This window comes from Mucilaginibacter glaciei (assembly GCF_014773245.1).
GTDB classification, from domain to species: domain Bacteria; phylum Bacteroidota; class Bacteroidia; order Sphingobacteriales; family Sphingobacteriaceae; genus Mucilaginibacter; species Mucilaginibacter glaciei.
Map to the genome: position 1 here is coordinate 111,943 of NZ_JACWMX010000009.1, position 40,719 is coordinate 152,661.

A 40,719-nucleotide genomic window follows, 5' to 3' on the forward strand; every position below is an offset into this window, starting at 1 on the left:
TTGATGCTACCGTGGGGTTTGCCAGTGCGAATCAAAACTCCGCCAGTATATTTTCAAGGGGTGTCGATGTGGTACTGAATTCTGTTAACCTGGACGGACCTTTTAAATGGCGGACTTCCTTACTTTTCAGCTCTGTTAAATTCAAAACCACCAAAAATCTAAACCCACCGACTACCGAAGGGTTGGTAAGTGATGGAAATACCATCTTCCCGGTAGTAAATGAAAACCCATACCTGATCGTAAGTTATAAATGGGCTGGCCTTGATCCTCAAACAGGAGATCCTCAGGGTTACGTTAATGGTGTAGTTAGTAAAGACTATGCTGCTATTTCACAAAACCCAATTGATCAGCAGGTTAAAAGCGGATCTGCACTGCCGACCGCTTTCGGTACGTTGAGAAACACCCTGGACTGGCAGAAGTTTTCACTGGCCTTCAATCTGTCCTATCGCTTCAATTACTATCTCAGAAAACCGACTACTAATTACTCAAGCCTGATCAGTTACGGTGCTGGATTTTCAGACTACGACAGACGCTGGCAAAAACCCGGTGATGAGAGGAGTACGAATGTGCCTTCTTTTATATTTCCAGGCAATGAGCTTAGGGATCAGTTTTACCACTTCGCATCTGTAAATGTAGAGAAAGCAGATAATATCAAACTCGAAGAAATTTATCTGAGTTATGATTTTACGCCGAACAAACGCTTACTCGGCATAAAATCGCTGCAATTCTATTTATTTGCCAACCAACTGAATGTAATCGTTTGGAAAGCAAACAAAGCAGGCATCGACCCTGATATCCTTTACAATTTCAGACCGCCCGTTTCTTATTCAGCCGGAATAAAAGCAACCCTTTAAAACTTAAACGATGAAAATACATCTTTTCAATAAACCATATAAAGGCAATCGGCTTCAACTGATTATCATATGCCTGATATCACTGGTCTGTTTCAATTCCTGTAAAAAATACCTGGATGCAAAACCGGATCAGTCAATTGCCACACCCTCGACTATCGAAGACCTCGAAGGGATATTAAACGCGTACAGCACGATCAATGGCCGCTACCCATCCGCATCAGAGGTAGCTTCCGACGATTATTATCTGGTGACAGCAGACTTTAACAGCCTCATTGATCCGCAGCGTTTTTACTATAGCTGGCAGAAATTACCCAATTTTGTGGGTGACTATAAATCTCCATACCAGGCAATCGAATATTGTAATATTATCCTGGATGAGTTGCCAAAAGTTTCCGGCGGGAACGTGATCCGAAAAAATTCCGTTCAAGGGAACGCGTTGTTTGTTAGAGCTTCTTACCATTATGCTTTATCGCAGCTTTATGCGAAAGTTTATAACCAATCAACAGCCGGGTCGGATCTGGGCATCGCACTGAGACTTACTTCTGATATTGCCATAAAGCCCGTGCGCTCAACTGTAGCAGATACTTACGGCTCTGTTTTAAATGACTTGAAACAGTCAATTCCGCTGTTACCGGCAATATCTGATGTTAAATACAGGTCAAGCAAGGCCGCCGCATATGGGATGCTTGCGCGGGTGTACCTGGCAATGAGTGACTTTACAAATGCAGGATTGTACGCGGACTCAGCACTTAGCAATTACAATAAGCTGATAGATTATAACACACTAACGGTCTCGGCGGCGATACCTTTCAAACAGTTTAACGACGAGGTAATTTATGATTCAAAAGCCGCTGGGCCGCAAGCACTTTCCCAGTCGAAGGCCCGCGTAGATACTTTGTTGTACGCCTCTTATAGTACCAATGACCTGCGAAGAAATGTCTTGTTTAAAGTAAATCCGAACGGAACTGTAGCATTTAAGGGCAATTACACCGGAGTGGCGGGCGCAAGTCTCTTTACAGGAATAGCAACCAACGAGCTATATCTGATCAAGGCCGAAACAGCTGTCAGAAACGGCGACAGCCGGACGGCACTAACTGCTTTAAATTCATTGCTCGTTACAAGGTGGAAATCCGGAACTTTTGTGCCTTATGCCATAAGCGATCAGAAACAATTGCTCGGGATCATTTTAAAAGAAAGAAGGAAAGATTTACCTTTCAGGTCCCTTCGATGGACAGATCTGAGAAGACTGAACATGGAACCGGATTATGCAAAAATATTAGTGAGAAATTTGACAGGAGGAACCTATACCCTGGAGCCTAACGGGCTCAGGTATGTTTTTCAGATAGATCAGGATGCTGTAAACATTAGCGGGTTACAGCAAAATCCATAAAATAATGAAGGGGGCCAATCGCCCCCTTCATTATTTTATGGTTCCATACCTATCGCCCCATCAGCAGGTGAATGGTTCTGTTGCGATAACCAAAGGTTAGCCTTTTCAGCATTAAACTCTGAAGTGGCCGGGTTTGAACCAATGTTCTTGGCCGTGCTCAATGTCACGCCGCAAACATTAACCACATCGCTACAGGGGGTGCCAGATTGAGCAACATAGTTGCTGATATTTTGGATATCAGTTTGTGTACGGGTCGCTCCCTGGTAGCGGAAAAAAGTACTGGTAGTTTTCTTTGCGGTAAAAGCGCTCGAACCAATGGCCATAATAATGGCGATAACGGGGATGATTATTTTTTTCATCTTGTATATTGCTTTGTTAGATCAAAAAGCAATCGAAAAACTTTAATTTATCTTTTAACAAACTTTTGCTTACTCTTTTTCCAGGTTTTCAGCACCCCCTCTCCGCCTTTATAATCTCCCTCACAAAAGCGCTTTTCATCATTATTTTTTATATGTTGCCATACTCCTTTCTTTTAATAGTGGTTATGATTGAGACACCGGTTAGGGTTAAGCAAAAAACATTGAACCAAAAATGGAAAGTCCAACCCATCTGTTCGATCAATCCCCCGCAAGAGCAGGGAACGTGCCCGAAAAACTTTAAGATGATCAGTAGTATATAAATGGTGAATGCGGTAAAAAGAATTGCGGATATATAAAGCCCCGTTAATTTTCCTTTTTCTGTTAGCAGTAACATACCTGTTAAAATTTCTACCGGTGGCAAACCATATATTAATATGGTTTGAAGACCTTCCCCGAAAGGCTGCTTCTTCATAGCATCTTTGAAATGAGAAAAATCAATCAGCTTACTTACTGCGGCATATAACCAAAGGATCGCGATGATAACGATAATAATTTCTATGGTTTTTCTTAAAGCGATTTCTTTATTCTGAAGCATAGAATAAAGGTATATCCGGCATAATGACAGAGAATGTCACTATGGTTTTTTTATGAAATATTTTTTTTGAAGACGGTCGTAACAGATAGGATGGCCTTGTTCGCGAAGATGTGCGATCATCCGTTTTACAGTACGGACACTACAATTGAAACGTTCGGCTGTAACTTCAAGCGACCGGAGCCTTTTTTTTTCGATCTGCTCTAAAATATATTGCAGCCGCTGCTCATATGTCCGATAATCCATTATTCATTCTACTGAGTTTGACAGAATGAAATTGCTTGTTTTATTACCGGGAAACTATTAGTTAAACTGATAAATTATTCGTTCGGCAGCTTTTCAATGTCACTGTTATACACATTAATATGCTCAGGAAGGTTCGCTTTTTTGTTTCTAATCTTTGATGTCCATAATTGCCTGATCTTCCTGATCGTAATCATAAAATTATGATAATTGATGTAGGTCCCGAATCTTGGTTTTGGCAACAAGATAAACGGTGATATTTCAAGGATTTCCGCGATCTCGTAAATTCTCCTGATCGTCAGTTCCGTTTCGTCACGTTCCAGGTTGGAGTAAGCGGCCTGTGATATATCCAGCATAAAGGACATATACTGCTGACTGTAATTCTTTGTTAACCGCTGTATCCTGATCTTTTCTCCAATTGAATTCATATGCAGATTCGTTGAACTTTCCTATAAGCTAAGGTAATAAAATACAAGTTAAGACTTTGGCTTCCCAACACCTTTAGAAACACTTTCGTGTAATTCATAATACTGTGAAGAAACTATAATTATCTTAACATGAAAGATTTATCAGATGAAGCTGCATCAGATCTGAAAGCCGGGGCCAGCCAGTGCGCCTATAACATCGCGGTATCTGCATCCGTTGGCGGATTGTTTGGCGGTGTAGGTGCGGCAGTTGGTGCCGTAGCAGCAGCAACCGGGCCATCCTGCCTTGGCTGGTGGTAACAAAGATGCCGGGCCAGCCCGGCATCTTTCTATTTTATAAGCAATGCAGAGATAATTCCACCAAGCGCGCCATAAAAATGCACTTCGTTATTCACCAGCGGATTTTTTGACCTTAGCTGGTAGCCTATTAAAAACAGGATGTAGATTAATGCGGTGTACAGATTAACAATCCCGCCCGCTACAGGCACGTAAAAAGCAATGTGATAGGGCTGCAGTATCATAAAAGCCATCATACATCCTAAAATACTGCCCGAAGCACCTGCACTTGAGAAATTAAAATCATTCCGGTACTTTAAGAAGGTCAACACATTCCCGAAAAGGCAGCTGGTTAGGTAAATGACCAGGAACCAGACACTTCCAAAAATTTTCACAGTCCTGAGATATTCTTCCAGTTGCGACCCCACGGCAAACAAGGCAAAAGCATTAATTAACAGGTGCATCAGATCATTATGAACGGCATCTGAAGTGAAAAGCCTGTAATATTCTTTCTCTTTTTTGATAGAAACCGGGTGCATAATCCCGGATAAAAACAGCCGTTGCTTTTTGAGTGCAAGCAAACTACCGATAATAATTATCCCCAATAGTGACAGGCAAACAGGTGTTTCCTGCGGATTAAATCTGTTGGAAGCTGTCATAGCAATATATTTTGCAATTACTTTAACTAATAATTTACAACCCATCCTAATAGGTAGTAGCCCCGAGCCGACAGAAATTTACCAAAAAATCTATCGACATGAAAATTTGGAAAAACTACCTGCTTAATCTTGCTGTTCTCGGCCTGTTGTCCTGCGTTCTTGTTTTCCTGACCGACAAGTATATTTTAACAAGTGTTTTTTTTACCCGTAACGGCCAATATTTGTCCGGGATACCGGAGCAGGAATTAAGAGTGTATGACATGATTCAGAAATGGATCTACCTCTCAGCAGTTACATACCTGCTGTCCAGAATCTTGATTGTTACACTTATCCTTTATACGGCACTTTACCTTTCCGAGGTTTCGGTTTCGTTTAAAAATGTGCTTGGTACAGTTATTCTCGCGGAATATATTTTTCTGATACCTGCCGTTTTCAAATTCTTCCATTTTTACCTCGCCGGATCAGACTTTACACTGCAAGCCTGGCATCTTTATTACCCGTTGTCGGCAATGCAGCTGGTGGGTTCTGTACCGGCGGATTGGCATTATAGTTTACAAACCCTAAACCTGTTTGAAGTGCTCTATTGGTTTCTGCTCGCAGCCGGAATTCGCCGGATCGCCGGCCTGAGCTATGATGAAAGCCTGAAAGTAGTCGTTAAATCCTACCTGCCCGCTTTGCTGATCTGGGTCTCCTTATTTACGTTTTTGACAATAATTTATTTTCCCGCTACCTCCTGAATAACTAATCATTTAAAGGCAAAAAAATGAAGAACCTGGGTTTTTATCAAAGCACTTTTGTCCGGCAGACAAATGCGAATAATTGCGGTATGGCCTGTATCTGCATGTTACTGCGATATTCCGGACGAAATAAACAGGCAGATGAACTGGCCCAACGGATGGACAGCTATAAATCCGAGCTGTCGCTGCTTGACCTGAAAAACACTGTTGAAGGTTTCGGTTGGGATGCCCGATGTGTTGAAATGGATTTGGATACGCTGAGAGACCTAAAAGGTCCGTTCATTATGCATACCGTCAATGAAGACGGGAGATTTCACTTTCTGACATTATTTGCCGTGAAAAAAATGGCAGAAGAGTTTTTCTATGTAGTAGGCGACCCTTCCTACGGAATTAAAATAATGAGCGAATCTGATTTGCGCCTTGCCTGGGTTTCCTCATCAGGATTATATATTGAAAACATGACTTTAAAAAAACGGGGCAGCGACCTCCGCTACTGGAAAAATGCGCTTGATTGGCGCTTAATTCCGAAACCGCTTTGGTATAGTGTTCCGTTCATCAACCTGATGAGTTTCCTTTTCGGAATTATGCTTTCTGCGTTCTTGCAGCAACTGTTAACCGTCCAGGCAACAATCAGGAGCCTGAAGTTACGAATCGCTGTTTTAGTATTGCTTTTGATCATCATGATATGCAAAAATCTTTTTACCTATCTGAAGCAGAGGCTTATGATCTACATCAATAAGATAGTGAATATATGGCTGGCAACCAGGATTGCAGACAACATCGCGACCGCTGTACCGGATAATTTACAGCATGAAACAGCTTTAAGAAAAAAACTTATTGATATCGCGAAATTTCAATTATCTATAAATGCCCTGATCTCGGTCATTTTTTCAGATGGCCTGGTTTTAATTACACTCCTTGGTTCACTTTTAGCTCTTGATTTATATGCTGCCCTGATCAATCTTTGCTATATTGCTGTAACCGTATCATGCGTTGTCATCAAGGTGCCGGATCATTTTTTTTCAGAGATGTACCTGAATGACCTTTATCATCAGTCAGAAAAGATCCTTCTGAAAAGGAATGCCTTATCCGCTACGCACGAAACGCCCATCGTTGAAGACAATTTCAAATCCTGTTATCAGCATTATATTCAAAAGGCCGGAAAAATGGCCGCAACATTCAGCACCTCGCTTTTCAGGAACGAAGCTTCCGGGGCCATTACTGTTATTCTGATGCTCGGCTTTGAGATGGCGATGGGCGTTGAATCTGCTGCCTTTCTCATCGCTGTTACGGTATTGAGCTATCTGATCACCATTTTCCTTCAGCGGGTCAACAGTGCTTTTCCCGTCGTCTATGAAGGTGTTCAGGCAGCAAGAGCCTTAAATCTTTAAGTAGTAAAAGTCACTGATCACCCGGCTTACGTAGCCGGGGTGGATTCTTATTGTCAAATTTTTAATTATAATAACATCTAACTACTACCCATGAAAACTGAATTTAAGAAAATCAAAACGGAATTGGAAGAAACGCTGCTTTCTGACCCTGATGTGGCCAGTTCGGCTGAAGCAATCAAGCAAGCTGCCACGCTGATCGAAGATGCACTTTCATCGATCAGGATTGACGTCGTTAAAAACGGCTTTGAAGATGAACCCGATGAAATAGCCTTTTTCAAATCATACAAGCCGGAATTGTTGTCTTTGAAAATAGAACTGATATACCGGTATAATTTGAAGCTCAATGAACCTGTCGGTACACGCGAAACGGTTATAAAATACTATGAAGCGGAAATTAAAAGCATTCAGAGTTTCTTCAGGATGAATTCCTTTCATTACCAGTACTTTAAAAACAATCTTACCCACATGGATGCGGTCTATTTCGTAAGAAACGCCGGGCCGCTCGCATTGCCGACAGATGATATCAACGACGTAGATCCGAAGTTCAGCACCCCGATGAGCCTGTTATTTGCAAAATTTAAAGGCTATGAATCCGTTCAGCAGTTTAGCCTTCAACAAATTTCATCTACAGACGATTCCAATAGCGGCACTGAGCAAAAAGGAGTTAAAGAAAATATGAAATGGACAGGTGATTCTATAAACATTGTTGAACTGGCCTATGGGGTTTGGCTGACGGGGCAGCTCAATAACGGCAATGCGAGCCTCAACCAGATCGTTAAATGGCTGGAAGTGAACCTGCACGTAAATATTGGTGTTGTGCAGCGCAGGTTTATTGAAATTGAAAGACGGAAACGACTTAGCCCTACCAAATACATTGATCAGATGCGGGATACTATTCGCCAGAAAATCGATAGGGGCAACTCCTGATGCTAAACCGTTTTGTTTCATTCGCGATTTACCGTATAAAACACCGTAAACGGTATTTATTAGAAAACTTACCGTTTACGGGTTTTTCGTAGTCTCATTTTACCGTCCAAATCTAAGTAAACGGTAATTATTTGATTTTTTACCGTTTAAAAACTATCTTTGAATATGCCGCCAACTTATAAAATAAACCCGGATAGGACAAAACCCTGGAATGATATTCCTGAATTACCCATAGCTGAGGAACTTTATAAAAATACGGCGGTGCTGGAACAACTGGTTACCGCGCGGGCAGCACTGGCGAGGTTGCAGGGAAGAAGTATAGCTATACCTAACCAGGGTTTGCTCATCAATACCATCAGCTTACAGGAAGCTAAAGCCTCCAGTGCTATTGAAAACATCTTTACCACGGATGATGAACTTTATAAAGCGTTCAGTGACCAGAAATATCAGTTAGCGCAGGGTGCCTCAAAAGAAGTACTAAGATACAGGGAGGCCTTATGGGCCGGCTATGATTATTTACAATCAGCGCCGGGATTTGACCAGAAGTACTTCACCGATATGTACCAGGAAATTAACCAGGCAAGCGACGGTATCAGGCCGGCTTTTTTGCAAACGGTTATATTGCAAGGCGGTAGCGGCGTGAATGCGGGGCAAGTTGTTTATACACCGCCAAGAGGAAATCAAGTACCGGAAAAGAAATTACAGAACCTGATTGACTTTATCAATAACGAAGTTGATTTTCAAATCGACCCGCTGATTAAAATGGCTATCGGCCATTTCCAGTTTGAAGCCATCCACCCTTTCCGGGATGGGAACGGCAGGACAGGAAGGATATTTAATATACATTACTTAACCAAATCCGGCCTTTTGGATTTTCCGATCTTGTTTTTAAGCCGTTATATCATCGATCATAAGGATGACTACTATAGCCTGCTTTCCGGGGTATCACAACGTGGCGACTGGCAAAGCTGGATCTTGTATATGCTCAAAGCCGTTGAAAGTACTTCTAATATCACCTATTCGAAAATAAATCAAATCTTAGCCGTAAAAGAAGCCATACTCGACGAGGTGGTTAAGCATAAAAATATTCGAAGGCCAGAACAGCTGATTCAGCTGATTTTTACCCAGCCTTTTACCAAAGTCAAGCACCTCGAAGATGCCGGGCTTTACGCTGAGAAAACGGCAAGGAATTATTTGAACAAATTAAGCGATATGGGTATCCTGGAACGCCGGACAATTGAAGGCGGACATTATTACCTGAACCTCGAACTCTATCGGATCTTATCCGAGTAAACCAGCAAAGGCTTCATCCTTTCGGATCAAATTTAACGGCTATTTAAAGTAGCTGTACACGGCTGTATTGTGTTCGATTTATTTTCTAAGCACCATCATTTTTAAAATATTTCTGCGAATTTATTTTTCGGTAGTACCGAAAAGCTTGTCAATTCTCCTTCCCCGATAGCTTCACCTTTGATCTCAATGAAGCTGCAATAAGCTTTGATTCTTTTAAACAAGCATTGTTCAGGACGCTTTTTATCGCCTTCACAATCAGCTTATCAATTAGTAATCAGCTTATCAAACACCCCCACAAATGCGGTAACAATATTCTCCGCCAGCTCTGGGAAAGCCTCATTAAACAAACTAAAAACCGGGTACGTGAAACTTCAGGTTTCTGTCGCCTAAAAAAGGATTGCCTTCGGGCCGTTCGTTGCTCTTTGACATACGGGGACAAAGCATTATTCCGCAACAACGGAAAATATTGCGAAGCTGAGATCATATCAATATAGTGAAAACGCATAGGCAGGCGAGAGCCCGGCATGTAGATGCCGACGTGAGTAGTCCCGAAATCATATAACCGGCAGAAGTGAATTATACGGGTTCGTTACCCGCTGCCGGTTCATTTGCCCGAGCCTGCATTTTACTCAGCCCGGCGAAATCCAACAGTATTTTATTAAAATTAATCATCACCGTTATGTCTACACTTTTAAACGCCAGGGAACTGAAAGAGCAGGCTTCCATCGTAGACCTGCTCGCACGGCTCGGATATCAGCCGCTTAAAAAATCGGGCAAAGAACACTTTTATATAAGTATGCTCCGGGATTCAGATACTAAACCCTCTATGAGTGTCAATGACCAGTTGGGTGTCTGGTTTGATCACGGCACCGGCAAAGGTGGCAACATCATCGACTTTGGTTTGGCCTATTGGCCCGGCTTGACTTTTAATGAAGTGGTCGGAAAGATACAAGATGCCGCTGACATCTACGCGGGGCATAGGTCTCCGCGGCCACGACGACCTGTTAAGGTCAGGAATTACGTAATAGAAGAAATCAAAGATCTCGGTACACATCCCGCTATTACCAATTATCTGAAGAACCGGGGTGTATTCGACGTCGCCAAAATACACCTGAGCGAGATCTATTATGTTGTTGAAGATGCTAAGGGCCTCCGCAAACCGTTCTTTGCAGCCGGGTGGAAAAATGAAACCAGTAGCTGGGAGGTCCGGAATAAATATTTCAAGGGCTGCCTTGGTAATAAAGCGATCACCTTTATACCGGGTGACTTGAAACGTGCCGCTGTTTTTGAAGGCTTCCTGGATTGCCTCAGTTGGCTGAAGGAGAACGAAAACACAGGCGAAAGTTTAATTGTTCTCAATACGCTTACCTTATTGAATGAAGGTATTATCAGGGCTAAACAATTTTCCTCCATCGATATTTATTTCGATCATGACCCGGCTGGTCACCAGGCAACTAAAGACTTCCTTACAGCACTTCCCTATGCCACGGACAGGTCGGCTATTTACAAAGGGTACAATGATTATAATGATAAACTGGTAGCTCATATTAACAGGCCACCCCAAAATGATCCCTTTGAAAGAAAGCCAAAGGGTTTCTCCTATTAATTGGTTTTTCAATATTAAAATACTTTCCTCAAAGCGGTTTACTATGCAAAAACCGCTTTGATTTTGTAAGGGCAAGATGTCTTTTTGTCTTACAAAAAGATCTTGCCCTTCGGGGATTGTCAAAAATTCGCAACTCATTTTTTCTGATGGATAACCTTAAAAATAAAGGCGGGAGGCCACGTTTAGCATCGGGTAACCGCAGTATAAAAATAGTCAGCCGTTTTACGGACGATGAATACAAACAGATCCTTGCGCTGGAACAGGAGCTTGGGATTAACAGATCGCAAATTATCAGAACGCGTGTATTGCATAACGCGGATATGATCGTGGTCAACTCAAAAGAACTCATTAAACATTTGGACAGCATCGGTGCTGAGATGGGACGGGCCGGTAACAATATCAACCAGCTCGCCCGGCATGCCAATTTGATTAAATTAACCGGCAACCTGCCGCCCGCTATTGCGGAGAAATTCAACAATCTACTGGAAAGCTATGTTGGGATGCAGGGTGTTTTAGAAATGTCACTTCGCAAGATCATACGAATGATGGCTAAATGATATAAGGCTATAAAGGTCTGCGGATACCCGGTTATATAGTTATATGACTGCATCGATATAAAGTTGTATAGCTATACTGTGATCAGGATATATCGCTGTGCAGATACACGGATAGCTGGTTATAACGCTATCAGGATACACTGTTATAACGGTATGATGATCTGCTGGTATATCGCTATGCTGTTAGTTTGCTCCATAATTATAGTGCTACGCAGTGTAAAAAATACAGTGATACAAAGATATTATGCTCGTCAAAATATTTAAAGCCCAGAAAGCATTCAGCGGGGTTAAGTATAACACCGGCAAGATTGACCGTAATAAAGGGGAACTCATGAAGGTTGCCAATTTCGGGCCACTGCAAACGTTCGGTCATCTCAAGCCCCAGGACTATATCAATTATCTCGGCACGCTCGCCGCGCTCAATAAAAATGTAAAACTGCCGCAGTTTCATGCGGTCATATCTGCAAAAGGAAAATCGTATGATAAGATCACCTTAACCGCCATCGCTGAAGCCTGGCTGAAAGAAATGGGCTATGGGAATCAACCTTACCTCGTCGTATTCCATAAGGATACCGCCAATAACCACGTACACATGGTATCTGCAAGAGTAGACCGGGCAGGCAATAAAATCAACAGCGCTTATGAGTACCTGAGGGCACAGAAAAGTATCAATAAAGTGCTCGGCTACGATTTTGCGATGGAATACCGCTTCAGCACCAGGGCGCAGTTCATGATGGTGCTGGAAAGCAAAGGCTATTTCGGTACTGATCCTGATGAAGCAAAAATACAGGAAAAGATCAGCCGTTATGTTCCGGACAAAAAGCGAATTGCGGCGTTAGCGCAGTTATTCAGGCAACATAAAACCCAAAGCGGTTTTCTGGAACTCCTGAAAGAAAAATACGGCATCGAACTGATTGTTCATCAGGCAGCGGGTAAGCTGCCCTATGGCTATTCGATCATTGACCACCACGAAAAACAGGTATTCAAAGGCAGCGAGGTGATGGCATTAAAGGAATTAGCTGGATCTTTTGAAACAAACCCGGTGGAATTTACTGCTGAAACTACAGCCGATGAATATACCCCGTCCGTTCAGATCAGGTCCATCTCGATAGCGGATGATGTCGATGACCAGCAGATCCATGGCATGAGGCGCAGGCGGCAAAGGAAGGCACGGACAAATACGCGTTAAGCAAACAAATCAATTTTATGATCATCATTATAGGAAACCAGAAAGGCGGTGCAGGGAAAAGCACGCTCACATTGTTGCTGGCTAATTACCTCACCCAGGCAAAAAACTGCCCGGTGACCGTAATTGATATGGATTATCAGCAATCCATCGTACAGAAATTTGATAAGGCTAAAATACTGGAGAATCAAGAGCCCTATGAAGTGATCCCGGCCAACCTGGAAAGTTACCCAGCCCTGCGGAACCTGTTGGGCAGGAATGACAGGGATATCGTACTCATAGACCTGCCCGGAAAACTGGATGACGATGGCCTGATACCCGTATTCAATTCCGCCGATCTTGTTATATGCCCGTTTGCCTATGATGAGTTCAGCTTTGAATCTACCGTATTATTTACGGTCGTCCTGCGCAAGATCAACCCGAAAATGGCGATGGTGTTTGTGCCGAACCGGGTTAAGGCAAATGCCCGCTATGAAATTATGCTGGAGGTTAATGAACAGCTTTCCAAGTTCGGAAAGATCACCGCAGTGCTACCCGACAGGGTAGATTTTCAACGGGTGAATACGTTCCTTACACCGCTTAATTTATCCCCTGTAATTATACCCGTTTTTGAACAAATCTATGCTGATCATCTATATGGAAAACATGAAATCACTAGCCGATCAGATTCGGGAGCAACTGGTGAAACCAACCGGTAAAAAAGAAAAATCCGATAAGGAAAGACCTGGAAAAAAGGCAAAACACAAAGAGATCGAATCGGCGATTTTAGCGGCCATTCTTAACTACGACAATACGGGTAATAAAAGCATGGTTCATGTCCGCTTCGATGAAAAAACGGTGCGCACCATGAACCAGTTTAAAATGGCAACGAATGTTGACGTAACCCGCCTCGTATCTTTTGCAGTTCAGCATCTTTTTGATACCTGTCCTGAACTTAAATCGACTATTAAACAATTTATACAAAACACAGAATTATGAGCTGGATCAAATTCGCCTTATGGCTGAGCGGCATCTACAGTATGTATTATGCTGCAATTATTCTCTGGGATTTCTTTCGGGGCGGCAGGTCTCCCGCTGACGAAAGGTCGCATGAACTCTCCTTCACTGAACATATCGAAGCGGTGCAGGCCGGGCCGGAAGCTACGGCTGAAATTTACGGATCATCCGTAATTTCCTCCGGCGGGGTGAGCCTTAAACAGTTATTTAACCTGGCGCGGGAAGAAGCTATCGAGTTTACCCGCCCCGTTAGTTTCTGAATGATGAAAAAGCTATTAACTGTTTGCTGCTGCCTGCTGACATTGGGCGCACCCGCGCAGCCTGGCATTTCTGAAATGCAGCAGGCGCAGCAGCAGCTTTCTTCCGACTTTTTTTCCGCCTTTGATTTTTCTCTGGTCATTGCGGGTATTCTTGGGATTATCGGTGCCGGAAGAATTTATCACAACCTACAAATGGGGAAAAAGGAATTCACAACAGAAGTGGCCGCATGGTTTTACGCTGCCATATTTATGGTACTTGCAGGTGCATTCCTCAAGGCGTTGTTCGGGATCTGAACGCCTTTTATTTCAACAAACTGCCTACCGGTGGTTTATAAAAGATCTCTTCTTATCATTATCCTGTTTAATTTTACTCAACCCTTATCGCATTTCATGTGGACAGGTTATCTATTGAGCGTATTTTTTAAGGCGTTGTTCGTGATCTGAACGCCTGTTTTTTATACACGGCCGCTTCTCCAGGCGGCTTTAAAAGATCTCCGTCAGTATTCTCATTTCCTCAATTAATGTTTAACAAAACAAAAAAACTATGGGCTTCAGCGATCCTGCTGGCCCTTTCTGTTCCGGTACTTGCACAAAGCGGCGTTAACGGCCTGAACACGGCAACTTCCACATTAAAAACCTATGTCGCACCGGTAACCAACATCACCCTGGTGATTGGTGGTATCGTCGGTATCGTAGGCGCGATCCGGGTGTATTCCAAATGGAACAGCGGAGATCAGGACATCAACAAGGAATTGATGGGCTGGGGCGGTTCCTGCGTATTCCTCGTGGTATCTGCACTGGTCATCAAAGCCTTTTTTGGCTTGTAATATGGCCAGGAAATTCGCTGTTTATAAGGGGCTGCAGAAGCCCCTTATTTTCAAAGGCTTTAAGGGAAAGTTTATTTACTGGGGCCTTGCGTTCCTGCTTTCCGGCCTTGTTTTCGGCGCGTTAACCATGTCGCTGGTCAATATGTGGCTGGGTGCGTTTGTACTCATTGGCTGTATCGTAGGTGGCTTGCTCTTTACCGCAGCCAAACAAAAAGGCGGCCTGCATACCAAAAGCCGCGATTCTCAAATCTTTATCCTCAATCATTATGGCCGCAAAAACACTATTTAATATGCCGTATGCGGGCGTGGACAAAAGCGGTGCTTACGACCTCCTCATCGGTATGAACGGCGAATGTTCCGTCATCATCAGGGTGATCAACCCGGTCATACGCTATGCCGCCTATCCCGCCGGGTATGATGAATTTCACAGTTTGCTCATCAACGTCGTTAAAGTATTAGGAGATGGACACATCCTGCAGAAGCAGGACATTATCAGTCGTTCCAAATGGCAAGGGAAACCTTCCGGTGAATACCTCCAGCAAAAATACAATGCGCATTTTGAGGGCAGGGAATGCCTGAAAACAGATACCTATCTCACCATTACCCGGCAGGTAAAAAAGGGGGCGTTCTACGTCTACGATGCTAAAGCATTGCGTGATTTCCGGCAGCTCATCAGTAAAGTACTTGACATTCTTCCCGCTCCAAAAGTACTGAATGAAAGTAACATCAACCACCTGGTGCTGCAAATGCTCAGCATGGATTTTAAAAGCAGGTATATCAGCCTGAACAACCTGTCGCCTTCGGACACGGAAATTAAAACGGGCAGTAAATCTGTTCGCAGCATCAGCCTGGTCAATATAGACAGCATCGATCTGCCACCCGAAGTGGGCACACATATCGAAATGAATGAAAAGGAGACCACTCGCGGATTCCCGGTAGATTTTCTTTCCTTTCTGTTCAGGGTTCCCGGATGCGATGTGATCATCTTTAACCAGGTCATTGAAATTCCTAACCAGGCCATGACCTTGCGCAAACTGGAGCAGAAGAAAAAAAGGCATTCCGGTATTCCCGACCCGGCAAACCAGATCTGTGTGGAAGACATTGATCAACTGTTGGTTGATGTGGCCAGGGAAAATCAATTACTGGTCAATTGTCACTTTAATATCCTTGTGGCAGCACCGGAAAACAGCCTGGAAAAAGCGGCGAACTTTATTGAAAGCTCTCTTTTTCAATTGGGGATCATCCCAAGTAAAAATGCCTACAACCAACTGGAACTTTTCAGGAGCGTCCTGCCGGGCAACGCGGTCGAACTTAAATCTTACGACTGGTTCCTAACCACCTGTGATGCTGCAGCCTGTTTCTTTTTTAAAGAATCCCTGCCCGTTGACGAGCCTTCTGATTTCCTGATCCGGTTTACCGACCGGCAGGGTATTCCCATCGGGATGGACCCCGCCGATCTGCCGATGCGTACCGGACGTATCAATAACCGCAACAAGTTCGTACTCGGGCCAAGCGGTTCCGGTAAAAGCTTTTTTATGAATGCGCTGATCGAGCAGTATATGCTTTATAATATGGATATGGTCATTGTCGATACAGGCCATTCCTATTCAGGGCTATGTGCTTATTATAAAGGAAAATATATCACGTATTCCGACAAGTCACCCATCACCATGAATCCTTTCCGGATCAGCGAAGAGGAATATAACATCGAAAAAAAGGACTTCCTGTGTACCCTCATCGGTGTTGCCTGGAAAGGGGCAGAAGGTACTTTCAGCCCGGTTGAACGGGACGTGGTGGCCAACGTCATCTCTGCTTATTACAGCAGGTTCTTCGCGGACAAAAGCGAGCTGAAATTTGACACTTTTTATGAATTCGCGCTGACTAAAATACCCGAGATCAAAAGAGAGGAAAAGATCATGTTTGATTTCGATGAGTTCCGCTATGTGCTGAAGAAGTTTTATAAAGGTGGCGAATTCGCACCTATCCTGAATAAGGAGGCCGATAAATCTCTGTTTACCGAACGGTTCATTGTATTTGAAATCGATTCGATAAAGGAGCACAAAATTCTCTTTCCGATTGTGACGCTTATCATTATGGATGTTTTCATTCAGAAGATGCGGTACCGTTCCGACCGTCGCAAAACTTTGGTTGTAGAGGAGGCCTGGAAAGCAATTGCCAGCCCGCTCATGGCAGGCTACCTGCTCTATCTGTATAAGACGGTCCGCAAATTCTGGGGCGAGGCCATCGTGGTTACACAAGAACTTGGCGATATCATCGGTAACGCCGTAGTAAAAGACAGTATCATCAATAATTCGGATACCATCTGTCTCCTTGATCAGACCAAGTTCAAAGACAACTACAATGAAATTGCCGCCTTGCTTTCAATCAGCGAAACAGAACGGCGTAAAATTTTTACCATTAACCAACTGGATAACACCGAAGGCAGGGGCCGCTTCAAAGAGGTTTATATCCGGCGTGGCGCTATTGGAGAGGTTTATGGTGTCGAGGTGGCGTTACAGCAATATCTTACCTACACCACTGAAAAGCCCGAAAAGTCCGCGATAGAATCCTATACCGGAAAATATGGCTCTTATCCCGAGGGCCTGGATGCTTTTGTTGCCGATTTTATCAGCAGCAAACTTTCCCTTTCTCAATTTATCAGTAAAGTCAATCAACATTAATACTTATGAAATCACTATTTATACTATTGTTCTGCCTTGTAGCCAGGGTGGGATTTTCACAGGAACTAGTTTTTGACGGCGGTACGTCCGCAGCTATCGCGGTAAACGCCGGAGTGATCAATGGCCAGCTTAATACCACCAATAACAAACTCGACCTTATTCAGAAAGGGCAGCTTGCCGTCAGCGGGCAACTGGTCATTGTCAACAACCTACAAAATAAAATCTACCAGGGGCTGAGCCAGGTCGCTTCCGTCATCAATAACCTGACGATGGTCAAAGAGATCGCCGATTGCGGTTCAGATATTATCAAAGACGTAGGATCTGCCGTAACTATTGCCAAATCTAATCCATTGCTGCTGCTTTTCGCGGAACAGGGCGCGCGCGATTTTCAGACCAGGGCCGTAGCACTCGCTGCCGATGTAGGTGCCTTCGTTACCAAAGGCGGCAACGGCAACCTGATGGACAGCGGGGAAAGAGGGAAATTACTCAATCATATCGCAGATGAAATGCGCATCCTTCGGGGCATTGCTTACGGTATGGGCAGGGCGATGTATTGGGCAAAAATGAATGGCATATTCCATTCGCTGAATCCATGGGCGGAATGGCAGAACCAGGATGTCCGTATTGCCAACGATGTATTAACAAATGCCAGATACCTTAAACCATGAAAAAGATCTGTTTTTCCGTATGCTGCTGCCTTTTTGCAGTAGTTGTTTCCGCGCAGCAGAAAACAATTGATATCGTTGGCATCCACCAGCTGGTGGATGAATCTATTTCCGAAAACAAACTCCAGGTTAAAGCCAGGAACCAGCAGGCGCTCGCCACCGCAAACGAACAGGCTAACCTCACCCTGCTTGCTAAACTTAAAGTAACCTACCGGCAAATACAGCAACGGTACAATACTTTAGGGACAGCGATTAACCTGGCAGATATCGGCTTTACCGCGTCGCCAATGGTATCCCGCATCATCAGCAACCAGGCACAGGTCATCCGGCTGGTACAGCAGAACCCTGCATTATTAGCCATCGGCTACCAGGCAGAACTTCATTTTGCAGAAAAAGCGAAAAGCCTGCTCAGCTATGTTGCCGGGCTTACGCTGACCATCGGCGATATCAACCAGATGAAGGCATCTGACCGGAAAATGCTCTTTGACTACGTCATTACTGAACTGAGCAACCTGCAGGACCAGTCGGGTAATATGCTGAATATGATACAATACTCCAGTCTTTCTGCTTTACTCAAAGCCGCTAACCCCTTTCAGAATTTTATAGATGCCGATCAATCCCTTGCCAGGGATATTATTCAAAACGCTAAATATCTAAAATGAAAAAACTGATTATCCTGCTGCTATTTGCTGCGAAGTTCACCGCCGCCCAGCAATATGTGATTGACCCGCAGCATCTGGCTTCCGCTATAGTCAACGGTGCTGCTCGCAGCGGCGCGGAAACCGCGCATGAACAGTATCTCACGAAGATCAATAATAATCTCAACGACCTGAATATTAACGCGGGCTCGGTAGTACTGGCGCAAACAATGATCTACCAGGGGCTATCAAATGTAAACTCCGCATTGAAAGATGGACTGGAAGTGAAATACATAGCCGTAGTGGTGGCCGATATGACCGGCTATATCAGCCAGGCATTGGCAATGGCCAAAAACGAACCATATCTTTTACTATTTGCGAACAATATCGCTGCCGAAATGCGGGTTAGGGCACTCGCGCTGGTTACTAATGTATCCGGTTTTGTGCTTAAAGAGGGCAATAATGTACTGGCTGATTATAATGCCCGCGACCAACTGCTGCACAAAGTCATGCAGGAACTGCAGATCCTTGACGGCTTGGCTTACGGCGCGTGGAAAGCGATGTACTGGGCAAAAGAACGCGGGGTCATCGCTTCCCTCAATCCTTTTTCTGGTTTTATCAACCGGGACAAAATAGTTGTTTCTCAAATTATTCAAAACGCTAAATATCTCCGACAATGAAAATAAAACATCTGACCTTACTGGTTTGCTGCCTTACAGCAACCACCTCTTTTGCGCAAAGCGTAATCAACGATGAGGCGCTTCGTTACCAACAGCAGCGCATGGTTTTCCAGCAATGGGATCAAAATAAGTTTAAGCCGACATCCGGCTTTCTTGGCCTAAACCCCTATTACTGGCTGACATGGGGATGGTTTTATCCCAATTACCATAAAACCGACCTCCGGCCCCTGAGTGCCAACGGCCCGCAAACCCAGCGGTTGGCATTGGTGGGTGCCATGAACACGACCGACAATAATTATAAACTCCAGTCGGATACCGTCAGAAATACTGCACTCTCCCAGATTGCCGCACAATCCGGGTTAATTTCCGGCACAGATCCATTATGGCTCTTGTACTATAGTAACCAACTAAAGCCGGTACTCAATAACTCTATGCTTTCTATCCTCGCAGGGCTATCACCACAGGTGAGTGAAAAGCTGGTTAATGAAGGATTGTACGCATGGTATAAAAATGAGCTTGACCGGCTTAAAGAACGGGTGCAGGGGGCGCGTTCGGCTGATATGGACAGGGGATCGCGGATACTGGCTTACCACCGCTTGTTGATGGAGTACCGGAAGCTGGCAGGCATATGGGCCATCCGAACTTCCTCGGCGCAAACTACCCTGGATATGACTACCCGGCAACAGGCTTTGAAAAATGGGCAGGGCATCGTTACCGAGTGGACACCACATTCCGATATTGAAATCGCAAACAAAGTTTTACAGCACGTACAATGAAAAAAACGATCACTTTAATAGTACTGTTGTCGCTTGGCGTGACATCAGTATTTGCGCAAACTGCCACTAATCCGGATAACGGCAAAACACTTCAGTTTTTGCAGGGTGATGGGGTTTATGAAACAGGTGTAATGACTTTCTTAAAAGGCTTGAAATTATCTATCTGGTCGCATTTCGATCTTTTCATTACCGATGCCAAAGCGCTGTCAGCCATATTCATGATCATCTTTTTCGCGATCAAATCTTACGAGATGATAGTAGGCGATAAAAAGATGGAGATCATGCCCCTGCTCCGGCCTTTCGGTCTGGCAATGGTTATTTTATGGTGGGGGATTTTTGTTAAGGTTATTGCCTTTCCGACAGATCTCGTTACTGTCCGGACGGAAGAGATGTTTAACAGCGAACAGAATATCGTCAATGATCTGCGACTGAAAAGGTCTGAACTGGTACTCGCGGTCGCTAATTCCCTGTACACATTCCAGGCGCAAACGGAAGTAGCCGAAAAGGAAAGTGACACATGGTACGGACAAGCCTGGGATTCCGTGAGCAGCACAGTTAAACAGGGAATAAGTTCTGTGGTATCACCTTTACTGGAACTCAAAAATCGTTTGACCGTCGGGCTACAATTACTGCTTACCCAGCTGTTGGAGTTGATGGGGATATGGATTCTTCGCCTCGCTGTTTATATCATATTCATGCTGCAGATCATTTATTCCAGCATCCTGATCATTCTCGGTCCCTTTGCCGTAGCAGTAAGTATCCTTCCCGCTTTCCGGGATAGTTTCAGCACCTGGATCGCACGCTTCGTTTCAGTGAACCTGTATTCAGGGATCGCCTATCTGATCATGTACCTCACCGGCCTTATGCAGGAATATGCGCTCACATCTGAAATCAGTAAGTACCAGGAATTGGTCGGTAAGGACGGTTTAAGCGCGGATATTGGTAAGATGGCTGTGTTCGCGGGCAACGGGATTCTTTCCTTCGGAACGGTGATCATTGTTTTTATTATCGGTGCCATCTGTATGTTTACCGTTCCCAGTATCTCCACCTGGATCATCTCTACATCGGGGATCAGCTCTGCGGCATCTACCTTTGGAAGAAGTGCCGGCACCGTAATGAGTGTTGCCAGAAAAGCATCCGGAAGTTTCTTTTAATGCATTGTTTATTCATTCATTTCCATTAAGCCGCTATCGACCACAGCGGCTTTTTTTATTCCATTAACATGATTATAAAAAATATAGAAGCCAAAATCAGGCTCGCCGCCATCGTAGCTATTGGCAGCCTCATAACATCCCTGGTCATTGTCGGCATCAATTGCTTCTCTGCCTATCGCATGGTATCCAACGCGCAGAAGAGTATTTACCTGTTAGATAATAATGTACCTATCCTGGCCAGGCAGACGGATATGCAACTCAACCGCCCCGCAGAATACCGTGCCCATGTTGACCTTTTCCATTCTCTTTTCTTCTCCCTTACACCGGATGATAATTACATGGAATACCAGATGAAAAAGGCCATGTACCTGATTGATGAAACGGGGATGCAGCAATATAATGACCTTAAGGAAAAGGGATTCTTCAATTCTATTCTTTCTTCAAGTTCGGTGCTGACCCTTGAAACAGATTCGATAGCGCTGGATATTCCCAAAAAATACTTCAGGTATTATGGTAAGCTAAAGATCGACCGTCGGAGTTCGACAGTCGTGCGCTCGCTGATCACAGAAGGTTATCTCAAAGATATTCCCCGAAGCGATAACAACCCACATGGCGTACTAATCACCGGGTGGAAAACACTGGAAAACAAAGACCTCGAAGATGTGGAGAAAAATACATTCTAACCGCGATCCCAGGGATACGCTGTTCAGTGAACTCAAAAAAGAATTTCAGCCTTATGTTGTTAAGGGAGTAGGCCGTTTCCGGTCAGCTGCTACTAAATACCCGCGTTTGCTTTTTGCAGGTATGATCGTCGCGCTGCTCATTTCCCTGGCGCTGTCCTTTACGATTTTCCGTGAGCACGAACAAGTGGTCACACCTGTGGTAAAATCGCTTAGCAATCCGGGAGCCGACGGCTTTGAACAGATCATGCAGGCAACCGGAAAAATTCGGGAAACTATCAAACTGAAGCACCTTGTCGATAGCCTGACGGCGGAGAAGCAATTATCAAAAGCCGACACCTTGCTGCTTGACAGTGCGCTCGACCGCCTGCAACAGATCCATCACACTCTTAAATAAATCATCATGAAAATCAATTTTAAACAGCCCAAATATGTGCTGCCGGCACTCGCTTTGCCCTTTTTATGCCTTTTCTTTTATGCCTGGCATAGCGGCTTCTCCAAACCTAAGCCCGAAATAAAGCAGGAAGCCGGCTTAAATGGTAACGTAGGCAATGTGTCCGCAGATGTCCGTAAGAAAAACCTGGCCGGTAAACTGGATGCATATCGTAACACCTACAAAGAGGCCAACGGTTATTCTGCCGTTAACGTCATTCCTAAGGAGGCATCCAGCAATGCTTCTTTCCAGGATCGTTACAGCAGTAAAGAAAAACAAACCCTTGACTCTATCGACCGGGCGATGAAGGCAAAATACAACCTGTCACAAGCCGGAAACCATGACCGGGCCATAGCCGGTGCCTTACCGGCCATGGTAAGGCACCAGAAACCAAGAGCCGCACCTGTTGAGCAGAAAGAAAAAGATCCGATGGATGTTTTTAAACAGCAGATGGCATACATGGACAGTATCAACAAACAAAACGACCCTGCCTATAAAGCGGAGCAACTTAAAAAACTGGCGGCTGATAAAGCAGCTTTGCAGAAAGCGAAAGAATTAAAGCTTACAGTCCTTAAAGCTGATGCCGCTTCTGCGGACTTCAACACCGTCAAACCACCGGGTGAAGACAAATTCATCTCTGCAGTAATAGATGAAAATGTGACAGGATACGCCGGTTCCCGGTTGAGGTTGAAGCTACTGGAAGATATTTGGGCTGGCGGTAACCTGGTCAAAAAAGGCACCTATATTTTTGCCCAAATCAGCGGCTTTTCAGAACAGCGCGTAACGCTTTCCATCAATACCATTTTATCCGAAGGTAAAATACTTCCTGTCAAACTGGATATCTATGATCTTGACGGGATGCCGGGCCTGTATGTCCCTTCATCCGCGTTCCGCGAATTTACCAGGGATCTCGGCAGTAATGCGGTTCAGGGCGTAACTATTGATGGTAACTCCACAGGCAGCCAGTTTATCATGAGTTCAGTAGATAAAATATTTCAATCTACTTCCTCCGCCATTGCGGGGCTTATCCGCAAAAACAAGGCAAAAATGAAATACAATTCTTTCATCTACCTGATCGATAGCGACGCCTTGCTAAACACGCAAAAATCCTATTAAGGCTGTAGTTCATTCATTTTCTTAAAACCAATAATTATTTTTCATGAAAAAGCTATTAATATACCTGGGGATATTGATCTCCCCCGCAGTCTATGCGCAAAAAGATCTGCCTGTCGTGTACCTGTCGGCAAACCTGACTATACATTTCGTATCACCGGAGCCCATTCAGTATGTGGATATTTCCAGTAAGCAACTGACCGGCGACCTGCCCCTGAAAAATGTATTCCGCATTCGTTTAAAAGATTCATCATCAAATTTCGAGGCAGCTGTTTTGACCATTGCCGGTGAAAAGTTCATTGCGCAATACCGCCTGGTACCCGGTAAAGGGAATACCTCTACAGAAATAGCCATTACACCCGCCGACACCCGCCCGCTGGATATTGCCGGCATCGGATTTTCAGAGAATCAGCTGAAGACGATGGCTTTAAATCTGATTGCCCGAAAGCCGGACAAACACATGGAAAAGGGAAAGGCGTTCGGGATAGAAGGAAAGTTAAACCATATCTATACGATGGGTAACTACATCTTTCTCGATATCAGCTATCGGAACAAGACCAACCTGAAATATGACATTTCGGATATCCGTTTTAAAATTGATGATAAAAAAGTCACCAAAGCGGCCAACGCACAAACGGTCGAACTTAACCTGGAGTACAACCTGTTTAATATCCCTTCATTTGTCAAAACCTACCGGAATATCTTCGTATTCAAAAAAATGAGCTTTCCCGGCAATAAAGTATTACTGGCGGAATTAAGCGAAAAGCAAATATCAGGGCGCGTACTGACCCTGAAGATCTCTTACCAGGACATCCTGGATGCGGATACCCTACCTAACTGATTTCTTATGACGTACCTGATAGCCTATGACTACGTGAGGCTGATTCTGGAGGAAGAGTTCCTCGCGGCCTACCTGCGCTTTATCAATCACGGCATCCTGCACTACGAACTGACCAATATCATCGAAGTATGCGCGCCCCTGCTGAAAGGGCTGGATGAGGACGACAGGTTCCTCAAATATGAGGTAATAGGAACGATAGCGAATTATTTAGAGGAGGTATGAAATGGCATTTAACAGCAGTAAAAAACTGGCCGGTAATATGTCCGCCATCAGCATCGCTCTGAATTATATCGGGCAGCAATTGTCCGAAGATGAAATAACCGTATTAAAGAATTATGCAGGGTTCGGCGGCATTAAAGCAGTACTGTTTCCGGCAGGCCGCGAGGACGACTGGCAGAAATTTGATATATCACAGGCTGACCTCAAACTTTGGCCGCAGGTCATACAGCTCCATGAACTGCTGCGGGAAAAGCTATCGGAAAAGGATTATAAACGCGCGTTTGATTCCATCATTAATAGCGTCAATACCGCTTTTTATACCCCGGATTTTATCCCGGATGCGGTTTATAAAGCTTTAACAGAAAACAGCGTTTTTCCACGCAGGCTATATGAAACGAGTGCAGGAGCGGGCGTTTTTGTTACGGAAGCCGTCAAGATCTTTCCAAACCTGGAAACGGTAAACGCGGTTGAAAAAGACATTCTCACCGGAAAGATACTAACCGTTTTGAGCCAGGCTATCAGCAACAAGATTTCCGTGCAGGTAAAAGGGCTGGAAGAAACAGCCCCGAATGAAAAAGGCCAGTCTGATCTGGTAATCAGTAATATTCCCTTTGGCAATTTCTCTGTACACGACCCGGCATTTAACAGCAGCGGGATCTCATCCCGAATCCACAATTACTTTTTCGCGAAAGGCCTGGACAAGCTGGCAGACGGCGGGGTATTGGCTTACCTGGTCACCGATGGCTTTTTAAACAGCCCGTCCAATGATACCGCCCGTAAATACCTGTTCACTTCGGCGGATATGGTCAGTGTTTCGGTATTGCCTGCTAACCTGATGAAGGAAAACGCCAATGTGGAAGTCGGTACGCATCTCGTTATCGTGCAGAAAAACGATGCCAAGCAAACCTTGACCGAAGCGGAAAGCCTGCTGATCGATACGGTTGAACAAACCGGTAGTAAAGGCAAGTATAATATGAATGCCTACTTACTAAAGCATCCCGAACTGGTATTAGGCGACGAGATGATTGAAGATACGAATGCTTATGGACAGGCTAACCTTACCGTATGGCATAACGGCGACATGGCCGATATTGCCCGGGAACTGCAATTCCAGGCTTACCGGGGTTTTTATGAAAACTTCGATCATGCCAAATGGCAGGCGATCAGTTTCAGCCAGCAGCAATCAGCGGGCCGCAAATTCACTTTTTTACCCGTACCTGAAGTAACGGAGAGTAATGCTGCCGGGCAATTAGGCTTGTTTGATGCCGCCCCCGTAGAAAATAATAACAAAGCGCAATCTTACCTTGACGACACCGACAGGTTCAACGTGGACAACAGTACCGCCCGCCTGATCAGCACGATAAGAACGACAGCCAAACCGGCGCACGATAGTATCATCATGCTTACCGCAAGGGCTAAAAACAGCAACCGCTACCTGTATAAATTATACAGTAACGTAGCGGAGATCTCTGTATCAGCCAAATGGCTGACCGGGCAATCGCTGGGGAATGATCTGGATATACTGGCCGCCAAACTTAAATACTTCGCTTACGATTTCCGCTATGAAGGCGATACCAGCCTGGAATCTTCCTTTAAGATCTCACCAGACCGCCCCAAGGCTTTTACCGACCTGAAACCATTTTATGAAAAAGGTACATTGGTGCTTTTTGAAGGCCGGGCCGGGTTGATCACGGAACCTAATAATGGTGAGGCTGAATTTAAGCCGCTGGATGTTCAGGATAACCTGGCTTTTTACCGCACGTATATTTTATTGCGGGACACCTACCTGCAACTTTCTGCACTGGAAGCGGAGCATAAAGTTCAGTACCCGGAACTGCGTAAAGCGCTTAACCAGCATTACGACACTTTTATTGAAAAGAATGGTGAGCTGAACAGGGCCTTTAATCGTTCCCGTATTCTGGCGGATGCCGCTTTTGGCTTTAAGATAATTGCCTCGCTGGAACTAAAAGAAAACGACAAATTCCTGCGCTCAGATATATTTCACGGCCCGTTATTTCCACAAGAGGCTGCTTTTAAAACAAGCGACCCAGCGGATGCCCTGGCCCGTTGCTTAAATGATCTGGGCAGGGTCGATCTGGACCTGATCGCTGAAATAACAGGTTTATCAGAGGGGGATGTTATCTATCAGCTGGAAAAGCAGATCCTGTTTAATCCTGAGCGAAATTTATGGGAAACCACCGATAATTATCTGTCCGGTAATGTGGTCGCCAAATTGCAGATCGCGGAGCAGGCCGTAAAGGATGAACCGGAGAACTTTCAGTTGCTGCGTAGCCTGACAGCTATCCGCAGGATTCAACCCGATAAGATCCCGTTTGAACTCCTGGATTTTAATCTCGGGGAACGCTGGCTCCCGGTTAGTTATTATGAGCGTTTCGCAACTGACCTGTTTAAACTGGATACCGAAATAAACTATTTCTTATCCGTAGATACTTTTAAAGTGACCTATGGTAAAGGTAATACCACGACTGATGAAGAATTCGCGGTGGTTCCCAAACAAAGCGATAAGCTTACCGGCCGTACCCTACTGGAACATGCGCTGGAAAATACTTCACCGCATATTACTTACCCGGTCGAGATCGACGGCAGGGTAAAGCGGTACCCTGATACCGAAGCGATACAGGCTTCACACCGGAAGATTGAAAATATCCGTAACCGTTATACGGAATGGTTGCGGGAACTCCCGCCTGAAGATAAACAGCGAATAGAGAAGTTATACAATGACACGTTTAACTGCTATGTACTCCGCGAATACGACGGGAGCCACCTGAAGTTTCCGGGCCTCGACCTCAAAGGGTTGGATATACCGAATCTCTACAGCTCACAAAAAGATGCCGCCTGGCGCATTATTCAGAACCGGGGGGCGTTGGTTGACCACGAAGTAGGCCTCGGTAAAACACTGACCATGATTGTAGCAGCCATGGAAATGAAAAGGCTTGGCATCATTCACAAACCGATGATTCTCGCTTTAAAAGCGAATGTCAGTGCTATCAGGGATACGTTCCGCTTAGCTTATCCGAATGCGCGAATATTGGCACCGGGTGAAAATGACTACCTGCCCGCCCGCCGGCAACGGCTGTTTCATGAGATCAAAAATAATAACTGGGACTGCGTGATCCTGACCCATGACCAGTTTGGCATGATCCCGCAGTCACCCGAAATACAGCGGGAGATATTTCAAACGGAACTGGATAACGTAACCCGTGACTTGCATACGTTGGGAACACTGGGGGTGGCTATCAACAAGTCCATGCTCAAAGGCCTGGAGATTCGCAAGAACAACCTCAACGTGCAGCTCAATGCGGTGCTTTACGCGATTGATAACCGCAAAGATACCGGGATCAACTTTCAGGAAATGGAGGTAGATCACCTGTTTATCGATGAGTCGCATAAGTTCAAGAACCTTACTTTTACCACGAGGCACAACCGGGTGGCTGGGCTGGGCAATATGGCCGGTAGCCAGAAAGCCCTCAATATGCTTTTCGCCATCCGGACATTACAGGAGAAGTTCAACGCCGACCTTTGTGTGACCTTTCTTTCAGGTACGCCGATCTCCAACAGCCTCACAGAAATGTACCTGATCTTTAAGTACCTCCGGCCTAATGAAATGGAACGGCAGCAGATCAGTAATTTTGATGCCTGGGCTGCGGTGTATGCACGTAAAACGGTTGACTTTGAATTCAGCGTTACCAATGAGATCCGGGCAAAGGAACGCTTCCGTTATTTTATTAAAGTTCCTGAACTGGCCCGTTTTTATAATGAAATAACAGATTATAAAACAGCCGTTCATATCAGCCTGGATAAGCCGGTTATTGATGAAGTGCTGGTCAATATCCCCCCAACGCCGGAACAACAGGACTTTACCCGAAGGCTGATGAAGTTTGCCAAAACCGGCGATGCCACCGTGATCGGCCGGCAGCCACTCACCGCGACGGAAGATTTGGGACGGATGCTGATCGCTACCAACTATGCCAAGAAGATGGCGGTTGATATGCGACTGGTCAGCGATAGCCGATACGGTGATCATCCGGGAAACAAGGTCAGTATCTGCGCCCGTAACGTGGCGATTGAATACCGGCAAAGTTCCGAACACAAGGGTACGCAGATCATATTCAGCGATATTGGAACGCCAAAACCAGATAGCTTTAACATCTATGATGCACTGAAGGATAAGCTGGTCAATGACTTTGACATCCCCGCCGCCGAAATCACTTTTATCCATGACTGGACAGACAGACAGAAGCCGGAACTGTTCCGTAAAATGAATGCCGGGCTGATCCGGGTACTCATCGGAAGTACCGAGAAAGCCGGCACTGGTTTGAATGTCCAAAAGCGCGTAGTAGCTATGCACCACCTGGATATTCCCTGGAAACCATCCGAGCTGGAGCAGCGGGATGGCCGGGGTGCAAGGCAGGGTAACTGGCTGGCAAAAATGTTCTTTGGCAATAAAGTAAGGAACTACATCTATGCCGTCGAGCAGTCGCTGGACAATTACAAGTTCAATTTATTGAAGAATAAGCAAACGTTTATCAGCCAGATGAAGAAGAGTGAGCTGAGTGTCCGCACGTTGGATGAAGGCGCTATGGATGAACAGAGTGGTATGAATTTCTCTGAATACATCGCTATCCTTTCCGGCGATACTTCCCTGTTGGAAAAGACTAAAGTAGAAAAGAAGGTAGCTGAACTGGAGGGTAACAAATCCTCTCATTTTAAGGATGTGGCGCGGAGCCGTTATCTTTTGGAAGATACAGAGCACAAAAAAGCCGACACAGCCTCCACGCTTGAAAAGCTGGTGACCGACGAATTAGCCTACCTTAAAGTCCTGAAACAGGATGCGAAAGGCAATAAGCTGAACCCGGTAAAGATGCTGGATAAAATGGAGGCTGATTCGGTAGCCATTGGCAAAAGGGTCATTGACCTCTACAAAAAATGGGAGCCTGAACACGCGGAACATTCCGCCTATAAATTCGGCGAATTGTATGGGTTTAGTCTTTTTGTAAACCGGCAGTTAGCCTGGGTTCAAACTGATCAGGGCAGTAAATACGAATATGTAAGTAGCCTCTATGCGGAAAGTGATGCCACCGGGATCAAGTATATGCGCAATAACGGTATTCCGAATATTGATAATCCTAAAACTGCTGCTAAATACTTCCTGAACGCTATCGACAATGTTGGCTCCCTGGTAGTTAAATACCGGGATAAACTGGCGGCGCTGGAAAAGGAAATACCTGTTATTCGTGAATTAACCCAGAAGCCGTTTGAACAGGAAGCAAAACTGGCCGCTTTAAAGATCGAACTGGGAAATCTGGAACAGGAGATCAGCCGGAAGATCGCTGAAAAGCAGCAGGAAACAGAACCCGAAGAGACACTTGATCATTCGGAAAACATGCGACCGTTACGCTTACAAACTTTCGAGCGGCAGGATTATCCGGCGAACGGACTCGGACGCTGACCTTGAGTGGTTTTTACTTAAATCTTTTACCAAAACAAATCTATGGAAGAAACACGGGAACAGCAGAAGCTGCATGGCTTTCTGCAATGCGGTATTTACATTTCTATACTCTTAGAGGCTGCAATTTTCGTCTATCACAACGCCCCGTTTTGGGGCTTTTTTTTTAGCCCGCTGGACAAACTTGCGCACATCGTCATTTACAGCAAACTCATCTACAGTAAGCTGGCCACATTTACATTGATCTGCCTGGTGAGCGTAGGAACGCTGTCAAAAAAAGAAACAGATCTCGACCCTCAGCAGCACATTGTTTACCCTTTACTGGCCGGCTTACTGTTGTTTTTTGGCAGCATCGCTTGCCAGGGCAGGGCATCACCCATCGCGTGCGCATACACGAGATGGTATGACCTGATCTATATGGTTTGCTCTTTCACCGGTGCCATACTGATCAGCCTTTCTATGGACAATATCTCTAAGATGATTAAGTCCGGGCTTGGTAAGGATAAGTGGAACACGGAAGCGGAAAGCTTTATGCAGCCGGTTAAAAAGGTGGAAACACCGTATTCGGTAAATATCCCTATGCTCTTTTACCATGAACGCAAAGTACGTCAGGGATGGATCAATATCTGTAACGTATTTCGCGGCACTATCGTGATCGGTACTCCCGGTTCAGGTAAAAGCTTTTCCATAGTTAACCCTTTTATCCGGCAGCTGATCGCCAAAGAATTCGCTGTTTGCCTGTATGACTTCAAGTTCCCGGACTTAGGGCAGATCGCTTACTATCACTATCTGAAAGCGAAGCAGGAAGGAAAAATGAAAGGTTATGCGTTTCATGTGCTCAACCTGAATGATCCTGAAAACAGCCGCCGCATCAATCCCTGGCGGGCGGATTATATCCGCTCGCTGGCAGACGCGGCAGAAACCGCGGAAGGGCTGGTGGAAGCGCTGAAGAAAGGCGACCGTTCCGGCGGAAGTGACCAGTTCTTTACGCAGTCGGCCATCAACTTCCTGGCATCCTGTATTTACTTCCTCAGCAAGTACGCCAACGGTAAATATTCCAGTCTGCCCCATGTTCTTGCCTTGCTCAACTGTACTTACGAAGAAATATTCAACGTACTGGTAGCCGAGCCGGAACTGCGTTCCCTGCTCTCCCCGTTCATGAGCGCCTACCAGGCCAAAGCTTTTGACCAGCTTGAAGGACAGGTCGGAACGCTGAAGATATTTATTAGTCGCCTGTCTACCAAGGAAACATTCTGGGTGTTTTCGGGCGATGATTTTAACCTGAAAATATCAGATAAAAATACCCCTGGCATACTCGTCCTGGCGAATGATCCCAATACGCAGAACATCAACTCGGCCTGCTATTCTATCGTAATTAACCGGTTGACGAAACTGATCAACACCAAAGGCAACTTGCCTTCGGCACTCATTATTGATGAGGTACCTACCTTGTTTGTACATAAGGTGGAAAACCTGATCGCTACAGCGAGAAGCAATAAAGTGGCGGTATTGATGGGCTTGCAGGAATTGCCGCAATTTAATCAGCAGTACGGCAAAGATACCGCCGCAACCATCACTTCTGTCATCGGGAACGTGCTATCCGGTTCTGTTCGAAACAAGGAAACGCTCGAATGGCTGGAACGCATCCTGGGTAAGTCCAAGCAGATCGGAGAAGGGCTTTCTATTGATCGTAATAAAACTTCTACCTCCCTAAATGAAAAGTTGGAAGTGCTGATACCTGCCGGGAAGATAGCCTCGCTCAGTGCGGGCGAAATGGTGGGTGTTATCGCCGCCGATGCACAGGAGAAATTTACAGGGCAGTTTGAAACGTCTGCCATCAACTGCCGGATCAATCTGGATATGGCAGCCATCTCGGGAGAGGAAAAGAATTACAGGCCGCTACCCGCCTTCTACGATTTTAACGGGCAGCGGAACGAAAAACTAACACAGAACTTCAATAGGATCAGCCAGGAAGTACAGGACCTGGTGCTCCAGTTCCGTTCGCTGCCGTCCAATTCACCAAAAGCAAAAACCAAATAAAATGAAAAATGAAAGTTTAAACGGCACCCTCGTTATGGTCAGTCCGGATCTGGAGAACGATCCGGCAAAAGGGCAGGGAAAGATCGCGCTGGTTAATTATGAAAGCCTGCACGACAATGAAATTTATGTGGCATTTGATAATGGCCAGGAAGCTGTCTATCATCCCGACGCACTGCTTCGACTGAAAGGTAAAGAAGAAATACTTGCGGAACTAATGGATAATGGTTCGGAGATACGTGGTGACGACTATAAAGACCTGTATAAGATAACCATGCTCCAGGACAGGGGAACGGCGAAAGCGGAATGGCAGGCACTGGAAATCGCACAGCAGAATCCACGCATAAAAAATGCGGCGCTGGAACCGGCAAAGCCAGGTATAGCCATAGAACTTCAAAAATCTTATTCCAGATGAAAATGCTGGTCTGCTTCTGCATTATCTGCCTCCCCCTTAAAAATTTATACATCACCTCATCATTTGGCTACCGCAGACACCCACTCACAGGCAACTACGCCTTTCATAACGGAATCGACTTCCGGGCAAGATCAGACACCGTTTACGCCATCATGGATGGCGTGGTCAGCAATACCGGCTATGATAGTTCACTTGGAGTGAGTGTTGCTTTAGATCATAGTGATTTGACTTCTGTCTACGGTCACCTAAGCCAGTTATTCGTAAGGCCGGGTGAACCCATACAAGCCGGGCAGCCTATCGGCATTACCGGCGGAACAGGTAAGGTCACGGGTGAACACCTGCATTTCAGTATTCGCATTAAACAACAGTACATCGATCCGATGGACTTTTTCTATCAAAATTTAATTAACAGAAATCATGAGTAAAAACTTCAAACCACTCCACGAACAGATTGCAAACAAACTGATCGCGGAATTACAGGCAGAAACATCACCATTCCAGAAACCCTGGACGGACAGTGATGCCCCCGCCTTTACGATCCCCATTAACCCGACTACCAACAAAAATTACCGTGGGATGAACTCCTTATGGCTCTCCATGCAGGGCCATACCGATCCCAGGTGGATGACACTCAAACAAGCCGGTTACGCAGGCTACGAAGTGGAAAAAGGTGCCAAAGCCACCCTGATCAATTTTGTCAAAAGAACCAATATTGAGGCGATGAGGGATGTGGATGGGAACAAGATACTGGATGAGCAGGGTAAAACACAGACCCGTACCACGGAATATGAAAAGCCGGTGATCACTAATGCCTGGGTGTTTAACGCAGAACAAATCAAAGGAATCCCCCCACTGGCAGAATATCTGAAAGAAAAGCAGGGTGAGCAAACCTGGAGCCCAATTGAAAGGGCTGAACAATTGATCAGCGATAGTAAAGCGGTCATTATTCACGGGGGAAATGAAGCCTACTATAATAAAGCCAGCGACCAGATCCGCTTGCCGCTGAAAGAACAGTTCGAAAATGAAACCAAATACTATGCGGTAGCATTGCACGAGATCGGTCACTGGACGGGCCACCAAACCCGCCTGGATCGCCCGATGGAAGGTCGTTTCGGTTCCGAAGCTTATGCCCGCGAGGAACTGCGTGCAGAAATTGCCTCACTGATGCTGGGAAGCGAACTGAAGATCGGCCATAATTTCGGGCAGCACGCGGCTTATGTAAATAACTGGATCAAAATTCTGAAAGATGAACCTTTTGAGCTGTTCCGTGCCTCCTCTGATGCCCAGAAAATATTTGATTATGTGCTGGACATCGGGCAAAAGATAGCCTTAAAGGAGGAGCGTCCACAAAATCAAACCCTGAAAAAGGGTGATGAGATCGCCTACAATAACAATGTTTATAAAGTGCTGGATAAAAAAGGCAAAACCTTTACCGTAGAAGATATGGAGGGCGGCAAAACAAAGGTCAGCCCCAATGACGGCCTTTTTAAATCATTGGTACAGGCAAAAAATAACCCTGCGGAACAGCAGCTCATCGTACAGGAAGAGGAAGTTTCACATAGCATAGGAAGATAAGATGAACCTGATCAGCTTTAAAGAAAAGGATCTCCCGTTCCGGGAATTGGAGACCATCGGACTGGCAGCAGGCGGCCAGCTTTTGTTGAACGTCAATGACCTGAAAGCACTGCTTTCTGGTCGCAGGACGGGCCTGATGCACCTGGAAAACCTGGAAGCAGAAGGCATACAGATCAAAGCCATAGATGCCAAAGTATCCCTCCGGCAAAACGAACAGGGTAAAACAGATCTGCTGATCCATCCTATTTACAGGAAACCGGACACGCCGGATTTCTTGGATGACAACGAAGCACGGCAACTGGAAAAAGGAGAGGTAGAGAACTTCCTGAAAACAACCACAGATAATAAGGGCAATAAAAAGGAGATCCTGGTGGAATACGATTCGGAAACCCGCGAGTTTATTGTTTCTGACACCGAAAAGATTATGGCACCCGATATGGTCAACAATGAATTTCTTACCCTGGCCCAAAAAGAAAAATACCGCAAAGGCAAAGAAGTAGAACTGGCCGACAGGACTAAGTTTAATTATTCCGGTACGGATCTTAATGGTATCCGGTCTAACAAGCTGGCCCTGATTGCTTCTATTGTCATTGACGGCGGGCTTTCTTATATGGTTTACAAAGGGCTGAATGCACTCTTTGGCGAGAAACGTGATGAAAAAGAAGCCCAAACGTTAAGTCCGGGTTACTACAGCGCTATGGCTGATATTGAAGATCAGCGGCCCGTGGCAACAAATGAACATATCAAATTTGACAGTAAAAGCCGTGTTACACGGTAATGAACCCGATTTTAACAGAGCTTGGAGTTTCCGAAGAACTCCAGGCTTTTTTTCAGGTTACCGACCTGGTGTTCAGCTATGGGCAGGATACCGAATGTTTTGGTGAAAACTTCCACCGGGTTCCTGCTACCTCAAATTTATGGGTGGCAGGTAATGATCTCACCACCGAGGTGGTCATTACCCATAGCGCGATGGAAGCAATTGCCTATTTAACCCTAAACCGCCACCGCTATCCCCGGATAGATACCCTGTCATTCATTGCCATAGGCAATCTGCCCCATGAGGGGCAATTACAATGGATACGCTCCGGCTGGCTGAAAAAAAAACATACGCTTGTATTCGGCAATAACCTGTTAGGAAGGTTAGCCGATATTAAAGTAGCTGCGGGACTGGCTGATCGCCAGGTCCGGCTGTACTGGAATAGCCCCCATATTCGCATAGAAACCGAAAACAGCCATCATGAACTGACGATGGATAACCTCTCACTGAATGTTTTTGAAAAAGCCTTCGGCATCCGCTCCGGTATCCGCACCTATAAACCAATCAAGTTTGACACCTTTTTAGATCAATTGAAACACAATGGAAAACAATGAAATATTATTAAAACCGGCAATGAGCTTTGCCGTTATCAAAATCCTGCCGCTTATCTTTTTAGCCCTCATTTTTTTACTACTTGCTTGGTACCTGTCATCTTTCTTTTTGTTGTTCAGTATCGGAACATTGGCTGCGGGCTGGTACCGCCTGCTGTATATCCGAAAAAGCATTTACCTGATCACCCCGGAAGTCGTCAGGATCAGCCGCGGAATATTCTTTAAAAGAACGGATATGCTGGAAATATACCGCGTTAAAGATTACGTCATCACGCAATCTTTTATTCTTCAGCTTTTGGGACTGATGAACCTGACCTTAAAAAGTACAGATGCGGAAAATCCGGTGATATGGATGGTTGGCATACCGGAATCTGACATTATCGACACGATCCGGGACTATGTGCAGGAAGCGCGCAAACACAACAGAATTTATGAAATTAATTGAACAAAAACTTTGATTTTACTAATACGATTAGTATATTTAGGTATTAAATATCATGAAAACAATCGTCTATTTTATAGTCTCCTGCTTCATCTCCACTTTCGCTTTTTGGGGCGCATTGGTAGCGAGAAACCCGTTTCCGCTTTATGGAGTCGGCTTCGGAATCTGGGCGCTCTTCATTTGGGGTTATAACCAGCGGTCAAAAAAAGAAGCGGATAAACGTTTCCAGGAGCGAATGTTTCAAGACTTCATGCGATCTAAAAATCGTAATACGAATCGCTGGTAATTATTAATGATTTAATAATTTTTAGTATGTTGCATACATTAAAATATTGAGCAACCCGCTCATTATTGTGATAAGGTTTAGGTTAAAATCCCCAGGCGGCGAGCGCTCTGGGGATTTTGTTATTATATCATATTTTAGTGATTTTCATATCGATAAGTAACAATCCGGGGCATCGGCAATGCAAAAATACAACCGCTTAAAGCGTCTTTAATTTCTAATAAATCAAGTCTTTTTTACGTAAACATTGTGAAAAAAAAGAATAGAGAAAACAGGTTTCAGAAAAAGTTAAGCCATAAGGAATCCAAGGGAGAGGCATCTGAATATGCGCAGGAATTTCTAAAAACGCCGGAAGACGGGCCGCTGGTTACCGATGATGCCTATGCAGAACTGGACGCATTAGAGTATTTTAATAATAAGAGACTTCAAAAATTCCGGCAACGCCTGCTCTCCTTAATGAGCCATTATCCTGATGATCTCAGGAAGATTGAAGCTGGTTTAAGTTCTTATGCCCATAGTGCCGCAATACACACAAGAGAACTTGCAGTACTGGTAAGGTCGCTATCGATGACTTTTGAAAATATCTTACTGGAAAATTATGAAAGCTCTGATGATGGTATCAGGCAGGTGATAAAAGCAAGCTACTTTGATACTACGGACTGGACCATTGATTTTGACTTAAAGCCGGAAGATTTGATCACGCCGGATGGGTTAAGGCATTACCGTTCCAACGCCAATAAAATAACTATCTCTGCAATGAATCATTGGTTGAGTTATATGGTGAAAAAGGAAGGCGAAAATTCGCTTGCGCAGCATTACGATGAACTTTTCATACAGAAAGGCGTAAATCATGCCCGGTATTACCAGGAAGTTCAACTTAAAGCGGATATGTTAAGCGCCTACACCGGTTTGCATCACTTTCCTTTTTTTGAAAGCGATATCTTATCGTCCTACTCAATATCTTTCGACGTGGCCGGCAAGTTTATGGCGGGTACCATTAACAGCAAAGGGCAGCGCAGGTTGATGATCGATGGGCATCCTGAAATGATTGAAGGAAGGATTTTATCATCCTGGATGGTATCGCCAAGTTTTATCGACGGGCAGTTTGAAATCCTTTGTTTACCAAATCAGTTTACACTGTATGTTAATTGGAAGAACTATGATGAAATTGCGGCAGGATTTGGATTATCGAGAACCTGATCAGGCTCACGCCTTCAGGTAACACCGACGTATTTGGTTACTAAGCTAGATATGATTAAATTTGTTTTTATCCAATCGTTCAGCGTTTATACGCTATCCATCGCAAAATCGGTCACTTAAAAACCATTCAAAAAGATGGCAAAGCAAATTTTAGTTACAGGCAACCCGTTTATGGTCACTGCCTTTTACGGCTCTTTAGTAGAACACTTTGTAGCCGGTGAAACGATCATCATCAGATCAGTTAACGGCTGGTGGTGTAAACGAAGTATCAGGCAGGTATTTGCCCGCGAACACAGTCAGTGCCTCGTTGATCTGTAGGTAAGTTCAGGTAATTGCGTTAAAGGCTCGGGAACGGGCCCTTAACTTTACCTTTATCCCATATTGCGATATGATGATTAAAGTAGATTTTGAATTTGAAGCCGAAACAAATACGAACTATCCGATAATTTACTCTAAAGTAGCCTACAGTAAAGCTTATGAGGAAGCTGTAAAGTTCAATACAAGCTTTTATGACGCGGCTTATTCCGACGCTGCAAAGGCACATCTGAGTTGGTACGTTGCATATATTGACGAGATCTTAAAAGGTAAGATATATAAAGATGAGCAGCTTGTGCCTCAGCTTTTTATCGTGGGAGCCATTCGTAAAGAACAAATCAAGGAATTTTTAAATTGTCATCTTTTTGCCGCTAAAGATTATTGTAATTACCTGATCGAAAACATAAAGCCGGCAACAGTTCGAAGATATGATCATACCCTCCGTAGCCTTGATGTGGACCTTGAACAGCTTCTTGTTCATTATGAAGTGCAGATCCGAAAATCCATCGATCGGGTTGCGCCGACGAGCTGGCGTAAACCGGTGCTGAGTCCGAACGATATATTTTCAGCAGCTAAGGAATTATTTTATATTGAAGACCGTGATACAATCGAAGATCTTTACCTGAGAGACCTGAAACCGATGGTGATGTTCCAAATCAGGCAGATGGTAGAAATATTCGGAAGACAGATCATTGGTTATACCGATATAGTGGATAAAAAAGATATACCGGTAAAGAAATTTACCCAGGTAGCCTGGGAATTTATTGCGGAAGAATGCAAAAAAAAATCATCATCCCGGATCGTATTGCCATTTCCCGTGATCTTTATGAAAACATTGAATGGCTGGTCGAATAACTTTGTTCATACAAGTTATATCCATAGTGCTTACATTCAATATTATGCATTGCACATTCTTACACTGCTTTTAAAAGGTTCGGGCAGTTCATTCCGTATTTACAATGGAAACATGCAGCGAAAGGGACATGCTGATATCATGATAAGCAATTATGAAGAGCTGAAAAAAGATTTTGAAATTTATATTAATAGAAGGCAGCCTGGCTTAAAAGTTAATTGGCTTCCAATTACCCAAATACAAGCTTACATTATTTCTTTGGGCTCAACAGTGCCGCAGTCATTATCATTCTGGGATAAAATCAGATTGTTTTTCCGGCGTGTTTTCGGGAATATTCTCGGGTTGTTCAAACGCTGATGAATAGGCGAACCCCGAGGTTCAATTATCTTTCTCGTTGAATTGATTTTACTGGTTTGAAACAGCTGATAAATAATCCATTTATCCTAATTTCCTGCAGGGTTGAGAAAGATGATTATTATTGTTCTGTAGTACCGAAACACTTGTCAATTTGATCTAAAAAAACACGGCATTATTGCAGCCTTACAGGCTTGATAATGAAACCAATCCTACCTCATAAAAGAAATATCACTCCCGAACAGGCAGTTAAAGTGCTTGCCAGAAATGGAATAGTTGCTGACGAAAAAGAAGCGAAGATTATTTTGGATTTCTTATATATTTTGGCTAAATTGACTGTTAATCAATACTTTAATGACGCATAACGTGGTCGTATTGTAATGCTCTCTTTATCAAATTCTTACTATTATGACTTCTGCTTATTTATACGTCCGTGTAAGTACGGATGAGCAAAAAAGAAAAGGCTACTCTCTGCCTGAACAGGAAGACCGTTTACTACGCCACTGTGAATTCAACAACATTGAGGTAAAAGGTATTTTCCGGGAAGACTACTCGGCCAAAAATTTCAAAAGGCCGGAATGGAACAAATTATTGACCGTTGTTAAAAACCGTAAAAAGAAAGACCGGGAAAATATCCTTTTCATCAAATGGGATAGGTTTAGCAGGAATATCGAGTTTGCCTACCAGATGATCGGTATTTTAAGGGCGATCAATGTGCAGGCGATGGCCATCGACCAGCCGATTGATTTCAGCATTCCTGAGAGCACGGTAATGCTTGCGGTTTATTTATCTATCCCTGAAGCTGAAAATGGAAGACGCGCTTTAAATACCTCTGGTGGGATGCGCAGGGCCAGGAAAGAAGGCCGCTGGATGGGCGCGGCACCTAAAGGCTACCAAAACCTGGTTTATCCTGATGGAAGGAAGTATATCGCCCCAAAACATCCTGAAGCAACTTTAATGAAATGGGTATTTGAGGAATTGTCCAAAGGTATTCTCGTTGCCGAACAGGTCCGAAAAATTGCGTGTCAGAGAGGCCTCAAATGTGAACGCAATAATTTCTGGAAACTTATCCGAAATCCGATGTATGCGGGCATTATCGTGGTACCTCCATTTGAGAGTGAAGAAATGCAGTTTGTAAAATCTCAACATGAAGCCTTAATATCGCAGACGCTTTTTTATGAAGTTCAAAACATATTAAACGGCAATAAAAGACCAATAGCAACTAAGATAGTATCAAAGGATATGCTGCCGTTACGGGGCTTTTTAGAATGCCCGGACTGTAACCGAATGCTAACAGGCAGCGCATCTAAAGGAAGGCATGAGCGCTATTACTATTACCATTGCACTGGCACTACCTGTAAATGCAGGTTCAAGGCAGAAACGGTAAATCAATACTTTGAGGACGAATTGATCAGGTTCAATTTGGCACCGGGTGTTGGTGAACTGTTTAAAATGGTGGTAATGGATGAATGCAGGTCAACCAGCAGGGATGATTTGGATGAGCGCAAAGTTATTTCAAATAAAATTGAAGAGCAGGAATTAAATTTATCTAAGGCGCGGAAAAGGCTATTAAAAGAAGAAATTGATGCCGATGATTTTAAAGCTATTAAAGCCGAATGTAATGAAGAGCTAAGGCTGTTAGAAAGCAAGCTGGCGGATCTTCCAGCCAAATCTAACGAGTTAAAGTCTATAGAGATACTTTTAGACGTAGTAATAGCCAGATATTCAAATATTCTGCAACACTATAAAAATCAGGTAGTTGAGGAAAAAAGAAAAATTATTGGTTCGATGTACCCCCAAAATCTCTGTTTTGACGGAACCCAACATCGAACCGCTTATTTGAGTGAGCCACTTTCTCTTATCTTGCTGATAAACAGCAACTTACAAGGAAAAAAAAGAGGGGAAAAGTTGTCTTTTTACAACCTTTCCCCTCAAGTAGCCCGTAGGGGAAT

At 44.5% G+C, this 40,719-nt stretch carries 46 protein-coding genes (1 of these 46 only partly in view); 41 read left to right on the top strand and 5 right to left on the bottom strand.

What is annotated here, in order from left to right; all coding sequences use genetic code 11:
• Both IDJ76_RS18715 and IDJ76_RS18720 read left to right on the top strand, forming a co-directional pair.
• A protein-coding gene (locus IDJ76_RS18715) for a SusC/RagA family TonB-linked outer membrane protein (RefSeq protein WP_191165474.1) crosses the window boundary here: on the top strand, positions 1-854 show its 3' portion. Its footprint begins 2,344 nt before the window's first position; the window shows 854 of its 3,198 coding nt (coding positions 2,345-3,198); its start codon lies off the left edge, out of view; it ends in the stop codon at positions 852-854.
• A 10-nt stretch (positions 855-864) separates the two neighbouring features.
• Positions 865-2,244, top strand: coding sequence for a RagB/SusD family nutrient uptake outer membrane protein (locus tag IDJ76_RS18720; RefSeq protein ID WP_191165477.1), 1,380 nt, complete (start codon positions 865-867; stop codon positions 2,242-2,244).
• Between the two features lie 35 nt (positions 2,245-2,279).
• Here IDJ76_RS18720 and IDJ76_RS18725 read toward each other — a convergent pair whose 3' ends face one another.
• From IDJ76_RS18725 to IDJ76_RS18740, 4 genes are all read right to left on the bottom strand, one after another.
• On the bottom strand, positions 2,280-2,603 hold the full coding sequence (locus tag IDJ76_RS18725) for a DUF6520 family protein (RefSeq protein WP_191165479.1): 324 nt from the start codon (positions 2,601-2,603) through the stop codon (positions 2,280-2,282).
• A gap of 148 nt (positions 2,604-2,751) precedes the next feature.
• Entirely contained in the window at positions 2,752-3,198 is a 447-nt protein-coding gene (locus IDJ76_RS18730; protein WP_191165481.1) for a MauE/DoxX family redox-associated membrane protein, read from the bottom strand.
• A 39-nt stretch (positions 3,199-3,237) separates the two neighbouring features.
• Positions 3,238-3,441 carry an HTH domain-containing protein gene (locus tag IDJ76_RS21265; RefSeq protein ID WP_191165483.1) on the bottom strand — a complete coding sequence of 68 codons (204 nt, stop codon included), beginning with the start codon at positions 3,439-3,441 and terminating at the stop codon, positions 3,238-3,240.
• A 74-nt stretch (positions 3,442-3,515) separates the two neighbouring features.
• Positions 3,516-3,866, bottom strand: coding sequence for a helix-turn-helix domain-containing protein (locus IDJ76_RS18740; RefSeq protein ID WP_191165485.1), 351 nt, complete (start codon positions 3,864-3,866; stop codon positions 3,516-3,518).
• A 129-nt stretch (positions 3,867-3,995) separates the two neighbouring features.
• On the opposite strand from IDJ76_RS18740, the gene IDJ76_RS18745 reads away from it, so the two are divergent.
• Complete coding sequence (locus tag IDJ76_RS18745; RefSeq protein ID WP_191165488.1) at positions 3,996-4,163, top strand: hypothetical protein; 168 nt, start codon at positions 3,996-3,998, stop codon at positions 4,161-4,163.
• 29 nt (positions 4,164-4,192) lie between these two features.
• Here IDJ76_RS18745 and IDJ76_RS18750 read toward each other — a convergent pair whose 3' ends face one another.
• The gene (locus IDJ76_RS18750) at positions 4,193-4,798 is read right to left on the bottom strand and encodes a rhomboid family intramembrane serine protease (protein ID WP_191165490.1); all 606 of its coding nucleotides are present in this window, start codon (positions 4,796-4,798) and stop codon (positions 4,193-4,195) included.
• Between the two features lie 98 nt (positions 4,799-4,896).
• Between IDJ76_RS18750 and IDJ76_RS18755 the strand changes: the two genes are divergently transcribed.
• The 38 genes from IDJ76_RS18755 to IDJ76_RS18940 all read left to right on the top strand — a co-directional run.
• The gene (locus IDJ76_RS18755) at positions 4,897-5,535 is read left to right on the top strand and encodes a hypothetical protein (protein WP_191165492.1); all 639 of its coding nucleotides are present in this window, start codon (positions 4,897-4,899) and stop codon (positions 5,533-5,535) included.
• A gap of 26 nt (positions 5,536-5,561) precedes the next feature.
• Entirely contained in the window at positions 5,562-6,926 is a 1,365-nt protein-coding gene (locus IDJ76_RS18760; protein ID WP_191165494.1) for a cysteine peptidase family C39 domain-containing protein, read from the top strand.
• 90 nt (positions 6,927-7,016) lie between these two features.
• Entirely contained in the window at positions 7,017-7,853 is an 837-nt protein-coding gene (locus tag IDJ76_RS18765) for an RteC domain-containing protein (RefSeq protein ID WP_191165496.1), read from the top strand.
• 165 nt (positions 7,854-8,018) lie between these two features.
• Positions 8,019-9,146 carry a Fic family protein gene (locus IDJ76_RS18770; protein ID WP_191165498.1) on the top strand — a complete coding sequence of 376 codons (1,128 nt, stop codon included), beginning with the start codon at positions 8,019-8,021 and terminating at the stop codon, positions 9,144-9,146.
• A gap of 679 nt (positions 9,147-9,825) precedes the next feature.
• Positions 9,826-10,752 carry a toprim domain-containing protein gene (locus tag IDJ76_RS18775; protein ID WP_191165500.1) on the top strand — a complete coding sequence of 309 codons (927 nt, stop codon included), beginning with the start codon at positions 9,826-9,828 and terminating at the stop codon, positions 10,750-10,752.
• Between the two features lie 146 nt (positions 10,753-10,898).
• Positions 10,899-11,309, top strand: a complete 411-nt coding sequence (locus IDJ76_RS18780; protein ID WP_191165502.1) for a plasmid mobilization protein — start codon at positions 10,899-10,901, stop codon at positions 11,307-11,309.
• A 244-nt stretch (positions 11,310-11,553) separates the two neighbouring features.
• Positions 11,554-12,498 carry a relaxase/mobilization nuclease domain-containing protein gene (locus tag IDJ76_RS18785; protein ID WP_191165504.1) on the top strand — a complete coding sequence of 315 codons (945 nt, stop codon included), beginning with the start codon at positions 11,554-11,556 and terminating at the stop codon, positions 12,496-12,498.
• Between the two features lie 17 nt (positions 12,499-12,515).
• Positions 12,516-13,193 carry a ParA family protein gene (locus IDJ76_RS18790; protein ID WP_191165506.1) on the top strand — a complete coding sequence of 226 codons (678 nt, stop codon included), beginning with the start codon at positions 12,516-12,518 and terminating at the stop codon, positions 13,191-13,193.
• Positions 13,141-13,473 carry a hypothetical protein gene (locus tag IDJ76_RS18795; protein ID WP_191165508.1) on the top strand — a complete coding sequence of 111 codons (333 nt, stop codon included), beginning with the start codon at positions 13,141-13,143 and terminating at the stop codon, positions 13,471-13,473. The genes IDJ76_RS18790 and IDJ76_RS18795 overlap by 53 nt, the downstream gene beginning before the upstream one ends.
• Positions 13,470-13,751, top strand: coding sequence for a hypothetical protein (locus IDJ76_RS18800; RefSeq protein ID WP_191165510.1), 282 nt, complete (start codon positions 13,470-13,472; stop codon positions 13,749-13,751). The genes IDJ76_RS18795 and IDJ76_RS18800 overlap by 4 nt, the downstream gene beginning before the upstream one ends.
• Entirely contained in the window at positions 13,752-14,045 is a 294-nt protein-coding gene (locus tag IDJ76_RS18805) for a DUF4134 family protein (protein WP_224746411.1), read from the top strand.
• A gap of 227 nt (positions 14,046-14,272) precedes the next feature.
• Entirely contained in the window at positions 14,273-14,578 is a 306-nt protein-coding gene (locus tag IDJ76_RS18810) for a DUF4134 domain-containing protein (protein WP_191165514.1), read from the top strand.
• A gap of 1 nt (position 14,579) precedes the next feature.
• On the top strand, positions 14,580-14,867 hold the full coding sequence (locus IDJ76_RS18815) for a plasmid transfer protein (RefSeq protein WP_191165516.1): 288 nt from the start codon (positions 14,580-14,582) through the stop codon (positions 14,865-14,867).
• Entirely contained in the window at positions 14,845-17,259 is a 2,415-nt protein-coding gene (locus IDJ76_RS18820) for a TraG family conjugative transposon ATPase (RefSeq protein WP_191165518.1), read from the top strand. Before IDJ76_RS18815 ends, IDJ76_RS18820 begins: the two co-directional genes overlap by 23 nt.
• 47 nt (positions 17,260-17,306) lie before the next feature.
• Entirely contained in the window at positions 17,307-17,927 is a 621-nt protein-coding gene (locus IDJ76_RS18825) for a hypothetical protein (RefSeq protein WP_317173981.1), read from the top strand.
• Entirely contained in the window at positions 17,924-18,586 is a 663-nt protein-coding gene (locus tag IDJ76_RS18830) for a hypothetical protein (RefSeq protein ID WP_191165522.1), read from the top strand. The genes IDJ76_RS18825 and IDJ76_RS18830 overlap by 4 nt, the downstream gene beginning before the upstream one ends.
• Positions 18,583-19,242, top strand: coding sequence for a hypothetical protein (locus IDJ76_RS18835; RefSeq protein WP_191165524.1), 660 nt, complete (start codon positions 18,583-18,585; stop codon positions 19,240-19,242). Before IDJ76_RS18830 ends, IDJ76_RS18835 begins: the two co-directional genes overlap by 4 nt.
• Entirely contained in the window at positions 19,239-20,018 is a 780-nt protein-coding gene (locus IDJ76_RS18840; RefSeq protein ID WP_191165526.1) for a hypothetical protein, read from the top strand. The genes IDJ76_RS18835 and IDJ76_RS18840 overlap by 4 nt, the downstream gene beginning before the upstream one ends.
• On the top strand, positions 20,015-21,172 hold the full coding sequence (locus IDJ76_RS18845; protein WP_191165529.1) for a plasmid transfer protein: 1,158 nt from the start codon (positions 20,015-20,017) through the stop codon (positions 21,170-21,172). Before IDJ76_RS18840 ends, IDJ76_RS18845 begins: the two co-directional genes overlap by 4 nt.
• A 68-nt stretch (positions 21,173-21,240) precedes the next feature.
• Entirely contained in the window at positions 21,241-21,855 is a 615-nt protein-coding gene (gene traK, locus IDJ76_RS18850; RefSeq protein WP_191165531.1) for a conjugative transposon protein TraK, read from the top strand.
• Positions 21,833-22,249 (top strand): hypothetical protein, encoded by a 417-nt coding sequence (locus IDJ76_RS18855; RefSeq protein WP_191165533.1) that lies wholly within the window; start codon positions 21,833-21,835, stop codon positions 22,247-22,249. The genes traK and IDJ76_RS18855 overlap by 23 nt, the downstream gene beginning before the upstream one ends.
• A gap of 6 nt (positions 22,250-22,255) precedes the next feature.
• The gene (locus IDJ76_RS18860; RefSeq protein WP_191165535.1) at positions 22,256-23,401 is read left to right on the top strand and encodes a conjugative transposon protein TraM; all 1,146 of its coding nucleotides are present in this window, start codon (positions 22,256-22,258) and stop codon (positions 23,399-23,401) included.
• 43 nt (positions 23,402-23,444) lie between these two features.
• Positions 23,445-24,239, top strand: coding sequence for a DUF4138 domain-containing protein (locus IDJ76_RS18865; protein ID WP_191165537.1), 795 nt, complete (start codon positions 23,445-23,447; stop codon positions 24,237-24,239).
• Between the two features lie 33 nt (positions 24,240-24,272).
• A complete protein-coding gene (locus IDJ76_RS18870) occupies positions 24,273-24,461 on the top strand; it encodes a hypothetical protein (protein ID WP_191165539.1) in 189 nt (62 codons plus the stop codon).
• A gap of 1 nt (position 24,462) precedes the next feature.
• Positions 24,463-29,928, top strand: a complete 5,466-nt coding sequence (locus tag IDJ76_RS18875; RefSeq protein WP_191165541.1) for a helicase-related protein — start codon at positions 24,463-24,465, stop codon at positions 29,926-29,928.
• Positions 29,929-29,970: 42 nt separating this feature from the next.
• Complete coding sequence (locus IDJ76_RS18880; RefSeq protein ID WP_191165543.1) at positions 29,971-31,965, top strand: type IV secretory system conjugative DNA transfer family protein; 1,995 nt, start codon at positions 29,971-29,973, stop codon at positions 31,963-31,965.
• A 1-nt stretch (position 31,966) separates the two neighbouring features.
• On the top strand, positions 31,967-32,377 hold the full coding sequence (locus IDJ76_RS18885) for a hypothetical protein (RefSeq protein ID WP_191165545.1): 411 nt from the start codon (positions 31,967-31,969) through the stop codon (positions 32,375-32,377).
• Positions 32,378-32,379: 2 nt separating this feature from the next.
• The gene (locus IDJ76_RS18890) at positions 32,380-32,802 is read left to right on the top strand and encodes a M23 family metallopeptidase (protein WP_191165548.1); all 423 of its coding nucleotides are present in this window, start codon (positions 32,380-32,382) and stop codon (positions 32,800-32,802) included.
• A complete protein-coding gene (locus tag IDJ76_RS18895; protein WP_191165550.1) occupies positions 32,795-33,952 on the top strand; it encodes an ArdC family protein in 1,158 nt (385 codons plus the stop codon). Before IDJ76_RS18890 ends, IDJ76_RS18895 begins: the two co-directional genes overlap by 8 nt.
• A gap of 1 nt (position 33,953) precedes the next feature.
• On the top strand, positions 33,954-34,730 hold the full coding sequence (locus IDJ76_RS18900; RefSeq protein WP_191165552.1) for a DUF4099 domain-containing protein: 777 nt from the start codon (positions 33,954-33,956) through the stop codon (positions 34,728-34,730).
• Positions 34,730-35,323: a hypothetical protein gene (locus tag IDJ76_RS18905; protein ID WP_191165554.1), complete on the top strand. Its 594-nt coding sequence runs from the start codon at positions 34,730-34,732 to the stop codon at positions 35,321-35,323. Before IDJ76_RS18900 ends, IDJ76_RS18905 begins: the two co-directional genes overlap by 1 nt.
• Positions 35,310-35,765, top strand: a complete 456-nt coding sequence (locus tag IDJ76_RS18910; RefSeq protein ID WP_191165556.1) for a PH domain-containing protein — start codon at positions 35,310-35,312, stop codon at positions 35,763-35,765. The genes IDJ76_RS18905 and IDJ76_RS18910 overlap by 14 nt, the downstream gene beginning before the upstream one ends.
• Before the next feature lie 52 nt (positions 35,766-35,817).
• Positions 35,818-36,048, top strand: a complete 231-nt coding sequence (locus IDJ76_RS18915; protein WP_191165558.1) for a hypothetical protein — start codon at positions 35,818-35,820, stop codon at positions 36,046-36,048.
• A gap of 246 nt (positions 36,049-36,294) precedes the next feature.
• On the top strand, positions 36,295-37,245 hold the full coding sequence (locus tag IDJ76_RS18920; RefSeq protein ID WP_191165560.1) for a hypothetical protein: 951 nt from the start codon (positions 36,295-36,297) through the stop codon (positions 37,243-37,245).
• 135 nt (positions 37,246-37,380) lie between these two features.
• On the top strand, positions 37,381-37,563 hold the full coding sequence (locus IDJ76_RS18925; protein ID WP_191165562.1) for a hypothetical protein: 183 nt from the start codon (positions 37,381-37,383) through the stop codon (positions 37,561-37,563).
• A gap of 70 nt (positions 37,564-37,633) precedes the next feature.
• The gene (locus tag IDJ76_RS18930; RefSeq protein WP_191165565.1) at positions 37,634-38,770 is read left to right on the top strand and encodes a hypothetical protein; all 1,137 of its coding nucleotides are present in this window, start codon (positions 37,634-37,636) and stop codon (positions 38,768-38,770) included.
• A gap of 197 nt (positions 38,771-38,967) precedes the next feature.
• Positions 38,968-39,132 carry a hypothetical protein gene (locus IDJ76_RS18935; protein WP_191165567.1) on the top strand — a complete coding sequence of 55 codons (165 nt, stop codon included), beginning with the start codon at positions 38,968-38,970 and terminating at the stop codon, positions 39,130-39,132.
• Between the two features lie 43 nt (positions 39,133-39,175).
• On the top strand, positions 39,176-40,719 hold a 1,544-nt coding region (locus IDJ76_RS18940; RefSeq protein WP_191165569.1), incomplete at its 3' end, for a recombinase family protein.

What these genes read in the sequence shown, in the direction of transcription:
- IDJ76_RS18800 (WP_191165510.1), top strand. Translation starts at nt 13,470, where the DNA reads ATGAGCTGGATCAAATTCGCCTTATGGCTGAGCGGCATCTACAGTATG.
- IDJ76_RS18820 (WP_191165518.1), top strand. Translation starts at nt 14,845, where the DNA reads ATGGCCGCAAAAACACTATTTAATATGCCGTATGCGGGCGTGGACAAA.
- IDJ76_RS18900 (WP_191165552.1), top strand. Translation starts at nt 33,954, where the DNA reads ATGAACCTGATCAGCTTTAAAGAAAAGGATCTCCCGTTCCGGGAATTG.
- IDJ76_RS18795 (WP_191165508.1), top strand. Translation starts at nt 13,141, where the DNA reads ATGAAATCACTAGCCGATCAGATTCGGGAGCAACTGGTGAAACCAACC.
- IDJ76_RS18840 (WP_191165526.1), top strand. Translation starts at nt 19,239, where the DNA reads ATGAAAATAAAACATCTGACCTTACTGGTTTGCTGCCTTACAGCAACC.
- IDJ76_RS18815 (WP_191165516.1), top strand. Translation starts at nt 14,580, where the DNA reads ATGGCCAGGAAATTCGCTGTTTATAAGGGGCTGCAGAAGCCCCTTATT.
- IDJ76_RS18765 (WP_191165496.1), top strand. Translation starts at nt 7,017, where the DNA reads ATGAAAACTGAATTTAAGAAAATCAAAACGGAATTGGAAGAAACGCTG.
- IDJ76_RS18785 (WP_191165504.1), top strand. Translation starts at nt 11,554, where the DNA reads ATGCTCGTCAAAATATTTAAAGCCCAGAAAGCATTCAGCGGGGTTAAG.
- IDJ76_RS18750 (WP_191165490.1), bottom strand. Translation starts at nt 4,798, where the DNA reads ATGACAGCTTCCAACAGATTTAATCCGCAGGAAACACCTGTTTGCCTG.
- IDJ76_RS18930 (WP_191165565.1), top strand. Translation starts at nt 37,634, where the DNA reads ATGATGATTAAAGTAGATTTTGAATTTGAAGCCGAAACAAATACGAAC.
- IDJ76_RS18835 (WP_191165524.1), top strand. Translation starts at nt 18,583, where the DNA reads ATGAAAAAACTGATTATCCTGCTGCTATTTGCTGCGAAGTTCACCGCC.
- IDJ76_RS18905 (WP_191165554.1), top strand. Translation starts at nt 34,730, where the DNA reads ATGAACCCGATTTTAACAGAGCTTGGAGTTTCCGAAGAACTCCAGGCT.
- IDJ76_RS18915 (WP_191165558.1), top strand. Translation starts at nt 35,818, where the DNA reads ATGAAAACAATCGTCTATTTTATAGTCTCCTGCTTCATCTCCACTTTC.
- IDJ76_RS18740 (WP_191165485.1), bottom strand. Translation starts at nt 3,866, where the DNA reads ATGAATTCAATTGGAGAAAAGATCAGGATACAGCGGTTAACAAAGAAT.
- IDJ76_RS18775 (WP_191165500.1), top strand. Translation starts at nt 9,826, where the DNA reads ATGTCTACACTTTTAAACGCCAGGGAACTGAAAGAGCAGGCTTCCATC.
- IDJ76_RS18925 (WP_191165562.1), top strand. Translation starts at nt 37,381, where the DNA reads ATGGCAAAGCAAATTTTAGTTACAGGCAACCCGTTTATGGTCACTGCC.
- IDJ76_RS18755 (WP_191165492.1), top strand. Translation starts at nt 4,897, where the DNA reads ATGAAAATTTGGAAAAACTACCTGCTTAATCTTGCTGTTCTCGGCCTG.
- IDJ76_RS18890 (WP_191165548.1), top strand. Translation starts at nt 32,380, where the DNA reads ATGCTGGTCTGCTTCTGCATTATCTGCCTCCCCCTTAAAAATTTATAC.
- IDJ76_RS18780 (WP_191165502.1), top strand. Translation starts at nt 10,899, where the DNA reads ATGGATAACCTTAAAAATAAAGGCGGGAGGCCACGTTTAGCATCGGGT.
- IDJ76_RS18730 (WP_191165481.1), bottom strand. Translation starts at nt 3,198, where the DNA reads ATGCTTCAGAATAAAGAAATCGCTTTAAGAAAAACCATAGAAATTATT.
- IDJ76_RS18880 (WP_191165543.1), top strand. Translation starts at nt 29,971, where the DNA reads ATGGAAGAAACACGGGAACAGCAGAAGCTGCATGGCTTTCTGCAATGC.
- IDJ76_RS18760 (WP_191165494.1), top strand. Translation starts at nt 5,562, where the DNA reads ATGAAGAACCTGGGTTTTTATCAAAGCACTTTTGTCCGGCAGACAAAT.
- IDJ76_RS18845 (WP_191165529.1), top strand. Translation starts at nt 20,015, where the DNA reads ATGAAAAAAACGATCACTTTAATAGTACTGTTGTCGCTTGGCGTGACA.
- IDJ76_RS18855 (WP_191165533.1), top strand. Translation starts at nt 21,833, where the DNA reads ATGTGGAGAAAAATACATTCTAACCGCGATCCCAGGGATACGCTGTTC.
- IDJ76_RS18770 (WP_191165498.1), top strand. Translation starts at nt 8,019, where the DNA reads ATGCCGCCAACTTATAAAATAAACCCGGATAGGACAAAACCCTGGAAT.
- IDJ76_RS18725 (WP_191165479.1), bottom strand. Translation starts at nt 2,603, where the DNA reads ATGAAAAAAATAATCATCCCCGTTATCGCCATTATTATGGCCATTGGT.
- IDJ76_RS18720 (WP_191165477.1), top strand. Translation starts at nt 865, where the DNA reads ATGAAAATACATCTTTTCAATAAACCATATAAAGGCAATCGGCTTCAA.
- IDJ76_RS18865 (WP_191165537.1), top strand. Translation starts at nt 23,445, where the DNA reads ATGAAAAAGCTATTAATATACCTGGGGATATTGATCTCCCCCGCAGTC.
- IDJ76_RS18790 (WP_191165506.1), top strand. Translation starts at nt 12,516, where the DNA reads ATGATCATCATTATAGGAAACCAGAAAGGCGGTGCAGGGAAAAGCACG.
- IDJ76_RS18895 (WP_191165550.1), top strand. Translation starts at nt 32,795, where the DNA reads ATGAGTAAAAACTTCAAACCACTCCACGAACAGATTGCAAACAAACTG.
- IDJ76_RS18830 (WP_191165522.1), top strand. Translation starts at nt 17,924, where the DNA reads ATGAAAAAGATCTGTTTTTCCGTATGCTGCTGCCTTTTTGCAGTAGTT.
- IDJ76_RS18935 (WP_191165567.1), top strand. Translation starts at nt 38,968, where the DNA reads ATGAAACCAATCCTACCTCATAAAAGAAATATCACTCCCGAACAGGCA.
- traK (WP_191165531.1), top strand. Translation starts at nt 21,241, where the DNA reads ATGATTATAAAAAATATAGAAGCCAAAATCAGGCTCGCCGCCATCGTA.
- IDJ76_RS21265 (WP_191165483.1), bottom strand. Translation starts at nt 3,441, where the DNA reads ATGGATTATCGGACATATGAGCAGCGGCTGCAATATATTTTAGAGCAG.
- IDJ76_RS18805 (WP_224746411.1), top strand. Translation starts at nt 13,752, where the DNA reads ATGATGAAAAAGCTATTAACTGTTTGCTGCTGCCTGCTGACATTGGGC.
- IDJ76_RS18875 (WP_191165541.1), top strand. Translation starts at nt 24,463, where the DNA reads ATGGCATTTAACAGCAGTAAAAAACTGGCCGGTAATATGTCCGCCATC.
- IDJ76_RS18885 (WP_191165545.1), top strand. Translation starts at nt 31,967, where the DNA reads ATGAAAAATGAAAGTTTAAACGGCACCCTCGTTATGGTCAGTCCGGAT.
- IDJ76_RS18745 (WP_191165488.1), top strand. Translation starts at nt 3,996, where the DNA reads ATGAAAGATTTATCAGATGAAGCTGCATCAGATCTGAAAGCCGGGGCC.
- IDJ76_RS18910 (WP_191165556.1), top strand. Translation starts at nt 35,310, where the DNA reads ATGGAAAACAATGAAATATTATTAAAACCGGCAATGAGCTTTGCCGTT.
- IDJ76_RS18810 (WP_191165514.1), top strand. Translation starts at nt 14,273, where the DNA reads ATGTTTAACAAAACAAAAAAACTATGGGCTTCAGCGATCCTGCTGGCC.
- IDJ76_RS18860 (WP_191165535.1), top strand. Translation starts at nt 22,256, where the DNA reads ATGAAAATCAATTTTAAACAGCCCAAATATGTGCTGCCGGCACTCGCT.